Below are 57,671 nucleotides of genomic sequence, written 5' to 3'. Positions count from 1 at the left end.
ACGGCATTAACGCTGTCGACCAGCTTGACACCGCCCGCCTTGCCCCGCCCGCCGGCATGGACTTGGGCCTTTACCACCCACCGATCGCCTCCCAGAGCCGTCGCCGCTTCGATGGCCTCTCTCTCCGAAAACACCGGCGTTCCGCGCGGGACCGGCAGTCCGTAAGACGAGAGCAAATGCTTCGCCTGATACTCATGTAGGTTCATTGGATACTCCGTCTGGGACTCGCGCTGGGCATCAATCGTCAAATCGATGCTACTCTTAACGTGTCCCGCTATTCTAATAGACCTGCTCAGAAACCGCACTGAAGCCATGCCGATCCACCATGCACCAACCTCAGATCCGCGGACGTCTCCGCGCCTGCCGAGACGAATGAGCCGGCAGCGCGTCCAACCGGTTGCACGGGTTCGCGGCGCGGGATGATCGGTCGAACATCGGGCTCTGCGGCTTTTAACGGTTTCAACGGACAATGGCCTTCGACAACAAGCACATAACGCCCTGTCCGTTCTCCAAACATTACAGCATCCCCGAAAACCAAGCCTGGCAGTCGCTGACCGTCTATCTACTGTACCGGCTGACGCTGGGAAGCGTTCTGGTCTTCCTGTTTTTTCTCGGTGCGCTGCCTTCTTCACTGGGCAAACACGACCCCGGGCTCTACGCGGTAGCCAGCAGCGTCTATCTGGGATCGATCTTTTTCTCGGCCATTCCGCTGCTCCTGCGCCGCCCCGCTTTCTCTTTTCAAGCTCAGCTGCACGTGCTAACCGATATCGTCATGATTCCCATCATCATGCACGCATCGGGAGGTGTGGAGGCCGGCGTCGGCGTGTTATTGGCCTTATCCGTGGCGGCCGGCGGCATTTTGACCGGCGGACGCTGTGCTTTGCTGCTGGCCGCGCTGGCTAGCGTAGCGGTGCTGATAGAAGAGGTTTACGCCGATCTCTCCGGCGCTTTCAATACTTCCTATACCTATGCGGGCATGCTCGGAGCCTCGTTCTTCGGCATCGCAATTCTCGCCTTGGTCCTGGCCAAACGCGCTGAACAAAGCGAAGCAATCGCCGTGCAACGGAGCGTGGATCTGGCCAATCTTCAGCAGCTCAACGAATTCATCATCCGTCACCTGCAGTCGGGCATCCTCGTCATCGATGAACAGCACCGCATACGGATGATGAACGACTCCGCCGCCCGACTCCTCGCCATACCCTCGCATCCTCAGTCCCTGGATGCCGCTTGCCCTGAAATCGCCGAGCTGTTTTGGGATTGGTTGGACGATCCGACCCATAACACGGCTGGCCTTCGCTCCGGCGGAGGCCAACCTATTCAGATTCGCTTCACCCGCCTCGGCCGCACCTGGCCTCCGATCTACATGGCATTCCTGGAAGACAACGCCTTGTACAATCAGCGGGTGCAGCAAAGCAAGCTGGCATCCCTGGGACGTCTTACGGCCAGCATCGCCCACGAGATTCGCAACCCCTTGACCGCCATCAGCCATGCCACTCAGCTCTTGGCGGAGTGCCCGTCGCTGCAACCGGAGGACCGGCGCCTGACCCGAATCGTCCTCGACCATACGGCACGGGTAAACGTCATCATCGAGAACGTGCTTCAGATCTCGAGGCGAGGCCAATCGAAACGGGAAATCGTCCCCTTGGCGTCTAATTTGAAAAAATTTCTGCACGACTACCGAATCGAGCAACGGGTGCACGAAACAAGCTTTCGGCTCGACGTCGAAACCATCGGTGCGCAGGTCTTGGTCGATCCCAGCCACCTCAAACAGATTCTTGAAAATCTTTGCTCGAATGCGCTGAAATACGGCGAGCCGCAGCGCGGGGCCATCCTGGTCCGCGTGAAGCGCGACAGAGGCGAACCGTGCATCGAGATCATCGATCACGCATCGCCCATCGATAGCCAAACGGTTCAGCAAATGTTCGAACCTTTTTTCACCACATCTACCAAGGGTACGGGACTCGGGCTTTATATCGCGCGTGAGCTGGCCGAACTCAATCAAGCTAAACTGGAATATGAGCCCGTCGCAGACGGCGGTTGCTTCCGGCTCCGTTTAGCCGACGCCGAAAAAACCACCATCGAATTATGAACAGACCGTCCGCCCTGGTTGTCGACGACGAACCCGCCATTCGTGAACTGCTGGAGATCACGCTCGAGCGCATGGATATCGAAGTGCAATCGGCCGGAGAATTACGACATGCCAGAGAGTTCCTGCAAAATCGGCACTTCGATCTTTGCCTGACGGACATGAGGCTGCCCGACGGCGATGGGTTGGATCTGGTGGAGTACATCCAACTCAACCATCCGGCATTGCCGGTAGCGATTATCACCGCGCACGGCAACATGGAATCGGCTATCCGCGCTTTGAAGAACGGCGCTTTCGACTTTGTCTCTAAGCCGCTGGATCTGCAAATCCTGCGGAACCTCATCAACACGGCGCTCAAGCTCGGCCAGCAAGAAAACCGGGACCGCCGCTCCCGCCATATATTGCTCGGCGATTCTCAGGCGATGCGGGAAATCCGCTCCAAAATCAGCAAGCTGGCGCGCAACCAAGCGCCTATCTTTATCAGCGGCGAATCGGGCACGGGCAAGGAATTGGTCGCCAGGCTGATTCACACCATGGGCCCCCGGGCCGAAAAGCCGTTCGTTGCCGTGAACTGCGGCGCGATACCGCACGACCTTATGGAAAGCGAATTCTTCGGCCACAAGAAAGGCAGTTTTACCGGGGCCGTCGGGGACAAGCAGGGGCTATTCCAAGCGGCCCACGGCGGCACTCTGTTTCTGGACGAGGTCGCCGACCTGCCCCTCTCGCTACAGGTCAAACTGTTGCGCGCGATTCAGGAAAAATCGATTCGCCCGCTGGGGGAGCCTCGGGAAATTCCGGTGGACGTAAGGATCGTAAGCGCGACGCACAAGAATCTCGCGGAAATGGTCCGGAATGGCGATTTCCGACAGGATCTTTTTTACCGCATCAACGTCATCGAGATGCATGTCCCGCCCTTACGCGAGCGCCGCAGCGATATTCCCGTCCTGGCGGACCATATACTCGCCAAGCTCGCGGCAGCCGGCCGGGACACCAAGGCCGAGTTGACTCCCGAAGCCTCGACCGCGCTTCTGAGTTATCCGTTTCCGGGCAACGTGCGGGAGCTCGAAAATATTCTGGAACGCGCCGTCGCCCTCTGCGAAGGCTGTCGAATTCAGGTCGAGGACTTGAACCTTCCGGAAATGGCCGGGCCAGATTTGCCGGCAACGCCGGAGGATAGACCCGTGGGGGCACACGGCTTGTCGTTGGAAAGCTATATGGATGAGATTGAGAAGCAGGCGATTATCAAAGCGCTGGAAAAAACCCGATGGAACCGGACGGCAGCGGCGAAACATCTGGGAATAACGTTCCGGGCCCTGCGCTATAAGCTGAAGAAGCTAGGGCTGGACTGAACGAATGCGGGAGAATCGGCGAGGATGGACGGCCGAGACATACAGCGGAGGCAAGTCAGCCGTCGCCCTAAAGCATCTTAGATGCCTCCCCCGTGGCTCAAGGTATCGAAAGCCGATTAAGCCCGATATTTATCCAAAGTCTTAAGCTTATCCAAAGCGTCTTTGATCTTCTGGGTAGCCGCCTCGTTCAGCTCCGCAGGCTTATAGACCCGGTCCAGCAATCCTTCCGCGACCAAAGCCTCTTTAACCCATTTCTTGGCGAAACGATAATTCGTAGGCGCCGGCGAGACTTCGCCCGTGGCCGGATTACGCAACTGTCCGCCGCGCTCGGTTTCCGCCGCTTCCTTCTCGGTGGACTCGGCAGTTTCAGCGGCAGCCGCCGGTGCGCTGACGGCCTCCTCGGATTTCGGCTGAAGCGCCGGCGCGGACGACGGTGTGCTATCCGTTTGAGATACGGTCTTGAATACCTCGTAGATCACAAATATGACAAAGATCACCGTCAGACCGACTAGCAATTGCATCATGATCTCTCTCCTTCTTTTCTCTTCTTGTAGTTTTTACCGACTCGCTAACCGCCAGCTTAGACTTGCAAGCGTCACCGCTGCGGTTACGCGCGAGCGGACACACCATAGGCCGAAACGAATCAAACCGCAATATCTCTATTGACTTTAGTCAAAACTTTACGCAAAAGATCCCCGAAACTCGCCAATTTCTTAAGAATCTGCTTGCAAAACGTAGCGAGCGGGCGTCAGGCGGGGGAGGCCGGCGCGGAGGACCCGGCGTGTACACAGCGTACATGAGGAAGCCGAGCACCGCCCGACCCCGGATCACGGTCGCGCAGTAGTTTTGCAAAGAGGTTCTAAGGCACCGCGTGAACGTGGGGCATGGGCTTGAGCGCCCTATGCTCGAACTGCAATCGATGAAGTTCCGCGTAATAGGACTGCCCGCGCAACAATTGCTCGTGGGTGCCGCTCTCGATAATACGGCCATCCCGCATGACATAGATCCGGTCCGCGTTCTGGATGGTGGACAGACGATGGGCGATGACCAATGTGGTCCGGTTTTTCATCAACACCTCCAGAGCCTCCTGGACGTGCCGCTCCGATTCCGCGTCCAGCGCGGAAGTCGCCTCGTCGAGTATCAGGATGGGGGCATTCTTGAGGACGGCGCGGGCGATGGCGATACGCTGCCGTTGTCCGCCCGAGAGAACGATACCTTGCTGGCCGACGACGGTGTCGAACCCTTGCGGCAGGTTTTCTATGAATTCCAGGGCATGCGCGGTCCTGGCCGCCTGCCGAATCTCCTCGAAAGTCACCGACTCTCGGCAGCCGTAGGCGATATTGCTGGCCACGCTGTCGTTGAACAACGTGACTTCCTGCCCCACGTAAGCGATGTGCCGGCGAAGGCTGCTTAAGGTAAGTTCCCGGATGTCCCGCCCGTCGAGCCGGATTTCGCCCTGGGTAGGCTCGTAGAGGCGCGGCAGCAAGCGTATCAGCGAGGTTTTGCCGCTGCCCGACTGCCCGACCAATGCGATGGTTTCGCCCGGCGTTACCGCCACATCGATAGTCTTCAGCGCGTAATCCCCGCCATTATGATACGCAAGGCTGACTTTTCTGAACTCGATATGCCCTTTTACCGCGCCAAGTTCTTGCGTGCCGGTATCGTGCTCGCGCTCCATGTCCAATAGCTCGAAGATGCTGTCTCCGGCCGCGATGCCCTTCTGCATGATGTTGACGACCTGGGTGGCGCGCTTGATCGGGCTCAGCATCATCGCCATCGCCGCGATAAAGGCGATCAAGCTGCCGGGCGTGATCGTGTGGCGTACCGACTCCAGGGAAACCACGTACAAAATCGCCGCGAATCCGCTGACATAGATGAGTTGTATGAGCGAGCCGCTGACGGCGTCGGTGACGATCAGCTTCATCTGCCGCCGCTGATTGCGTTCGTTTTCCTTAGCGAATTTTTCGGTCTCGTAGCCTTTCCCGTTGAACACCTTGACGATGCGTTGGGCATCGATCACTTCCTGCGCCACATGGCCGACGTTACCCATCGATTCCTGGATACGCATGCTGATCTTGCGAAAACGCTTGCTGACCTGGCGAATGCTGATACCGAGCACCGGGCCGACCACCATGAAAACCAAGGACAACTGGACGTTTTCGTAAACCATCAGCGCGGTCAGGCCGACGATAGTCAGCCCATCCTTGAACACCGCGACAACGCCTTTGGTCAAGGAATTCGCCACCTGCTCGGTGTTGTAGAGCAGCTTGGCGAGCAACTGCCCCGAGGACGAATGGTCGTAATAGGCACAGGGAAGATTCAGAAGCTGATCGAACAAATCCCGGCGAAGATCGGCAATGACTCGCCGTCCGACCCATCCCGAACAATAATCTCCGGCAAACCCGGCAATACCACGGGCAATCGACAAACCCAACAATATGAATGGCGCCTGGCGCAGAATTTCCGGATCGTTCTCGATGAAACTGCCGTCGATGAGCGGCTGAATCAGCTTGGCGAAAGCGGGCCCCAGCGAGGCATAGGCGATCATGGCCACTATCGAAGCCAGGAACATCTTCCAGTAGGGCAAAGCGTATTTGAGTAGCCGCCGATAGATGATCATTCCGTCGGTGAGTGGCTTTCGGTCGGATTGTTTTTCGCTCATGAGGTCGTCGTAGGCTGCGGGAGAAGTAAAGCTCTCCTAATTTTCAAAGCGTTCCTTCTGCAAAAATCGTCTCTTTTGGAACGTGTCGAAGTCATTAAATGGTCGCCGGAGCAATCGCCCCCCCGGCCCATAAATACGGTGATTATACCGGCGTCACGGCCGCCTTGGCGTTTGTCTTGTGGTTTTACGGCGGCTGCCGAGCGACCCGGAATTGCCCTGTCGTCTCGCACAAGCCGGACGGAAGAAATCTCGGGAGCACGACTGGCTCGGTAAGACTGGATTACCCGTCCGCGGTAGTCGATCCCGTAACTTGTCGGTATACCCGGTGATTGCCCTGCACCATGGCATCAACCGAAAACCGATCAAGAACCAGACGCCGCCCAGCCTGGCCCTGCTCGCGACGCCGCGTCGGATCGTCCAGCAGATCCTTGATGGCTGAAGCCAATGCGGTGCTGTCGCCGGGCTCTATCAGCCTGCCGTTGACGCCGTCCTTCACGACTTCGGGAATGCCGCCGGCCCGTGTCGCCACGATCGGAACGCCGCAGGCCGCGGCTTCCAACAACGAAACGCCAAGGCCCTCCATCCACGCGGGATGGACCACGAGATCGAGACAGGGCATCACCCGCGCCATATCGGTCCGATAACCGGCAAACGTCACGCTATCTTCAAGCCCGCGGGCCCGAACCGATTTCTGAAGTTCGGCCTCCATGGGCCCTTGGCCGAACAGCAAAACCCGTGTTTTAGGATGATGCGCCAAGACCATCGCCAAGGCGTCGAATAACACCTCGTGCCCTTTGCGGGCGATCAACTGGGCGATCATGCCGATCGCTATCTGGTTCTCTGCAAGACCGAATTCCGATCGGAACCAACCCGCGTCACATTCCGGATGGTAACGCTCGGTATCGACCGCGCTCGGAACGCAAACCACCTGCCCGGTCGGCACGCCCGCTTCGATGAGCACTTCACGGATGCCTTCCGATATGGTGACGATGGTTTCGAACAGCGGAAATTTGATGCGGGTATCGACCCAGCGCGGCGGATTGTCCACGCGCCGGCTGTGGATCATCGGGATTTTTTCCAGCCGTCCGGCCAAAGCGGCAAGGAGATCCCCCCGGCGGCTGTGAACGTGCAGCACATCCGGATTTTCGCCTCGGATCAGGCGCCGCAACCGGCCGATGAAGCCAAGATCCGCGTCGCCGCGGAACGGAAGCGGTCGAATCTTAACGTCCGGATTTCCGACGGCCTCGATGATCTCGGCCCCCGCGCTGCACACCAAGACATGCTCACCGGGCAACCGGCTCAAGCCATTGAGGAGGTAGGCCACTTGCCGGGCGCCGCCGTAAAGATGCCGCCCCATTTCCAAGTGCAGCACTTTCATGATCTCCCCTCCAGAAGTTCGCTAGCAGCGTCGAACACCTGGTCCACGGTATGAAGACGCATGCAATCGAACGTCCCTCCGCACGTGGGCCGCCGGCGGCAGGGCGAACATTCGAGGGGTTCGTAAAGCACTCTTGCCGTGGCGCGGCCCGTGTCCAAATAAGGCCGGGTGGAGCCGAAGATCGCGAGGGTCGGAACGCCTAAAGCGATGCCGAGATGGGTCAAGCCGGTATCGACCCCGATCAGCAGTCTCGCTTTTTCGATCAGCGCGGCGCACTGCCCTAAGGTGGTTCGCCCGGTCAAATCGAATAGCCCGTGCCGGACGCCGTGAACGATAGGCTCCGCCCGGCTTCGGTCGCCGGGTCCGCCGAGCAGGACTACCGGCAATCTGTGCCGGTACGTAAGACGCTGGGCCAGATCGATCCAGCGGTCGTCGAACCAATGCTTTTGAGGACGGGTGGTGAACGGGCAAATGACGGCATATTCCCCGGTCACGCCGGCCGATTCCAGCAGCTCGCGCCCCTTTTTTCGATCGTCTTCCGAAACGGCGGTATCGAGCGCGAAAGTATTGATCTGCCCGGTCAAGGTCTCGGCGAGCTTCCGGTATTCCTTGCCGATGCGGAAGTCATCTACGCTCCGGTCGATAATCTCCGTCATTAGAAACTGGCTGCCTTCCCGTGAACCAAGGCCAATACGCCGACGCCCGCCCGATAGCCAGGCCCAAACGCCGCTTTTGAGCAGCCCCTGGAGATCGAGTACCCAGTCGAATCGTTCGGCCCGAAGCGCATGAATCAAATCGTAAGCTTCCCGTGCGAATTCGCGGTAGTGTCGCTCCTGGCGCAAGGTTCGCCAGCGGCTCCGCGGCCAGAGGTAAACCCGATCCAAACGGGGGTTATGACGCAGGAGATCGGCGTTAGGAGATTCCGTCAGCCAAGCAATATGAGCGTTCGGATAAGCCTTGCGCAGCGCGGGAATCAGACCCGAGGCCATGATGACATCGCCGATGGCGCTGAGCCGGATGATCAGGATGCGCTTCGGCGAAGACTCGATTTCCGGCATCGCTCAGTAGCCCCTTTCCGCCATCAGCCGCTCGTACAATTCCAGGTACGCGCCGACCACCGCCTGGCGGCTGTACCGGCTTTGCAGGAATGCATGACCTGCTTCGCCGAGGGCGTTTCTTTCCGTGTCCGAAAGCGCCAGCGCCGCCCGGATTTGCGCCGCCAATCCCGCCGGATCGCCGCACGGCGCCAGGAGTCCGGTTCGCCCCTCGTCGATCAGCTCCAGGGCGCCGTCGGTGGCCGTGCTGACGACCGGCAAACGGTAATTCCAAGCCTCCAGGATGACATTGCCCAAGGGTTCGTGGCGGGACGGGCAGACGAACAAATCGGCTGCGGCGTAAAACGGGGCAGGCTGCCGCCAACCCAACCAGCGGACGCGCCGAGTCAATCCCAGGCTCTCGCTCAGCGTCTTCAGCATATCGGCCGAAGGTCCGTCGCCGGCGATGAGCAAGATCAGCGGGCGTCCGTTCGATTCGGCCGGAAGCGCGGCGAAAGCGTGCAATAAATCGTCGAAGCCCTTCTTGCCGATCAGGCGCCCCAGGGCGAACAGCACGAAGGCGTCGCCGGGAATATCGTGTTCATCGCGTAACGCTTCCACTTGTTGGCTTGAAAGTGGGACGGGCTCCGGCACGAAATTGCCGATGTGAAATACCCGATCCGCGGGAAGGCCGGATTTGACCAAGTAGTCGCAGATGCCCCGGGTGTTACCCACCCAGGCATGGGCATGCCGGTAGTAACCGTCGATCTTGTAGAAACCGCCCAGGCGGGCGATATGCACGGCCTTCGCCTTGGAAGGCAACCGGGCCAAGCGCGTCGCACGCCCCATGTAGGTCTGGACGATGCACGGTTGCTGGCGGGCCACCAGCTCGCGAATCCGCCAAACCGACCAGAGATCCCACTGGTTGGCGAGCGGCAGATGCATCTGCTCGATCGCGCTCGGCTTCAGGGCTTCGGCCACTGGACTATCGGGCCGGTTGACGGCGATCACCCGCTGCCCCGCTTCGTGCAGGGCGCCCAGCAAGCGCACGTAAAACTGATCCGCTCCGCCGAATTGGCGGCTGCCGAGGATGTGCAGCGACGGATACATTTCAACCGGTCAGGTTGGAGGCCAAAGGCTCGTCGAACCGATAGCCGAACCGCTCGATGTCGAGCCGGTAATGATCAGCCACCAGTTGTGCCGTCACGTCGTCGTAATAGCTTCGGTAATCTTTCCGGCGGTCGGTCGCTTTGCGGCTGTGCGGCAGCTTCGGCGTTTGAATGCCGATCCGCCGGCAAGCTTTTTCGAAGTCCTCGACCAAGAATTCGTAACGCCCGAGAAAATCCACAATGGTGTTGCCGTGCAAATCGATCACGTAATCGCTTTGCAGCTCCGTCGACATGTCGGCGTGGTACTGGGGCGGGCGGGCCGGATCGAATTTCCAGCGGAGAAAAGCCTCGAAACTATCGACGTGAGTAATGAGCTGCGGCCGCTCGCGGCGGATGTGGTGATAGGAACTCACCTGCAAATCCCAGGGATTGCGCACAAAGGCGAACTTGAACAAGCCCTCGAACACCTCCCGCGGCAGCATTTCCTTAGCAGCGATGATCTTGGCATGACGCGGGAATTTGGCCCCGATCTTGTGGCCGGTCATCTCGCTCAGTCTGCTGCAAAGAAACTGGGGAATCCGGTACGGATCGGTCCATTTTTGCCGCCACAGCGCATTGCGGATACTGGTGCCGCCGGTTTTGGCGATGTGGACGAATAGAAACTTGTATCTGAGGGAGAGCAACATGGATTCAATCGAGCTGTGTCAAGCGATATGTAAGATATTAGTTGAGCCGGAAGGAGCAAAGCCCAGCATCTCCAGATAGCGCGCCGCACTCCGCTCCAATGTGTATTCCGCCGCCGCTTCGCGAAGAAACCCGTTCGCCAGCGGTGATTGCAAAGTGTTCAGCATAGCGTCGGCCAATCGCTCCGCATCGCCCACCGGCACCAGCGGGCCGTACCGGCCATCTTGCAGAATTTCCCGCGGGCCGCTGGGGCAGTCGGTGGATACCACCGGCGTGCCCAAGGCCAAAGCCTCGGTCAGCACATTGGGCGAGCCTTCCCAGGCGGACGACAGCGCAAACAGCGAACTTCGCGCCATATAGGCATACGGATTGGCGACATGTCCGGGCAGAGAGATGTCGTCGGCGATCCCCAGATCGGCGGCCAGTTTTTCCAGCCCGGGGCGCAACCGTCCTTCGCCGAGGATCACCAGCCGCGAATTGATTACGGCCCGCACGCGGGCGAAAGCGCGGATCAAGGTCGAGAAGTCCTTTTGCCGCGTCAACCGTCCTGCCCCCAGGATGACGGGAATGTCCGATGACTCGAACCAAGGATGATCGGGCGGCATGCGGCTCTTTTCCAACATTTCCGGCGTGATGACCGGGTTTCTGATCACCGCGATTTTTTCGGGCGGCAATCGCGCGATCCGCCGCGTATCCTCCGCAACCCCTTCGGACACGGCGACGATGCGGTCCACCGCCGAATACACATCGCGCATCGGCCATTGGCGCGCCCAGCGGATCAGCGCGGGTTTGTTCGCCATAGCGGCCGAAAGGTGGGTTCCCAGACGCCCTACCAACCGGGTGTCGACCCGGCTCAAGCGCTTGGCGAGCACGGCGGCGCGGATGGCCCGGTCCTTGGCGGCCAATAGGGCGAACGGCCGTTCGGTTTTGAGGTAGCGGACCAGCCCCGGCACGGCCAAGGCGGTGTGCGTGACCCCCAAATCCAGAACCCGCATGCCCGAACCGTTCAATCGGATGAGTTCGGGTGCGGGTTTGCGCAATATGGCCAAGAGGTCCACCGCCAGCCCCGCCTGCAAAAACGCGGGCAGCAGATTCATCACCATGCGTTCCACGCCGCCGGCACCGGAAAACGAAATCAGTACGGCCAAACGCCGAGCCCGGTCCATTAAACATCTCCTTTCAGCAAATCAAGAGCATCTAAGTATCGCCATGCGCTGTTCGTTATGGTGTAGGGCACCGTCGCCTCGGACAGCGCTTCGGACGATGTCGGATTATCCAGCATTTCGGCGATTTTCCCCGCGAGGGCGGATGAATCTCCGACGGGGATCAACGAACCGTAGCGACCGTCCCTGAGCACTTCCCTGGGGCCGCTCGGGCAATCGGTCGACACCACGGGCGTGCCGCAGGCCATGGCTTCGATCAGCACGACCGGCATGCCTTCGCAGATCGATGTAAGACCGAAGACTTTGGCCCGGCGCATGTAGGCATAAGGGTTGGCTAGGAATCCCGGCAGGTCGATGTCTTCCGAGATGCCCAAATCACGGGCGAGTTGCAGGAGTTTGCTGCGCTGCCGGCCTTCGCCGCCGATGATTAGACGGCAAGGACGGCCGCCGCGCCGAAGTTCCGCAAAAGCCTTCAACAAGGTGGCGAAATCCTTGCGCGCGCACAATTCGCCCACGCCGAGGATGACAGGCGGCTCGCCCGGTGCGAACCAGGGATGATCGACGGTTTCTTCGGCCATAGCCGCGAACCTGTCCGTAAGCACCGGGCTGGGTACTACGGTTACGGCCGCCATCGGCAACCCGGCTATCTTGGCCAGATCCCCCGCCGCACCTTCGGATGGCGTCAGGATACTATCGGCATAGCGGTATAGCAGCCGGATCGAGGCCAACTGGCTGTGTCGGGCCCACCAGCCGCGGCGTTCGAGATTCTTGGAGACCGTAGTGCCTATCCGCACCGCCACGCGGGTATCGACACGAGCCAGTGCACGGGCCATCAACGCCGTGCGGTTCACCTTATCCTTGTCGCTCAACAAAACCTTGGGTCGGTTGCGGCGCAGATAACGGACTAGGGCCGGCAAAGCGGTGCTGACATGGGAGACGCCCAAATCGACCGTTCGAGCATTGTCCGGCAGCTCCTCCCAATAGGGACCGTGCCCCCCCACCTTGAGGAGATCAATTCGCAAACCGTACCGGGCGAATTCCGGAACCAGATTGCGCATGACCCGGTCGACTCCGCTGTGGCCGGAGGTCGCCAGAAACAAGGCCAGATCGGCGTGGTTTTTAGTCATGAAAGGGGCGCCCCAAAAGCGCCCAAGTATGCGCGGCTGCAGTTTTCAATGGTATACAGCGAAGCTTTGGCGAGAAATGCATAAGGATTGTTGACAACTCGGCAAGGCGAAATCGTTCTGAGCGCCGAGTTCTGCCGCCTGGTACCTCAGCTTTTGCGCCTGCCGCCCCCCGCCGCGAGCGGAAAAAACCCTTGATCAGATGAACGAAGGTATGCCCAATGCAGCCGTCGCCAAAGATGGAAATAAATAGACAAACTTGAAGACGAGTCATGAAATCTAAGGACGTCGATTAAACAGTTCGCAATTTCTTATGAAATCCTTAGATCAAGCGGCATGCGGCCCCACATTCCGCACAGCCGATCGCTAATCCCTATCGGCAAAAAGAGGAACCTCGGAATTCTTGCCGGTCACAAAACTGTGGAGCCGTTTCAGTGCATAGCCCAGAATCGCCGACGACCCCACAGCCAAGGCGATATATTCGGCAGCCTTGGCAAAATCGGCCTGGAGTAGACCGGCACCGATCAGACATGCGGTTATCGCCATGGGCAGGAACCCGATAAAGCTCCCCATGAGAAAATCCAAATGACCGACACCCGTCATTCCCAAAAGTACATTATTGTAGAAACCGTTCAAAGGAAGCTGTCGAATCAGCACTACGGCCAATACTCCATTTCGCTCAATTTGCCCTGCCAATCGGTCAAACTGACGAAAGCTCTTTAGTCCATAGCCCACTCCGAACCGGCGGATGATCAGAAGCGTTGCGTATGAGCCCAACAAAGTCGCCGCTTGGCTCCAGACGAGACCCCATGCAAAACCGAATGCCAATCCTCCGAGGGAGCACAAAATCAAGCGCGGCGCTCCGACCGCCGTGAGCAAAGCACCCGAGGCGGTAAAGATCAGGGGCGCCGCCAAGCCGTAACCCGCCAACTCGGCTTTGAGCGCCAACCCCTGGGCCAGCCAGCTTTTCAGCGGAGTAAAATAAAACACAAGCCCCAAAGCAAGCACGGTCGCAAAAGAAGCGCCGCGGAGAACGCCGCCCGTTCGCGTGGCGTCCATCAAACGTTGTACATCGACCATTAAAAGCCTATCGAGGGGAAATCATCCAATGGCTCGTATTATAAGTAACTAATACGAAACAAAAACCATGACTCCCACATAAAGTTATTAATAGAAGGGATTAATCATGTATGTCAGATGTACCGCGTATCGCGAAGGTCAACGAATCGGCGATATCAGCGTCGAAAAAATCAGCGAAACGCTTGCGGAACCGAATACCTTCGTATGGGTTGGATTGGTCGAACCCGATCCGAACGAACTGCTGCAAATTCAGGAGGAGTTCGGCTTGCATGAACTTGCGGTGGAAGACGCCCGCTCCGCGCATCAGCGGCCGAAACTGGAAGAATACGGGGGCTCGTTATTCGTGGTCCTGCACACCGTAGAGCGTCAGGACAACGAGGTTCACTTCGGAGAGACGCATCTGTTCGTCGGCAAGCAGTTTCTGATATCGATTCGCCACCAATCATCGCTCGGCTACGGCCGTGCCCGAGCCCGTTGCGAGAGCACGCCGCAGCTCCTGGCCAGAGGCTCCGGATTCGCGTTTTACGCCATTCTCGATCTCGTGGTCGACAATTTCATGCCGGTCGTCGAGCATTACCAGTCGCTTCTTGAAGAACTGGAAGAGGACATCTTTGAAAGCCGCTTGCATCGCGATGCGATGGAGCGCCTGTATGACCTTAAACGCTGTCTGCTGCGGCTACGCAATGCCGCAGTCCCTTTACTGGACATCTGCAACGCGCTGATGCGGCTTCACCCCGAAATCGTATCCAAGGACCTACGCGTTTATTTTCGCGACGTACACGATCATGTGCACCGCATCATCCGCGCCACCGACACCATGCGTGAAACCTTGTCCGATGCCATGCAAGCGAACCTGGCGCTGATCACGATCCGGCAGAACGAAGTCGTCAAGCGTTTGGCCGGATGGGGTGCCATTTTGGCGTTGCCGACCATGGTATTCAGCATGTACGGCATGAACTTCAAATTCATGCCGGAACTCAATTCCCGATTCGGCTATCCCGCCATTTTGGCGGGAACCTTGATCGGTTGCATCTGGCTGTATCGACGCCTCAAACGCGCCGAGTGGCTGTAAGAGTGACGAACAGGGCATCTTGCATCAATTGCGCGTCTCTTTCCGATTGGGCTTGTATCCTTCTTTGAAGCGCAGCCGATACAGGTCCACCAGCCAGCGGCAAAATCCGGCTGGCGCCAGTGCCAGCCACAACGGATCGTAACCTGTCAGCCGCCCTTGCTCGCGAATGCCGGCTCCGGCATGAAGGGAGAAACGGATGAAATCGACCATGCTGCGCCGCAGTTGGCGGCGGCTGAGCCATGGGCGATGCAGGGTGACGTCCTCCAGATAGTAAAGCTGGAATCCGCGCGGGTTACGCATGCGCAGACGAAAACGGTCGGAAGACAAGCCCTCGGTCTGGTACTCCACCTGCTGGAAAGGCTCGTTGACGCAGCGAAAAACGTAGTCGTGGGAAATCCGTTTCCACGTCAGCGAAGGCCGAATATGCCTTTCGCCGGAAAAGACCGGGTACGGAAACCGGCGCGCGATCTCCGTCCGAATTGCGTGCTTTTTGTCGCCGCCTCTTCCTAGGCGATAGCGCACATCGAGAAAGCTTGCATCGAGCGGATTGTGAGGATAGGGAATGGTCAGCGGCCGCTCCCCGTCCATGCTCTCGACCAAGCCTTCGACGCCGGCGAAACGTCCGCGTTCTCCCTCGGGGAGGGACTCCCAATGATGCCGGATACGTTCCAAAGTGTTCGGCAAGAGACGATCGTCCGAGTCGAGATTGAAAAACAGCCGGCCTTTGGCCAATTCCACCCCCTTGTTGTGAGCGGCATGCTTGCCCTGATTGTTCTGCTTCACATAAGTGACGGGAAATTCGACACCCGCTTTCCAACGATCGACAACGGCGGCCGTGTCATCGGAAGACCCGTCGTCGACGATGACGACTTCGAAGTCCCGATAAGTCTGGGCTTCAATGCTGGACAAAGCCCTCGGCAACAACCCGGAGCGATTATAGGTGGGAATAAAGACAGTGAAAGTCGGACTGCCCATAAAGATGAGTCCTCAAGACAATAACGCGTTTATGACGGGTCAAGCTTACCCGTCGGTATTGGATTTGAAGTTCGTTTCGATTGAGTCGATGATCCGCCAAAAGTCCAAGACCTGATGCTTTCGGATTTCGGCGCGTATCCGAAGCGCTTCCGGAAGGCGGCGCAAAGCGGCAAAGAAACCTTTGACATACACCACGTCGAGCCGCAGCAAGCGTCTGATGAACTGAGACAGGTAACCCGGAACGAGAAAGAGCATCAAGTCCTTACCCGGCATATGTGTCCATTCGAGCAGGAATCGATTGCGCACCCGCGTTTTCCTGACCCGATCGGCGGCCACGTTTTCGGAAATCGAACCTTTTCTTTCATGCACAACCCGGCTGGCAGGCTCCAGGAGCGTTCGCCAACCGCGTTTCCAGGCGCGCAATCCCAGATCGAAGTCTTCGGAATAAAAGGGCTTGTAAAGCGGCAAATATCCGCCCAGCGCCATAAACATCGATTTCCGCAGCGCGACGGAGCCTCCGGAGGCGAATAAGCTTTCCTTTGGCACAGTGGACTTCAAGTCGTCAGAATTCCAGCGCAGAGCTCTAAGGCGGCCCCGTTTCATCCGATAACACCGCCACGATACCGGATTTACTCGGCCATCCTCGTCCAGAACCAAGGGCGATACGGAAAAAACATCGGTCTTTTCCAGATGCCGGATTAGCGGCGCCATGAAGTCCTCGTGCGGGCGCACATCGGAATTGAGAAAGATCAGGAACTCCGCTTCGGCGGCCTCGACTCCCGAATGGATCGCTTCGGCGAAGCCCCGATTGGTTTCATGGGATACGACTCGAACCGAAGGAAACTCGGCGCGGAGCATCTCGGCACTTCCGTCCCCCGAACCGTCATCCACCACGATGATCGAGCAGGCGCCGGGATAAGCGGCGGCGGCCGTTATCACGAAAGGCAGATTGCGGCGCAACAAATGCACCCCGTTAAAATTGGGAATAATGACGCCAACAGGCGGAAAACCAGGCTTATCCATTCAATCGGTTGCTTTTGAAGAAACGAAAACCGGCTCCCAGAACCAAACTCAACGGATAGAGCGTCGATCGGGAGAAAAAAGGCAGTGTAAGAAAGGCATGCACCAGATGGACCGTCGTCACGACAATCAAAAGAATGCCTACTTGTCTGCGGGCAGAATTATCGGCAGTGGCGGCATGGACCGCGAGCTTCGCGAAAAACAGCCCATAGGCGGTGATTATAAGGATAAGTCCGACCATTCCATGGCTGTACAGCAGTTCCAGCAGAAAATTATGCGGAAAGGAAAAATCGACCACGGAGTGAAAGCTCGAATAAGCCTGATAATCCCGGTAGAACTGCCCGAAGCCATGCCCGAAAATCCATTCGAGAACCGAGCTCGCCAATTGCATCTCGCTGGTCTCTATCCAGATAGCCACCCGCTCTTCCTTCAGTAAATTACCGAAGAGATCATCCATCCTGGCGTCGAATCCGTAAATTCCAGATGCATACAACAAGCCGGGAATAATCAGAATCGCCACGAAGGTCATCCAACGGTACCGGACCGCCAAGAACGGGACGATCACCAGCGAGCCGGCCAGTAATGCCAGAAAGCCCGGTCTGGACTGAGTCTTCAGCAACAACAGCGCATCGCCGAGCGACGCCAACACGAACAGCCACCGCAGCCACCCTCCTGTCACGGCCGAAAAATAGAACAGGATCGGCAGCGTCAGTACGCAATAGAGCGCCGGGAAATGCGGATTGGAGAATAGGCCGAACTTGTCCGGGTAAATCGAAAAAGCAAGCCACTGGGCGACAACGTAGAATACAGCCAGCACGGCAACTACCGGCTTATGGGTCAGTTGCCGACGGTTGCCGAACCGCTCGGGCAGCATACCCACGCCGGCAACCGCCGCCACCGGCCATAACAGATGCTCCAAAAATCGAAAGTCGACCCTGCCGCCGGACGCCATGAGATAGCCTTGCGCGGTCAGCACGGCGACAAGGGCCAGCAGCGCGGCCATCGGTCTATCGATTCGCAACCCTCTGCGGAAGCGTAGCAGCAGGGCCAAACCACCGGCAGCGCAGCAGTACAGGAAAATTTGGTGGGTACCGAACCCGAACAGGAGAGAGATCGCATAACCGTATATCGATGCAGTCAGGAAATACGCGAAAAACCCGCCCTGGAATTTCGGCAAATTCCTCTCATTTAAGGCCACCGCCCCTATCATCGCGGCTGGTTCCATTACGTACCCCGGCGAAAATGTGTATCGTTGACCGTCCGCGTGAGGATGACTCTGTGCCCAAAAAGCCGGCGGAGCTGGAATGTCTTCACGCGTCGTGCGCCCTGCATTAAGTTCCGTGCAAAACTGGAAGTTGGAAGGGATCGTATTATAGCCGATACGCATCAAAAGCAGATTTTAAGGGTGGAGTTCCACTAAAACGCCTTCCGGAGCGCATCCATAACGGTCAACTGTATCGGGCGCAGTTACGCTTGAAAACCAGACGCCGCATCCCAATCTATTGAGTCATCTTCTTTAAGCAACAAAAGGCATTTTCCCAATGCGAATGGATAAACTCACCAGCAAATTCCAGGCGGCCTTGGCCGAAGCGCAAAGCCTGGCTTTGGGGCACGATCATCAGTTCATCGAGCCGATGCACGTTATGGCGGCGCTGCTCGATCAGGAAGGCGGGACTGTGCGGCCCCTGCTCTCGCAATGCGACGTAAACGTCAACCAGCTCCGCGCTTCGCTGGAAGAGGCGCTAACCCGCATGCCCCGCGTGGAAGGCGTCGGGGGCGACGTGCAGGTCTCGAACGAACTGGGCCGGCTGTTGAACCTGACCGACAAGCTGGCCCAGAAGCGCGGCGACAAGTTCATCACCAGCGAAATCTTCGTGCTGGCGGCCATCGAAGACCGCAGCCAGCTCGGCGATTTGCTCCGGAAAGCAGGGCTGGACCGAAACAAATTGGAAAAAGCCATCGATCAAATTCGGGGCGGTCAGAAGGCGGACGACGCAAACGTGGAAGAACAACGCCAGGCGCTCCAGAAATTCACCATCGATCTGACCGAGCGCGCCGAGCAGGGCAAGCTCGATCCAGTGATCGGCCGCGACGACGAAATCCGCCGCACCATCCAGGTTCTGCAGCGGCGCACCAAGAACAATCCCGTTCTGATCGGCGATCCCGGCGTCGGGAAAACCGCCATCGTCGAAGGCTTGGCGCAACGCATCATCAACGGCGAAGTGCCGGAGGGTGTCAAAGGCAAGCGCTTGCTGGCCCTGGATATGGCCGCCCTCATCGCCGGCACCAAGTTCCGCGGCGAATTCGAGGAGCGGATGAAGGCGCTCCTGAACGATATCGCGAAACAGGAGGGCAAGATCATCCTCTTTATCGACGAATTGCACACGCTGGTCGGCGCGGGCCGTGCGGAAGGTGCGATCGATGCAGGCAACATGCTGAAGCCCGCCCTGGCGCGCGGCGAACTGCATTGCATCGGCGCCACGACGCTGGACGAATACCGGAAGTACATCGAAAAGGACGCGGCCTTGGAGCGGCGTTTCCAGAAAGTACTGGTGGACGAACCCAGTGTCGAGGATACCATCGCGATCCTGCGCGGGCTCAAGGAAAAGTACGAGGTGCATCACGGCGTCACCATCACCGACCCCGCCATCGTGGCGGCAGCGACCCTGTCGCACCGCTACATCACCGATCGCAATCTGCCGGATAAGGCTATCGACCTGGTGGACGAGGCCGCGAGCCGCATCCGCATGGAAATCGATTCCAAACCGGAAGAAATGGACCGTCTCGACCGTCGTCTGATTCAGCTCAAGATCGAACGCGAGGCTTTGAAAAAGGAAACCGACGAGGCATCGCGAAAACGGCTGGATGCGCTGAAAGAACACATCGCCGATTTGGAGAGGGAGTACGCGGAACTGGAGGAGATTTGGAAATCGGAGAAAGCCGCCCTGCAAGGCACGGCCGCCATCAAGGAAAAGCTGGAGCGGGCGCGATTGGATTTGGACGCGGCGCGGCGCAGCGGCGATCTCGCCCGCATGTCGGAGCTGCAATACGGCGATATTCCCAAGCTGCAGAAGGAGCTGGATCTCGCCAGCCAGGCGGAAATGCAGGAAACCAAGCTGATGCGCAACAAGGTCACGGACGAGGAAATCGCCGAAGTGGTCTCCAAGTGGACCGGCATTCCGGTCGCCAAAATGCTGGAAGGCGAACGGGAAAAGCTGCTCCACATGGAAGAGAAATTGGCTCAGCGGGTGGTGGGACAAGAGGAAGCGATCAAAGCCGTTTCCGATGCCATCCGCCGGTCCCGCGCCGGCCTCGCCGATCCGCGCCGTCCCAACGGTTCCTTCCTGTTCCTGGGCCCGACCGGCGTAGGCAAGACCGAGCTGTGCAAAGCCTTGGCCGAGTTCCTGTTCGACACCGAGGAAGCCATGGTGCGGATCGACATGTCGGAATTCATGGAAAAGCACTCGGTGGCCCGTCTCATCGGAGCGCCGCCGGGCTATGTCGGTTACGAGGAAGGCGGTTACCTGACCGAGGCTGTGCGGCGCAAGCCCTACTCGGTCATCCTGCTGGACGAGGTGGAAAAAGCCCATCCCGAAGTGTTCAACATCCTGCTGCAGGTGCTCGACGACGGACGGCTCACCGACGGTCACGGCCGCACGGTGGATTTCCGCAACACAGTCATCGTGATGACCTCGAACCTCGGGTCCGACCGCATCCAGGAACTGGCTGGCGAGGAGAATTACCAGCGGATGAAGGCCGCGGTGATGGAGGTGGTCGCTCACTACTTCAGGCCGGAATTCATCAACCGCATCGATGAAGTCGTGGTCTTCCACCCGCTGGTCAAAGAGCAGATCCGCGCCATCAGCCGAATCCAGATCGGCTACTTGCAAAAGCGCCTGGCCGACCGCGACGTGAGGCTGGAAGTCAGCGAAGCCACTCTGGACAAGCTTGGCGAGGCCGGGTTCAACCCGGTCTACGGCGCGCGGCCGCTGAAGCGCGCCATTCAGCAGCAGATCGAGAACCCGCTGGCGCAGGATATCCTGGCCGGCAAGGTCGCTACCGGCGACACGGTCAGCGCGGACGTGGAGAACGGCGCGATAGTATTCCGCAAAGCGGCCTGAGCTTATTGCCCGCCATCTTCGGCACAGGGAGGTGCCGCGCCTTGTGCGCAGCATCGCGCGAACGACGGGCCCTCTTGCCGCTTCTTGCGCCGGTGCATAGAGCCTGAGATTATATGATGCCGACGGATGGCCTTCAGGCGGCCTAGTCCGGATATTTCACCCCGGATCGTAGCGAAACGTCGCAAGGCGTGTGGCTGCAAGGCGCGCGACGGAAGAAGCTCGGAGGCGTACTTGACCGGTACGTCGAGCACTTCGACCGAGCGCAACGCCGTAGACGCGCGCCGTGCGACGTTGTAGTAGATTTGCGGGTGAAATATCCGGGCTATACTCGCCCCTGACGCCGTCGGAATCACCGAAGCCCTACGACATACCGGTGACAGGCATCCGATCCGTGGATTCTGAGAATCCAAACTCCTCGGCAGCCTCAAGACTCGTGAACCAGGAAGGACGACACATGGATATGCGCAAGGTACTGTGCTTCAATTTCTCGGTCGCTCGGAGCGAACCGCTCGATGCTCTGCGGTCTCTGGATTGGACAATCTTTTCCACCGGCGATCTTAACGAGGCCAAGAACCTCATCGATCACCATCGCCTCAACGTTGGAATGGTTTTCTTCGGTTCGCTCCGGGAAACCGGCCTGTCCGCGATCAACGATCTTTTCACCGCACGCCGCTCGATGGAGTGGATCGCCTTATTGGCACCGGAAGCCTTGAACCGGCCGGACGTATGCGAGCTGATTTCCCGCCGCTTTTACGATTATCACACGCTGCCCCTGGACCCCGAACGATTGCAGCTGACCCTGGGCCATGCCTTGGGCATGGCTCATATGCTGGAACGCAGCACGGCGTGTTCGGACCATAAACATGAGGAGGAAATGGTCGGCTGCAGTCCCGCAAGCCTCAAGCTGTTCAGAACCATCAAGAAAATCGCCGCCATCGACGCTCCCGTGTTGATCATCGGCGAGAGCGGCGCCGGAAAAGAATCGGCGGCTGTCTCCATACATCGAGCCTCCGCTCGATGCGACAAACCCTTTATCAAAGTCAGCTGCAACGGATTGCCGCCGGATGTCATCCAATCGGAGCTGTTCGGTTACGCGAAAGACCGGCACAACAGAACCCAGAGGCCGACCAAGGGACGCTTGGAAGCCGCGGCCGGAGGCACGGTGTTCCTGGACGACATCGGCAATCTGAGCGGCGATCTCCAGGCCGATCTGCTGAATTTCATCCGGGAAAAAACCATCCGATCAGGCAACGGCACCCCGGAAACGCCGATTGACGTCCGGATCATTGCCGCCGCCCAAACCGATTTGAAACCAGCCGTGGCGGACGGCGGCTTCGGGGAAGACCTTTATCTTCAGCTCAAGAGCTTGACCGTCAACATTCCTCCGCTCCGGGAACGCCAGGACGATATTGAACTCCTGGCCAAGCATTATCTTCGTTTGTTCGCCAACGGTGATGGCTGCCCCGTTCAAGGCTTTGAACCGGAGGCCCTAAAAGCTATGCGCCGTTACGACTGGCCCGGCAATATTCGCGAACTGATCAGTCGGATCAAGCGGGCCATGGTCATGTGCGAAGGCTCTTCGATAACCTCGGCAGACCTGGGTCTGAACGACTGCCATCCAAAGTTCGCCAACACGCTCGATCATCTGATGACCTTGGAAGAAGCCAAAGATCAGACTGAAAAGGAAATCATCCAGCTTGCGCTGCAAGTCACGGAAAACAATATCTCACGCGCGGCGCGACAATTGGCGGTATCCCGCATGACGCTTTATCGCCTGATGTACAAGCATCAAATCAGAAGCCACTGGGTCGAGGAAAGTTTGGGAATTGCGGCGAGGAAATGAGCCTCCCTCGGTCCGCTTTCGAGCACGGCCCATCGGATCGAGTGAGTTAGACGGAACTCTGGCCCAATCTCTCCGAAAGATGACGACGCCCCTTTGCGGGACGTCGTCATCCGGTTAATTGTCCCCGATGATCTGCGGCTCGAACGAAAACACTTCCGGCGCATTCGGGTCGAGCGTTAGCTCATACAGCGCCGCGCCGTTGACGTTGTTGATCGAAGCCACCAGCTTGCCGTCTTCCTCGATCTTGATCAGGCTGAAATTGAACATCTGCTTGGCCTGCTCGTAGCCCCTGGATTCGCCGTGGGAAAGCGGAACAACGATTCCGCGCCGAGCATCGTGTCGAAGGCGGCGTTCGGAAAAATACCGGCGTTGATCGGCCCGGACGTCCGTTTTTCTGGGTGGTGAACCAGACCTTCCCTACCGATTCATCAAGAAAGAGGGAGCTAATCCCCCACCGGCGAAATTCTGAACTCCATGAGATCAGTCTCTTGCCGAAGCCGATCGGCAAGTTGACTGAAATGGATTTGATTGTAAGTACAGATGACCATGCAGTACTCGAAGGCTTTGCCGCTCTCGACAAGACGGTAGCTCATGCTGGCGATGCGTGCCTTGTGTTGGGCAATTAAACTGCGAACGGTCGATTCGTCGGGCGTTGACTCCCTCGAATACCGCAGCTTCAGTTGAGCGTATTGTTGGCTCGGTAGCCAGTACTCGATCAAACGGAAGATCGCCAGAGTGCCCACGACCGCACCGGTTACAAGGATCGCAGGATAGTAGAAGCCGATGCCGTAAAGGATGCCGAGAGCGGCGGTCATCCAGATGGATGCCGCCGTAGTCAGGCCGCGGATGGTCAGTTTCTCCTTAAAAATCACCCCGGCTCCCAAAAAACCGATGCCCGTCATGATGCCCGCCGCCATGCGGGTCGGATCGGTCTGAATCGTCTCCAGGGGCACGTCCTTCAACCACTGCCCCTGATAGCTGGTCAGCGACATCAGAAGCGCCGAAGCCAAACAGACGAGAGCATGAGTGCGAAACCCGGCCGGACGACCGTGAAACGTGCGCTCAAGTCCGATGAGGCTGCCGGCCGTCCACGCGCTACCCAAGCGGATCGCTATTTCGAGGTATTCGTCGCTCATAACGCTCTCCCTGGCAATTCGTAGGCCGCATTACGGTAACAAAGCATCACTCAATAATCAGACATTGACCATAGGATTATGCCTCTCCGGACTGAACCAACCTAAAACTATCCGCGAGAGATTATTGTTCGGGCGCCAATATCAAACGATGCTTAGCCGCGCCCGGCAAAAAAGGCAGAGCGATACCTTCAAGCCAGGCTTCTTGCTGATCGCGGTAATGCGCCGAGAACGGGTGTCCCGATTGGCCGCCCGGCATGTGAAGAATACCGTTCTCGGGGTGGCCCGGCGACACGGCCATGCGCTCGCTGGCGCCATGCCCGTCGTAGAACACTCGCACGCAGAAACTGCTGCAGCCGCTCGCGGGCTCATCGGGCATGTCCAGAATCCAGCCGGCTAGTGTGAACGCCCGGCCGAACGGATGGCTCAAATGAACCCGATTGATCTGCCCCCAGGCAAGGTCCTCCAGCCGGTCGATACCGCTCCGCCGCCTGACCTCATCCGCGCTGCGGCGGAGCGTCTCGGTCAAGAAACGGCGCCAATCGGCATACTGACGATCCGGCAGGGTTTCCGGAGTTTGCTCCGTCAGCAGCGTGCGGAGGGGCGTTTCCTGCTCGCGCCAGGCATAGGCAAAACTCGGATCGGCCGCCGCGCAACGGCTCACCAGGGGAGCGAACACGGCTTTTGCGAGATTCTGCCGCCACTCGACCAGCAGCCCGATACCGGTGCTTTCGGCATCGAGGCGGCCGTTCCAGCGCTCGATCGAACGCTTGGCGTCGGCCAGAACCGCGTCTTGGCTCTGCGTCTCTTCGGTCAGCACGGACAACGCCAAGCGGCGATAGAACTCGTAAAACTCGCTAACCGTATCGAGCTGTAACGCCAGCATGTCCTGTTCCGACACCTGGCTCATCCCTTTAAGCCGCTCGGCGATGCGGTAGGCTCGATAGCTGTAGGAGAAATTGTGGCCGATCACGTAGGGATAGCCTTTACCCAAGGTGCGGTTGTTGGCAGTCGCCAGAAATCCTTCGGCGGGATCGATGACCCGCGGTAGTTCTTCCGGCGGAATGAATCCGTCCCAGCGGGCGCCGCCGTCCGCCCAGGAAACGCTGACGCTGCCGTCGAAGCCCACCCGTTTCGGGAAAAAGCCCATGTAAGTCCAGGCGATGTGCCCCGATTCGTCCGCCAGAACGACGTTCTGAGGCGGTGCGCCGGCGCGGTTCACGACAGCCATGGCTTCCTTCAGGGTTTTGGCCTGGTCCATCCCGAGCAAACCCAGATTCACGGCTCGCGGATCCAGCGCGATCCAGCGGATCGCCACGGCTTGGCCTAGCAGCGGGTCCGGGGATAACGGCCCCCAAACCGTGCTCTTCAGCTCGATGGTCTCGGCGTTACCGTCCTTCACGGCGATGGTCTCGGCTCGGGTCTCGAACTGCCGCCAGCCTTCGGGCGTCCGGTATTGACCGGGATCGGCGGGATTGAGCTCGATCCGCACCAGATCCATCAAATCGGCGTCCACGTTGGTGAAACCCCAAGCCACATGGCCGTTGCTGCCGACCACGACGAGCGGCACCCCCGGCAGGGTAACGCCGGAAAAATCCACATCGCCATAGAGCAACCGGGCACGGTACCAGATATTCGGCACCCCAAGACCCAAGTGCATATCGTTGGCCACGATCGCGCGCCCGTCCTTGGTTTTCGTTCCGCCCACCACCCAGTTGTTCGAGCCGATGCTCGGCGCTTCCGGCTCGATGGCACCGCCGAACTTCTGAGCTCCCGCCTCGTCGATCAGACTTGCGATCGATTTCACCGGAACCTTGCGCGCCGGCCGGCGGGACTCTTCGCCGCCCAGCAGCACGGACGCGTATGGGTCGGTGTCGGGCGTCATAAAAGCCGTCACTTCGGACGGCAGAAAACGGTCCATCAGCGTGAGGGTTCGCTCGTCCTTGTCGTTTCCGTTCAGGGTTTGAAACATGCCCAGTGCGACCAGCATGCTGTCTTCCGGCCGCCAGGGATCGGGACGATAACCCAGAAAACGGAACTCGAACGGCAGGACTTTAGCCCGTGAGATAAACGCATTCACGCCGTCCGTGTAGGCTTGCAATACGGTGCGTTGATCGGCCGGCATCCGGTTCACGGCATCCTCGGCCGCACGTCGGAACTGATAGGCTCTCTGCCGCTTATCTAGGGTCAAAGCCTTTTCTCCGAAAATTTCCGCTAATCGTCCGGCGGTCTTGCGCCGCATGAGATCCATTTGGAAAAGCCGGTCCCGCGCATGGAGATAGCCCAGCACGCGGAACGCATCCTCTCGAGTTCCGGTCCGTACCGAGGGAATTCCGAATTCGTCCGCTTCGACCTCGGCCTTAGCGGAGAGTCCGGGCAGGCTCGTTTCACCGCCCATGACGGGCAGCGACTGAGCAATCCTGTCAATCTGGTAGCTTGCGGGCGCTATCACGAAAAGCAACGCGAACCCGACCAAATACAAAAACCGTTTAGCGTTCATGGGTGACTATTGTTACCTCTGTCTCGGACTGCCGGTAAAAAGCGAGGGTATTTGAATTCGGGTATACTGCCTCGATTTTCGAAGAGTGAGCAATACCATGAGACCGAGCGGACGTCAGGCGGATGAGCTGCGAAAGATCGCATTGACCTGCAACTACACGAAACACGCGGAAGGCTCGGTGCTCGTCGAATTCGGCGATACGCGCGTAATCTGCACGGCCAGCATCGAGGAAAAGGTGCCGCCGTTCCTGAAAGGCAAAGGCAGCGGCTGGATTACGGCGGAATACGGCATGTTGCCACGCTCCACGCATGAACGAATGGGACGGGAAGCGTCCAGGGGCAAACAGGGCGGCCGCACCATGGAAATCCAGCGGCTTATCGGGCGTTCCCTGCGGGCGGCGCTGAACCTGGAAGCACTGGGAGAGCGGACCATTACCATTGACTGCGATGTCATCCAGGCCGATGGCGGTACCCGCACGGCCTCGATTACCGGCGGCTACGTCGCGTTGTCCATCGCTATACGCAACCTGATGAAGCAGAGAAAGCTCAAGATCAATCCCATTCACGGCCAAATTGCATCGGTATCGGTCGGCATCTACAAGGGCATACCGGTGCTGGACCTCGATTATCGCGAGGATTGCGAGGCGGAAACCGATATGAACGTGGTCATGAACGATGCCGGCGCCTATGTGGAGGTTCAAGGCACGGCGGAAGGTCATGCCTTTCGGCGGGAGGAGCTCGACGCCATGCTCGACCTGGCCGGTAAGGGAATCAAAGATTTATTGGCCCATCAGCAGGCCGCGCTTGAAGACGGCAAAGCCGGCTAAAACCGGCTTTGCATCGCGAATAAAAACTATCTCACAGTACGTTAAAGCGGACGCCCGGCCGCCATGGCTTCGGGCACTTCCACCAGCTTGCCCGATCTGACGTCATAGATGAAACCGTAGATCGGGATGTTTTTCGGCACCAGGACGTGGCTGCGAATCCGTTTCACGTCCTCGGCGACGCTCTGCTCCTGGTTTTTGATGGTCAGCCAGTTGATGTATTTGCCGTCTGCTGAACCCGGCCCCCTTCCAACGTCGCGCCAACCGTTGGCGTCAATGGTGGCGGTTTCCAGGCTGCTGCTCAATAGGTCGCTCATGATCTCGTTGGTGAACAGCTCCATGCCGCAGTCGGTGTGGTGAATCACAAACCACTCGCGGGTTCCGAGCAATTTGTACGAGATTACCAGGGAACGGATCGCATCGTCGCTCGCCCGCCCTCCCGCATTGCGGATCACGTGAGCATCGCCCTCGGAAAGACCGGCGTACTTGGCCGGATCCAACCGGGCATCCATACAGGTCAGGATCGAGAAATGCCGCCCCGGCGGCAAGGGAAGATGGCCTTTATCGAAACTCCCGGCATACGCCTGATTGGCGCTGAGAACTTCGTTCAAGATTTGGCTCATGTGTTTTTCTCCTTTCAAATTGTTATTGTTTATGGCACCGCCTGCTCAAGAAGCAGTCAGCGCACCGGCTGAAACGCTCCTCTTGGGGAAGGATTCGGCCCGCCATCCTGAGACAAGCCGACGATGAAAAAAATCCTGCTCGCCAGCAACAATCCCGGAAAGGTCCGCGAAATCCAAGCCATGTTAATAAACGATGGCATTGAAATCGTACCGCAATCCGCTTTTCAAATCCCGGACGTCGAAGAAGTCGGGCTCACATTTGTCGAGAATGCCATCCTGAAAGCCCAGCACGCCAGCAAGCTTTCCGGCTTGCCGGCCATCGCCGACGATTCGGGGCTGGAAGTCGACGCCTTGGGAGGAGCACCCGGCGTTTTCTCGGCCCGCTACGCCGGGGTAGGCGCCAACGATACTGCGAATAACGCCAAGCTGCTACGGGATCTGGAGGGTATCCCGGACGCTGGCCGTACGGCCCGGTTTCGCTGCGTCATGGTTTTTCTGCGCCACAAGCAAGACCCGAGCCCTTTGATCGGGCAAGGCGTGTGGGAGGGGATCATTTTGCATGAGCCGCGCGGGGTGCAGGGTTTCGGTTACGATCCGCTGTTTCTTGTGCCGGAAAAAGGCTGCGCCTCGGCCGAATTGTCCCCTGAAGAAAAAAACCAGCTGAGCCACCGCGGCAAAGCTCTGCGGGAGCTAGTGGCGCAACTGCGCGGCCTGGCCGAATAAAGCCGCCGCCAACCGATACCTCTACGGAACGATGGCGGGGCGCTCCGACGAAACGGCCGGACGGGAGTGATCTTTATGGAATTCTTCGGTATACGCATGCGCCGAAAAGACCAGCAGCACGCCGGCACTTATCATGGCGATTTGTTGGAATGCGGCGCTGGCGTTGGTGCGATGGTGCAAACTGGGAATGAGGTCCGCAACCGCCACGTAGACGAAACTCGATGCCGCCAAGGCGAGAAAGTATGGCAGAGCCTCGCGGAGATTTTCTAAACTGTAATACGCCAAAACACCGCCCAGCAGAGTCGCCAGGCTGGACAGCAGATTGTAGAGCAAGGCCTTGGCGCGGCTGTAACCGCTCTTCAGCAGAATCGCAAAATCGCCCACTTCCTGCGGAATCTCGTGGGCGAACACCGCCAGGCTGGTGACTACTCCTAAGTGCAAATCGGTGAGAAAGGCCGCGGCGATCAGCACGCCATCCACAAAGTTGTGGATGCCGTCGCCCAGTACGATAAGGGTGCCGGCCGGCTGGTGAAAATGCTCGTCCGTGTGCGTCTCGCAATCGCCGGCATGGCAATGCCGCCAAAGCAGCAGCTTTTCCAGCAAGAACAACCCGAGTATTCCGACCAGCACGGCGGCAAAGACGGTGTCCGACCTCTCCACGCCGACCGTTTCGACGGCGTGGGGTAAAAGATCCAGAAAAGCCACGCTCAATAACGCGCCCAAGGCGAAGCTGATGCCGTGGGGCAGCACGCGGGGATGATGACGGTCGGGAATCATCAGGAACAACGATGCCGCAAGGACGCTCAAGACGCCGCCGATCAACGTGAAAACAACAATCCAAAGAAGCAGATTCATTAATGTTTTGTTTGTATTATTCGCGCCAGATCAACGTGGCCATGCGGCCCGTGACGCGGTCGCGTCGATAGGAAAAAAAATCTTCGGCATTGCTGAAGGTACAGAAACCGCCGCCGTAGATTTCCGAAATACCGACATCGTTCAGCACAATACGAGCGAGACGGTAAAGATCCGCCAGCCATTTTGCGTCCTCCGTTTCGCGGAACGCCGCGGCGAACGCTGACCTCTTGCGGACGAAGGCTTCTCGAACCTCATCGCCCACCTCGAACGCATCCTGGCCTATGGCAGGCCCGAGCCATGCCATTAAGTTGCCTTCCCCCAGCGACTCGATGGCCGCTTCGATCACGCCGGCCGCAAGCCCTTTCCACCCGGCGTGCACCGCCGCCACGCGATCGCCTTCCTTCGAACAAAGCAAGACCGGAAGACAATCCGCGGTCATGACCGCACAAACGACACCGGTGTCGTGCGTGAATGCCGCATCCGCGCTTCGGTCCGACAATGCATCGGCGCGCACGACTTGAGTTCCGTGTATTTGATTCAACCAGACGGGTTCCGCGAGCAGATTCAAGGCATCTCTTAGCCGGCGCCGGTTTTCCGCAACCCGACTCGGCTCGTCCCCGACATGAGCGCCCAGGTTAAGGCCATGGTAAGGTCCTTTGCTTACTCCGCCCCGGCGCAATGTGCTCGCTGCTCGGATACCGGGCGGCACAGGCCACTCGGGTTCGATCCAGAATCCGCTCATGCCCGTTCTCTCAACGCCGCGAGCAAATCGGAAAAATCCGCCGGAAGCGGCGACTGCCACTCCATATACTCGTGGGTTACCGGGTGAATAATCCCGAGCTTTTCCGCATGCAAGGCCTGTCTTTTGAAATCCCGGATGACCCTAATCAGCTCCTCGCTCGCCCCGGCCGGTATTCGAAGCCGGCCGCCGTACACCGGGTCCCCCACCAGCGGATGGCGGATATGAACCATGTGAACGCGGATTTGATGGGTGCGCCCGGTTTCAAGCTTTACCCGGAGCAAAGTGTGATGGGGAAAACGCTCGGCGATACGGTAATGGGTGACGGCGAGCTTGCCTTCATCGCGGACGGCGAAACGCTTCCGGTCGGTCTGGTGCCGGCCGATCGGTTCGTCCACCGTTCCGCCGGCAGTCATGGTGCCTTGCACCAAAGCCAAATATTCCCGATGCACGGTCCGAGCTTGAAGCTGCTCCACCAGCGACTTGTGCGCGGGCAATGTCTTAGCGGCCATCAACAATCCACTGGTGTCCTTGTCCAGTCTGTGGACGATGCCGCAGCGCGGAATACCTGCCAGCATGGGAGCATGATGCAGCAAAGCATTCTGCAAAGTCCCGTCACGATGGCCAGCCGCCGGGTGCACGACAAGACCAGCCGGCTTGTCGATGATCAAGATCGCTTCGTCCTCGTAGACGACGGTTAGAGGGATATCCTGACTCTCGACTGTCGTGGTCTCCTCGACATCGGCGTGCAATACTACCTGCTCGCCGCCCAGAATACGGTGCTTGGGGGGCAGAACCGCCCCATCGACCCGGGCCGATCCGTTCTTGATCCAGTATTGCAGGCGGCTTCGGGAAAAATCCGGAAACAGCTCGCTCAAGGCTTGATCGAGGCGCGAGCCAGCCAGCGATGGCGGAATTTCGGCGGTGAAAATGCGGGTGGAATTCACTTCTATGGAATCAACAATTCAAGGTATACTGCGGCCGTTAAGACTGTCCGACCCGATCATGCCGTTTTTTTTCACTCTTTTTCGGGCTGCGTGCCTCATTCTTTGGCCCTTGGCCTTTGCCTTGGCGTTATCCGGCTGCTCCGGCAATCGCGAGCAAACGGACGAATACGCCGATTGGACCGCGGAGCAGTTTTACACCGAGGCGAAAAAAGCGCTGACGGAGAAACGTTACGAAAAAGCGGTGCGATTATACGAGAAATTGGAAGCGCGCTATCCGTTCGGCAAATATGCGACTCAGGCGCAACTCGACATCGCCTACGCTTACTACAAAAACGACGAATCCGACTCAGCTCTCGCCGCCACCGACCGCTTCATCAAGCTCAATCCGACCCACCCCAACGTCGATTACGCCTATTACCTCAGAGGATTGGTGAATTATAACCGAGGCATAAGCTTTATCGATCGTTTTATGCCGACGGACTCTTCCCAACGGGATCCCGGATCAGCGCGGGATGCCTACAAAGAATTCGATGAACTGATCACGAAGTTCCCCAACAGTCGCTACGTGGATGACGCCAAGCAACGCATGGTGTCGCTAAGAAACAATCTGGCCATGTACGAGGTTCACGTCGCCGACTTCTACATGCGACGGGGCGCCTATCTTGCAGCCGCCAGGCGCTGTACCGAAATCATCCGCAACTATCAACGCACCCCGGCCGTGCCCGTGGCTTTGCAGATTATGGAGCAAGCGTACCGCAAGCTGGATATGAAGGAGTTGGCCGACGACGCGGCACGAGTCTACGCGTTCAACTATGCCAACGGCGTTCCCGGTCAGGCCAAAGATCTAGTTTACGAGCCGTCCGCCATGGAGCGATTGTGGAACTTTCTCGGTTTGGAAAAATAGCCTTCTATCCGATCCACAGGACGACCTTCTCAAGGATGAACAGCAAACTCCCTACCCAATGATCGAAAGCCACGATATTCAGGTGTTGTGCGTCGGACACGCATCTTATGACCTGGTTTTTTCCGTGCCTCACCACCCGGAAGCGGACGAAAAAATCTTTGCCGATTCGCTGGTCTCCTGTGGTGGCGGTCCCGCAGCTAACGCGGCTGTAACCGCAGCACGTCTGGGCTATAAGGCTGCCTTTGCGGGTTATTTAGGGAACGACCTCTACGGGCACATGCATTTGGAGGAACTGCGGCGAGAACAGGTAACCACGAATCTAATCGTGCGAGGCTCTTCTCCCACCCCATTGTCCACAATCTTGGTAAAACCGGACGGCAAGCGGGCTCTGGTCAACTATAAGGGCGACACTAGACCTCTTCCGGCAAACAGCATTGATTTTTCGGCCGTCGCGCCGGAAGTGATTCTGTTTGATGGACACGAAGCCGCTGTCTCCGAGCCCTTATGCGCATGGGCGAAGTCTAGGGGCATTCCCACAGTCCTGGACGCTGGATCTCTACACAAGGGAACCGAGGCGCTGATGTTCTCAGTGGACTTCCTGGTTTGCTCCGAAAAGTTCGCTAGGCAATGGCTGGATGAAGATGCCCCGGAGCGAGCTTTAAATCGCTTGGCCGAACGCTCGCCCGCAGTCGTCATTACCTCGGGCGAGCACGGACTGATTTGGAAAAAAGGCATCGAGTCGGGAAGCCTGCCCGCTTTTCCGGTACAGGCCGTGGACACCACAGGGGCCGGCGACGCCTTTCACGGGGCGTTCGCCGCCGCCCTCGCGAGTGGCCGGAATTGGCGGGAAATCTTGCGCTACGCCAGCGCCGCAGGCGCTCTCTGCTGCACTAAAGCAGGCGCGCGGCCGGGCATTCCCGATCGGGAAAAAGTCGAGCTGTTTTTAAAATATCAGGAACAACGACCGAGTTATTGACATCGGACAAATTCCCTTTGAAGCTTATGGTATATCGGGATATTTTCAGCCTTTCTCCTTCACCTGGTATGGATGAAAATACAGGCCGGCAATTTGGCTCCGCTGATGGAGTCAATCATCAGTTCTTGATCTTAGTGCCATTCGTTGAGCAGCTGATGTGTTTAGTAAGGAAATGGCACGAAGTCATGAACAGGTGTTTTCGATGAATATCTACGTCGGCAATTTGTCCTATCAACTCACCAGCGAGGAATTGCGCCAAGCTTTTGAACAGTTTGGCGAAGTTATCACCGCCAACGTGGTGATGGATAAACTTACAGGTCGCTCCAAGGGTTTCGGCTTCGTAGAAATGCCGGACCAAGCTAGCGCTGAAGAGGCTATCAAGCAGCTAGACGGCGCCGAGCTCAAGGGTCGTAATATTCGGGTAAACGAGGCACGCCCTCGCTCCGAAAGCCAATCGACTTTTCCGCCGAGGCGCGCGCGGCACGTTTGACGGCTGAAACCCGCCGTCTCCGCTTTCCGGCTATTTGGAACACGAGACGGCGATTTAATCGCCCGCTAGACAGGCTCTAAAAACGAAGACCATCGATCAGTTTCCATTCGGAGCGTGCTTTCCATGCCACGGAAAAAGCGCCAGAGAAACAGTCCCCCACCATAGCGCAACGCGCACTCTATGAGTCGCGCGACCTCTCTCAGACAATCAATTAAGGCGCTCCACGAATTCGGCATCGATTCTGCAACCACCCAAATCCGGATAGTCGCGCAGATTCTGCCGGTAATCACGATAAGTGGGATGCTGAAAAGCCAAGCGCTTGACCTTGCCGCCATCGAATTCGAACTCCAAAGCCCCGCCTTTGGCTAAAGGACCGCCGGCTTTCGTCACGAACAGCATAACCGCCACGTTTTTAAGCGGTCTCTCCTGCTCAAACGCAGGTCTGGCGCAACTTAAAGCGTCAATCTGAAGTCCTGCGAAAACCTGGGCTAATTGCGCCGCAGTGATCACAATCCCGGTACCGGGGACGGCAGGGACATTCAAGACTTGTTCGAGACCGAAATTCGCGAGATGGTTTTGCAGCAAAACGGTGCCAGCACCTTTCTCATCGGCTGCTATCAAAGGATATAACTGGCGCTCAGCCGCCGCCGGATCGGAATTCGTCATCGCCGCGATCAATTGCCGCTCCACGGAGCGAATGGCAGCGGAATAGCTTTCCTTCTCTTGGGTCTGGCGCAGGATTCCCCGCCAATCCTCCTCGGAATTGACGGCCAACCCCATTTTTTTCATGGTCTCGTAATCCTCTGAGGCCAAACATCCGCCGAAGCCCTTGGCCCGATACTGTTGCGACTGGCTGTAAGGGATTTCTCCACTGAGGACTTGTTGTCCCGGCACGTTGTAATTCTTCCAATCGGCGCTCTTATCCAAAAAGTAATAGAGCACGGCGTTGCGATCGAATCTATTGAAGCCGAGATCCTTCATCACGACCTTGAGTTTCCTGCAACTGCCCTCGACGTCTTGGTAACTGTCCCAATTCGGCTGAAGATTCGGGCGATCGGGATGATCCGCCTCGGTGATATATTTCAACAGACTCGCATCCGCCGCACCTGCTTGCATTTTCGATCGCCAAAGCTCCTCGAGAGAGAGGTCTCTGGCATCCGGCAATCCATCGGAGCTGATCTTAAGCAGGAGAGATGAGCGCAGAGCACCGTAAACCCTGACTTCTCCCAAAGGCTTCGCGTTAGAACCCAGAAAAGCCACGGGGCTATCCGAAACCTCGCGAATGGCAAAACTCGTCTGATTGACGCCCCCGCCTTGGTTGTTCAGCGTAATAGCCGCCGGCAGTGAATGCACCTCGCGCCTGCTTTGATTCCCTGAGGAAACTTGCTGCGGCCTCTCCGCAACCTGCCGCTCGTTATTCAGCATCCAACCCGAGGCGAGCCGACTCATGAGCGCCACACCGGCCCCAGCCCCGGTGATCGCCAGTACTCCGCTCGCGGTGCCGACATCATTCGCCAGCTTGGTGAAATCGACATCACTGTTGAAACTGTTGACGAAGCTGAAGTCGATTTGGGTGTCTTCGGCCGTATCGAGCCTCATCCAAGGCGTCAGATAAACTTTTCTGGCGTTAAACGTAAAACTACACTCGCCGGCTGCCGTTTGGTAGACGAGCGCCGGCACTTCGCTGTAAAGCTTGAGCGTGTCGTTTCTGATCTGAAATAGAAGTGCGGCCGAGGCGCCGCCCTTCTTATAGCTTCTGCCGAATTCCTGACACCCTTCCCCCCGGTTTGCATCACGCGTGAATTCAAACTCGGAAATCAGTTGAATATAGAAATCGTCGCCCTGCACCGCCGACATGCCCGGCAAAGGTCGCAGCTCGGTCGGTTTCGTCTCTGGGTAATCGACAGTTACTTCCCGCGTTCCGGCACAACCCGAGAGGACGAACACCCCTGCGGTAGCGAGTCGAGTTAAACTGGAATGGAGGAGCACAAGACGTCGCGAAGCGATCGGCCTCCGTTCGGATACGAAGGTTCGTGAAGTTATCAATCTTGGCATTTGCATGTGTATTGGCGCGCTCACTGCCGGTTTCAGCCGGAGGTCACCACCCAAAAACCTTGATAAATACCGACTTTATTGCAAGGGGGTAACAGTATGCGCTTTATGAAGGTTTGCATGTCGACTTGGAACTATACCGCGTCACCGCCGGTATAGCCAGCCGAAGGTGGCCTGCCGTAAGGGGCAGACCATCATGGATTTTGGTGTCGAACGTCCTTTCCTTTGACTTGAAAAATCACGTACTCGGCAAGATTCTGCGCATGAGCACCGATACGCTCCAAGGCCTTGATGGCCAACACCATGTTAATGGCAAAACCGATGTTCCGGGAATCTTCCATAATATAAGTTATCAATCGCCTCAAACTGGCTTCGAACTCATCCTCCAGCTCGTGATGGTGGGTGATTATATCCCTGGCCATCTCGTCATTGGAACGGTCGAATGCCTCCAAGGCTTTTTCCAAGGCACTGGACGCCATTTGCCCCATTACGTGCACATCACGCAGCAGGTGATCGTTCGGATCACAGGCATCATTTCCATAGATTTGCAGGGCAATGTTTGCAACCTTCACCGCCTCGTCACCGATACGCTCCAAATCGGTGACTCCCTTCGATACTGCCATGACCATCCGAAGGTCCCCTCCGACAGGGCAACGGCGAGCGATGAGTTCCACAATATCCGCATCGGTCTCCACTTCGAGATGATCGAGTTCGTTTTCACGCTGACTAATCTTCCGAGCTAATGCCAGGTCTTTGTTTTTGACCGCCAGTAACGCGTCCTTGAGCTGAGTCAACGCCAACCCGCCCATTTCGACAATGCGGTAATGAAGCTGATTCAACTCGCCGTCAAAGCGTTTGACGATGTGCCCTTCATTCTGGATAGTCATCGCTTCTTCCTTCTTACTTCACGGCCGGACGCTTTCCTTAACCGAAACGTCCGGTGATGTAGTCCTCGGTTAGCTGATGGCGGGGATTCGTGAAAATCTGCGCCGTTTCACCCACTTCGATCAGCCGGCCGAGGTGAAAGTAAGCAGTCCGCTGCGATACGCGCGCCGCCTGCTGCATGGAGTGCGTAACAATCGCGATCGTGTAGTGCGCGCGAAGCTCGTCGATCAGTTGCTCGATTTTGGCAGTGGCAATCGGATCCAGCGCGGAGCACGGCTCGTCCATCAAAATCACTTCCGGGTTAACCGCTATGGTTCGCGCTATGCATAGCCTTTGCTGCTGTCCGCCCGACAAACTGGTACCCGGATGATGCATGTAATCCTTTACTTCATCCCAAAGACCCGCGCGTCTCAAGGATGTTTCTACAACCTCTTCAAGTTCGGCCTTCGAGGAGGCCAAACCGTGTATGCGCGGACCGTAGGCCACATTTTCGAATATGGTCTTCGGAAATGGATTGGGCTTCTGAAAAACCATGCCTACTTGTGCACGCAAAGGCACGACATCGAGCGAGCCGTCGTAGATATCCTGACCGTCCAACACAATTTGACCGGTCACCCGACATGCGGGGATGGTGTCGTTCATCCGGTTGAGGCACCGGATAAAGGTTGACTTGCCGCATCCGGAAGGCCCGATGAGCGCAATTACTTCATTTCGACCTATATCGAGACTAACGTCCTGAATGGCATGCTTATCGCCGTAATAGACGTTTACATCGCGGCACTCGATGCGCGGATTCGGCGAAGTAATGTCACCGACTGTTTTTGCATATTCCCGATTAAACGAGGCTTCGGAGGTTTTTTCACGGTTTTTCATTCGTGGCGGCTCTCGGTGCGATACCGACGTTTTAAATTCCATAAGTGAATTCATACCTCAACCTACTATTTTTCTGACCGTGTAGTGAAAACGCGTTGTTACCAGCGTCGCTCATAGCGTTTGCGTAGATAAACCGCCAACCCGTTCATGAAAATCAAAAACACCAGCAGAACCATGATCGCTGCCGATGTACGCTCGACAAAGCCACGCTCCGGACTATCGGCCCAGAGATAGATTTGCACCGGAAGAACCGTTGAGGGTTCCATGACGCTTTGGGGAATATCAACGATGAACGCGACCATACCGATCATAAGAAGCGGAGCGCTTTCACCCAACGCACGAGCCATGCCGATAATGGCGCCCGTCATCATTCCGGGAACGGCAAGCGGGAGGACATGATGGAACACCATCTGCATTGGCGACGCACCCACCCCCAGGGCGGCCTCGCGCACGGACGGCGGAACGGCTTTCAATGCGGACCGCCCGGCGATGATGATAACGGGCAGGGTCATCAAGCTCAGCACCAAGCCACCGACCAACGGCGAGGATCTCGGCAGCCCGAAGAAGTTGATGAATACCGCGAGCCCGAGGAGGCCGAATACGATAGACGGAACCGCTGCCAAATTATTGATATTGACCTCGATGAGATCGGTCCAACGATTGCGCGACGCGAATTCTTCCAGATAAACCGCGGCGGCCATACCGATCGGTAATGAGAGACCGAGGGTTACCAGGAGCGTAAACAAAGACCCCATCACGGCGCCCCATATGCCCGCCGACTCCGGCTCCCGCGAGTCACCGGAGGTAAAAAAAGCCGTGTTGAACGATTTCTTGATGTGGCCTTCAGCCTCAAGCTTGTCGATCCAGGCAATTTGATTATCTTTGAGACGTCGCTCGGCCTCTGCTCCGCCCCGTCCGGACTGCCCCTTCACAAACATGTCGACGTCATCGTCGGCGGAAACCCAAACCCGTTCGATCTTGCCAAGGAGTTCCGGCTTTGCCAAAACAAGATCACGGAGACTATAGGAAGCTCCTGAACTTATAAGACCATTGAGCGCTCTTTTTGCCTGGCGCTCCTTCACATCCGGGAACAGCGAGCTCAGAGCGTTTTTTAAAAGTCCATCATAATCCGCTTCCATAAGCGCGGACTGATTGCGCCTGCCCTCCGGATCGATCAGCTCCGGGTCGAAATGGATATCCAGCCCTATGGAAGTTTGTTGGAAAGCCGTATAGCCGTTGGCAATGATGCTACCGAATAGAATGACCAGGAAACACAAACCGAGAATAATGGACACAAGCCCATAAAGCTGGAAACGCTTCTCGGCCTGCCGCCGCTTTACAAGACTAGTACGGACGACATCGATAGTCCGGCGGGGGGAGCGCCCTGAAACTTCACTGAGATCATTCATATTGTTCCCGATACTTTCGCACGATATGCAGCGCGATAATATTTAGCGCCAGCGTGACCAAGAAGAGCACCAGTCCGAGAGCGAAAGCCGCCAAGGTTTTGGGACTATCGAATTCCTGATCGCCAACCAGCAAGGTTACGATCTGGGTTGTTACGGTCGTGACTGCCGCCAGAGGGTTTGCCGTGAGGTTGGCCGTCAGACCCGCCGCCATCACCACGATCATGGTTTCGCCGATAGCGCGAGACACCGCCAGCAAAACGCCACCCACGATCCCCGGCAGTGCTGCAGGTATGATCACCTGCCTGATCGTCTCGGCTTGTGTCGCGCCTAGAGCATAAGCGCCATCGCGGAGCGACTGAGGCACGGCATTGATGAAATCGTCGGAAAGGGACGACACGAACGGAATAATCATGATACCCATAACCGCTCCCGCAGCCAGCGCGCTTTCCGACGATACATCCAAGCCGAATCGCGCCCCCAGATCACGGACAAACGGGGCAACGACCAGCGCCGCGAAAAAGCCATAAACGACTGTGGGTATACCGGCAAGGATCTCCAGAAGCGGCTTAGCCGTAGCACGAAACTTAGGGCCAGCATATTCCGACAAATAGATAGCCGACAGCAAACCAATCGGCACCGCCACCAGCATTGCGATCAGGGAAATCAACAAGGTGCCCGTGAATAGAGGCACTGCTCCGAAGGCCCCGGAGGAACCGACTTGATCCTCTCGAATAGCCATCTGCGGGCTCCAATCCAAACCGAACAGAAATTCGGTGACGGGTACCTTTTGGAAAAAACGGATCGATTCGAAAAGAACCGACAAGACGATACCTATCGTCGTAAAGATCGCCAAGGTGGAGCAGACAATTAGAAATACCGTGACCGACTTTTCCACTTGGTTCCGGGCTCGATGCTCCTTACTTATCCGTTGATGAGCATATGCCGCCCCGGTGATAGCTACGGAAATCGCCACCACGCTTAATAAAAGGTTACTTGTACTTTTCAGCTTAAGATAATGATTCGCTGCAGTTTGGATAGCAGGATCGATCCCTCCTGCAACAGCGCCGTTCGCGACATTTCGGATATCGTTAACTACCAAACCGAGCCGATCTGATGGAACTGAGTTCAATCCGTCTGGGAGTGCCGAGACAACAAGCTGGATGACGATCGAGCTTTCAAAGGAGGCCCATAAAAATAGGACCGTTAACGCCGGAATTCCACACCAAAGCGCGGCGTAGTAGCCGTAATAACTCGGTAGCGAGTGAAGATTCCTGACTGCTCCGCCGGCCACTTGTAGAGACCGCCGGCGACCGATGTAATAAGCGGCCGCACTTAGCAATACAAGCAGGAAGAGAAGTGTGGATTTCTGCATTCTAAGGCAAACCCTCGAAAAACAAGCGACCGGGATTGCAACCCGGTCGCTGAGATACCGCTTCTCGAATGACTTGCGTCACATCGAGTAGCTCTTCAAATTCTTTGCATTTTGTGCAACCTCCTTGCGCTCGTTGCCAGGCAAAGGAATTAGGCCTTTATCCGTAAGATAGCCTTCATCGCCCATAGCCTTGTCGCTGGTGAACTCTGAAAGATAAGCTTCGATACCTGGAATTACACCGACATGGGCCTTTTTAACATAAAAAAATAGCGGCCGGGAGATTGGATATTGCTGGGCTGAAATCGTATCGTAATCCGGAGCAACTCCATCCACGGGAACGGCCGAAATTTTATCGCCATTTTGATCCAAGAAGCTGAAACCGAAAACACCCAAGGCTTTAGGATTGGCGCTTAGCTTTTGAACGATCAAATTGTCGTTTTCGCCCGCTTCAATATAAGCGCCGTCCTCTCTGACTGTTTGGCAAATTCCTTTGAACTGTGCTTCGTCTTTTTCCTTCCAAGCCTTAATCCATTTAAAGGTCTGACAGCCGCCTTCCATCGCCAGCTCGGCAAACGCATCCCGCGTACCGGAGGTTGGCGGCGGCCCCAAGACTTCGATTTTGGTGTTCGGCAAAACCGGATTGATTTGGTTCCACGTCTTGTACGGATTATCCACCAGCTTGTCGCATTCTTGGCAGGACGGGTCGGGCACTTTCTTGGCGAGAGCCAAGAACATTTCTTGACGCGTCAACTCCATTGGATCCGCGGCCTTGGCGTGAGCCAGTACGATTCCGTCATAACCGATTTTCACTTCCGTGATTTCTTTTACGCCGGCTTTCTGACATGCGGCAAATTCGGCCTTTTTCATTCGCCGCGACGCATTGGCAATATCGGGATATTGGACACCCACACCGCTGCAAAAAAGCTTGATACCGCCGCCGGTTCCGGTCGACTCGATTTTCGGAGTCTTGAATTTGCCACCCTTGCCGAATTGCTCAGCCACCACAGTCGCGAAAGGATAAACGGTTGAAGAGCCCACCACGCTGATGTAATCGCGGGCCGATTCAGCGGACGCTTGGGTGCTTGATAGAACTATTGAAATTACCGCGCCGAACGCCAAAAATTTATTTTTCACTGGACCCCCATTTTTATATTGAACATAAAACACATCTCGATCCCTGATATCACCTCAAAGCGTGACATTTGTAACAAAGAATTGTTACCGTAATATTTCAACCCACAGCATGATCGAGAGTTGTCTCCAGCTCAAATTCAATCAATTCGGCGCTCGATACGCGCTTCAGGCGGCCAGTTCTTGCGCCAATTTAATCCGTTCGTCTACGGAAGCCGGTATTTCCCGCATACGCTCAATTTGTCGCAAGCGGGGCAGAAAGCCGATTTTATTGGCAAGCTGAATACTCAAGCCGGGTCTGGCATTGATTTCTAGCATCAATGGACCAAAATCCTTATCCAATACGATATCAACGCCAATAAACCCCAGTCCGACCAAGTCATGGCAGCGTGCAGTCAGCGCAAGGATTTCATTCCAGTATGGGATTTCCAATCCGGCTAGCTCCCCTCCCGTATCCGGATGCTGGTCGATGGGAGTTTCGTGCCAGACACCAGAAAACGTTCGCCCATTCGCCAAATGTATCCCGACCCCGATAGCGCCCTGGTGGAGATTCGCTTTGCCGTCGGACAAACGCGTAGGCAGCCTCATCATCGCCAATACCGGCACCCCTCGGAACACAACCGTTCGAATGTCCGGGACACCCTGGTAGCTGATTTGTTCAAACATCGGGTCGAACTTGACTCGATACTCGATTAGCGCCGAGTCCGGCAGACCGCCCAAACTGTACATGCCGCTCAAGATGTTGGAAATGTGATACCCCACCTCGTCCTCACTGGCCAAGACGCCGTTGGCTTTTCGATGACGGCCATTCTGGCGACCGGCAATTATCAGGATCCCCTCACCACCGCTACCGTGCGCTGGTTTAATGACAAAATCCTCATATGGACCGAGCATCTCCCCTAGCTTCTCAATTTGATGTTCGATCTCGACGATTCCGTACAACTTCGGAACGGCGATGCCGGCACTCAGGGCGAGCGCTTTAGTTTTAGACTTATCATCGACCAAGGGAAAGTTTCGGCGGGAATTGTACGGCAGGATGAAATCGGCATTACGTTCGTTCATCCCCATGATTCCGAGGGTGCGCAGGCGCTCCCAGGGAAATCGGATTCTCGAAAAACCCATGCGCATCTATCGCCTTAATGCCGCCCTGAAGCGCCACAACTCGGTCAGGCGGTAGCCAGTATAACGCCCTAGCAGCAATGTCATCGCCAGCACTGCCAATAGCAACTCGGGGAATACGAACACAAGGTGTCCGAGCACCTTACTACTTATGATGAGATAAGCGAGCGAAGCAACCAACAAACTGCCGAAACCTTGCTTCAAGGCTTCGGCGGGGCCCGATTCTTCCCAGACCAAAGACATTCGCTCGATGGTCATAGCCAATATCACCATAGGGAACAAGGCGATCGAAAGACCACGATCTATGCCTAATTTATGGCTCAACAAACTGACCGTCGCCATCAGCAAAATGACGATGATCAGCACCGAGGCCAGACGCGGAACCAAGAGAAGCTTGAGATATTCCAGATAAAAGCGGATGAGAAGTCCCGACGCCACCAATACGCAAAAAAGCATCACGCCCCACAGCAGTTCAGTCTCGCGGAAAGCCAATGCAATCAGAACGGGCATAAAGGTACCGAAGGTTTTAATGCCGATTACATTTCGCAAAAAGACGATAAAAAATGCTCCCACCGGCACCAAAAGCAGCACACGATAAACGTTCTGAGTTTGTACCGGAAGACTGAACAGGGAAAATTCCATAATGCGGGAACCCATCTGCCGCGCCCGCTGCTCGGCTACCAGTGTCATGTCCTGGGTCTGCTTAGTGACCGAATATTCGACCTTGGCACGCTTGCCACCCGATACCTCGAGCATCGGGGAGTCTCCCGAATGCCACACTACGGCTTCCTTGGGAAGTCCGGCCTCACCCTTTTCCGGATCGAACGGCAGCCAACCCGCGCCATCGAAGATCTCCAGCCAGGGTGTCAAGGAACCATGGCTTATACCGTCCCTAAGAATCAAAATGTGTGTCATCCGCGCCGGAATATTCGCGGCGGCCAGCAAATTCACGATACGGCGAACCCAATCTTCGGAAGACTGAATATCCTGCCTGAGTAAGACAACATTAGCTCCGGGCGTTGGCGCATTAAGGCGTAACAAAAGCTCCCGAGAGAAAGTAGCGGCATCCGCCGATTTGCTGCGGACCTCATCCAGCAACGCACCAACAGCCGAACGCATCAGTTCCGGAAATTCGGGCGCCTGCACGTTGGCGACGACGGACGTTGCCGAAGGCAATGCAGCCATTGGATCTCGGGCTAGATTAATGCGGTAATAAAGCACCTGATAACCCTTTACCCGGCGCACCGCCCATTCCGCGAAACGATGCACCCCGTCATCTTCGGTCGTGAGACCGTAGTTGCTGGATACGAAATTCTCGTCGACGACCGTGTAACCAACCGGCACACGGGGAATGAAGAAGTGAACCTTTACCGGCGTGTCCCTCTTCGCCTTAAACTCAATCCGTGCCTCCACGGTCCATACTTCTGCCTGCTCAGCGGGCAGCAAAGGCAAACCGAGCCGGGTTACCTTGTACCAACAAAGCGAAACACCGATGGTCACCAGGACCAACGCCAGTATCTTAACGTGCAGGTTCCGCAAGGCCCAATCCCTACGTTAACGGTGACAGCCGAATCGTGTGGCTATTTGCTCTTCTTTTGGCCGGACGCATCAGACACACAAGGATCGTTATCCGCTTTATACATAAAGGTTTCCGCCGAGTCGACCAAGGCCACGTCTTTTAGAAAGCTACGGCCTAAGAGCACCGGATAGTTGAAATTGCTTCGATCAACTAGCGTGAACTCGGTTTCATAATCCTTGCCGTTCTTACACAGCACCATACTCACTACGTCACGTTTTGTCGCCCGAGACTTACGCTCCTTTATATAGGCCATCCGCACTAGAGGACGCTCGACCACGGCGGATTTGTTGTCGTCGGTTCCGGTCAATGTGAAACGCACCCACTCCTGGCCGTTCCTCGTAAAATGCTCGACATTACCGGCGTGCAATGACGACGTTTTAGCACCGGTATCCAGTTTTGCCGTTGCGCGGATGTTCCAAGGCTTGAGGAACACGGACTCCAGCCATCCCATGATGGCTCTTTCCCGCGAATCCGATTTAGCCTGCGCCTCTGCGCCTAAAATGACTGTAGGAATCGTCAACAAGAAAATCAGGGTGCCGAATCGCATCTCAAAGTCACATGTTGCAGAACTCTCCCGCCCTAACAGGAAACGACGAGCGGTGGAGAATGATTTAAGAAATGAAGCTGGTGGCGTTTGACAGTTAGCTAACCCGTAAAACGGCAGCGCCGGAGATACTCGTCACCTAAACCACACGAGGGGAAACTTGCCGAAGCCAAGATCTTCGGCAAGCGCAAGAAAATAAGACTATTGCATCGGTCCAAGACCGTCGGTTAGATAGGACTACTCCTTGACTATCGTCAAGCCCTTTTTTTGGCTCGCATAAAAGGCCGCAATATCCTTCATATCCTCCTCCGACACTCCCTCGGCAATACCGTTCATGATTGCATTTTTCCGGGCTCCGGACTTGTAATCCTCCAAAGCTTTAACAAGATAACTTTCATGTTGCCCGGCGAGACGCGGAAAATTCGCGTCGGTGGTATTGCCATCTTCTCCATGGCATCCCCCACAGCTTTCTGCTTTTCCTTGGCCGACCGCCGCATTACCGGTAACGGGCAAGTTGACGTTTATCGAGCGGAATCTCGATACATAAGCGCCAATATCTTGCATGTCCTGGTCGCTCATGGTAGCCGAATTTCCAAGCATGCTCCCGTGCTTACGCTGTCCTGAGCGGTAGGCCTTAAGAGCCGCGACGATATAGTCGGCATGCTGCCCGCCCAAACGGGGCACGTGATAGGTGGGATAGGCATTGGTGTAGCCGACCACGCCGTGGCATCCCTCACAGGTGTAAAACTTGGTTTTCCCTGCTTCGGCGTCTCCAGCTGCATTGACCTCAGGAACGATCAGGACGCTAATCAAACCTGCAGCCACCAGGCTCCACAAACTTTTTGTTTTCATTCAATGTGCTCCAAAAATCTACGGACTTACCAAACTAGCAAAACAGGCGCAGCGACGAATTGCCCCGCATAGACAGCAAAAACCCGGATTAAACCGGGCGTCATGATGATACGAACAACAAGGATTCGCTGATTTGAATGAATTATATTACTGATTAAGTGCTGTTTGACAATTGATCAACACAAAACGGCGAGCGGATTTTAAGGCCGGCCGCCGTTTTGAATTTCTCGTCTTACATACTTAGCGCTTGCTTCAAGGCTTCTTCTACGTCACCCGCATCAATGATTGCTGCTGCTTCGGCTTCTTCACCTTCGGCAAGCTTGGCCCTGCGTTTGCGATCCAAATGGTAGGCCAATCCCGTTCCGGCGGGAATTAAACGACCGACAATGACGTTTTCCTTCAACCCGAGCAGTTTGTCACTCAAACCGCGGATGGCGGCTTCCGTCAGCACACGGGTAGTCTCCTGGAAAGAAGCGGCGGAAATAAACGACTCCGTGGACAGCGAGGCTTTCGTGATACCCAACAGAACCGGCTCGAAGCACGCCGGAATCTTGCCCTCGGCTTCGGCCTTGTCGTTCTCCTCTAGTACCCGCGCCCGATCGGCTTGCTCTCCCTTGAGGAAAATGGTGTCGCCGGGATCGGTTATTTCGATCTTCCGCAACATCTGGCGAATGATTACCTCAATGTGCTTGTCGTTGATCTTTACCCCCTGCAACCTATAGACATCCTGAATTTCCTTAACTAGATAGGATGCCAACTCGGCGACTCCACGAAGCCGCAAGATGTCATGCGGTGTCAAATCGCCTTCGGCTATCGTTTCGCCCTGCTCCACATGCTCGCCCTCGAACACCGTGATATGACGCCATTTCGGGATCAACACTTCGTGTTGATGGCCGTGAGCGTCGGTCACGACGATACGGCGCTTGCCTTTGGTTTCCTTGCCGAAGCTAACGGTACCCGTGGCTTCCGCCAAAATCGCGGGGTCCTTGGTTTTACGCGCTTCGAAAAGATCGGCAACCCTCGGCAGACCGCCGGTAATATCGCGGGTTTTACTCGATTCCTGGGGAATTCTCGCCAACACATCGCCGACTTGAACCAAACCGCCGTCGTGAATACCGATGATAGCGCCGGCCGGCAGGAAGTATTGGGCGGCAATTTCCGTCGAGGGAATTCGAATGTCGTTCCCTTGTTCATCGACCAGCTTGACCATTGGTCGCAAGTCCTTGCCTGCACCGCCCCTCTGTTTGGGATCGATGACCACCATGGAGCTCAGGCCCGTCACTTCGTCCGATTGCTCGCGAACGGTGACGCCTTCAATGAAGTCGACCAACTTCGCGTAACCCTTAACTTCGGTAACAACCGGATGGGTATGTGGGTCCCAGTTCACCACGACCTGACCGGCTCTGACCGGCCCGCCCTCCCGTACCGTCAAGACTGCACCATAGGGAATCTTGTAGCGCTCACGCTCACGGCCGTGCTCGTCGATCACGCTGACTTCGCCCGACCGCGATACGGCGACCAAATTGCCGTCCTTGTTGATCACGGTCTTGAGATTATTCAGCTTAATCGTACCAGCGGATTTCACTTCCACGTTGCTGATTGCCGCCGAACGGGATGCCGCACCACCGATGTGGAAGGTACGCATGGTCAGCTGCGTGCCGGGCTCGCCGATCGACTGGGCCGCAATAACGCCAATTGCCTCGCCGATATTGACCTTATGGCCCCGCCCCAGATCGCGCCCATAGCAGGTTGAGCAAACACCGTAACGGGTTCGGCAGGTAATTACCGATCGTACCCGAACGTTATCGACGCTGTGTGCCTCCAGTAATGCTACTGCGTATTCGTCCAAGATTGAGCCGGCCGTCACGATGAGTTCCTGACTGGCCGGATCGCGGACATCCTCGGCCAACGCCCGTCCAAGTACCCGTTCCGCCAAGGGCTCCACCACGTCGCCGCCTTCGATCAAAGGGGCCATGAGCAAGCCGTCGTTGGTACCGCAATCATCTTCCGTAATGACTAAATCTTGAGCCACGTCCACGAGCCGGCGCGTGAGATAACCCGAGTTTGCGGTCTTGAGCGCGGTATCCGCGAGACCTTTACGGGCACCGTGAGTGGAGATGAAGTACTGAAGAACGTCCAACCCCTCTCGGAAGTTAGCTGTAATCGGGGTCTCGATAATCGATCCGTCCGGCTTCGCCATAAGGCCGCGCATACCGGACAACTGACGGATCTGCGCCGCGGAGCCACGAGCCCCCGAATCGGCCATCATGTAGATGGAGTTAAAGGACTTTTGCTCCGCCATCTGCCCGTCCGGCATCTCAACTTCTTCCGTACCCAGCCCTTCCATCATGACCTTGGCGACTTGGTCGTTCGCATGCGACCAAATATCCACCACTTTGTTGTAGCGTTCGCCGTCGGTTACCAAACCGGAAGCATACTGGTTCTGGATCTCCTTCACCTCCTGCTCCGCAGCGCGGATAATCTCTTCCTTCCGAGTCGGGATAGCCATATCGTCGACCCCGAAAGACATGCCGGCGCGTGTCGCGTGGGAAAAGCCCAAATACATCAATTGGTCGGCGAAAACGACTGTCGCCTTAATTCCCAGCGTGCGATAGCTATGATTGATCAGCTTGGATATCACTTTTTTGGTCATATCCTGATTGATCATCTCGAACGGAATCCCCTCCGGCACGACGGTCCAGATCAGAGCGCGCCCGACGATGGTTTCGACCCGTTTACGCACGGTCGTCTTCTCGCCGTTCTCCCCTAGAATGGTTTCGTTGATCCGAACCTGCACTCGGGCATGGAGGTCGACCGACTTGGTTTGAAACGCCCTCTGGATCTCGGCGACATCCGCGAAAAGCATGCCGGTTCCCTTGGCATCGATCCTCTCGCGGCTCATGTAATAAAGCCCTAACACCACATCCTGAGTAGGATTGATAATCGGCTCGCCGTTGGCCGGCGACAAAATATTGTTTGTCGCCATCATCAGCGTCCGGGCTTCCAACTGTGCCTCCAGAGAAAGCGGAACATGGACCGCCATCTGGTCGCCGTCGAAGTCGGCGTTAAACGCCGTACAGACTAAGGGATGCAACTGAATCGCTTTACCCTCGATCAGGATCGGCTCGAAGGCTTGGATGCCGAGTCTGTGCAGCGTGGGCGCACGGTTCAGCAGGACCGGATGCTCGCGGATAACTTCGTCGAGAATATCCCAAACTTCCGCGCTTTCCTTCTCCACCATTTTTTTGGCGGCCTTAATCGTGGTCGCGAGCCCACGGAATTGAAGTTTGCTGAAGATGAATGGCTTAAATAACTCTAGAGCCATCTTCTTCGGCAAGCCGCACTGGTGCAACTTCAGGGTAGGACCGACCACGATCACCGAACGACCGGAATAGTCCACGCGTTTTCCGAGCAGGTTCTGACGGAATCGTCCCTGTTTGCCTTTGATCATATCGGCCAGCGATTTCAGCGGACGCTTGTTCGAGCCGGTAATGGCGCGTCCGCGTCGGCCGTTGTCAAGCAACGCGTCGACAGCTTCCTGCAGCATGCGCTTTTCGTTGCGCACGATGATGTCAGGCGCGTTGAGATCGAGCAGTCGCTTCAAACGATTGTTGCGATTGATTACACGACGATATAGGTCATTCAAGTCGGAGGTAGCGAAACGCCCCCCATCGAGCGGAACCAAAGGACGCAATTCCGGAGGCAGCACCGGCAAGACCGTCAGGATCATCCACTCCGGGCGATTATTGGATGAAATCAACGACTCGATGGCCTTGAGACGCTTGGTGTGCTTCTTTATTTTCGTTTCCGAGTTCGTCGAATCGATTTCCTCCCGCAGCGTGGCGACTTCCGCGTTCAGATCCATGGTCTTCAGCATCTCGTAGATCGCTTCGGCGCCCATTTTCGCGACGAATTCGTCGCCGTGCTGCTGCACGGCCTGCTGATATTCCTCTTCGGTCAATAGCTGCGCGCGATTGAGCGGGGTCATTCCATGATCGATAACGACATACGACTCGAAATAAAGCACGCGCTCGATCTCGCGCAGTGTCATATCGAGCAGCAAGGCAATACGGGAGGGCAACGACTTCAGGAACCAGATGTGGGCTACCGGACTAGCCAACTCGATATGTCCCATGCGCTCGCGGCGGACTTTGGACAGCGTGACCTCGACCCCGCACTTTTCGCAAATAACGCCGCGATGCTTTAGCCGCTTGTATTTGCCGCAAAGACATTCGTAGTCGCTGACCGGCCCGAAAATCTTTGCGCAGAATAAACCATCGCGCTCCGGTTTGAACGTACGGTAGTTAATCGTTTCAGGTTTCTTCACTTCTCCATAAGACCAGGACCGAATCATATCGGGCGAAGCAAGACTGATGCGAATGCCGTCGAATTCTTCCGCCTGGTTTTGACGCTTTAAGAAGTTAATGAGATCTTTCACAGACGTTCTCCTAAATTCGGTTCTGCCGAACCGGACCTTCAAAAGGTCCGGATCATGCGTCTAGCGTATTAATCCTGTTCCAACTCGATGTTGATTCCCAAGGAGCGAATCTCTTTGATCAACACGTTGAACGACTCGGGCATAGCCGCTTCCATACGATGGTCGCCATCTACTATGTTCTTGTAGATCTTGGTGCGTCCGGTTACGTCGTCCGATTTGACCGTAAGCATTTCCTGAAGCGTATAGGCCGCACCATAAGCTTCCAGCGCCCAGACTTCCATTTCTCCGAAGCGCTGACCGCCGAACTGGGCCTTACCACCCAAAGGCTGCTGCGTAACCAGACTGTACGGACCGGTGGAACGAGCGTGCATCTTATCGTCGACCAAATGGTTGAGTTTAAGCATGTACATGTAGCCGACCGTCACGGCGCGATCGAAGATCTCGCCGGTACGACCGTCAGTTAGCCGAGTTTGGCCGCTTTCGGGCAGATCCGCCAACCGCAGCATGGTCTTGATATCTTCTTCCGTCGCGCCGTCGAAAACGGGCGTAGCCATGGGCACCCCACCCCGGAGATTGGAGGCGAGTTCGAGGATCTCGCTATCGGACAATTGATCCAGATCCTCTTTTTTGCCGCTGCAGTTGTAGATGTCTTTCAAGAACTGGCGGACTTCCTCAATCTTAGCCTTCGCTTCCAGCATCTTGCCGATTTTAAGCCCCAAACCTTTGGCGCCCCAGCCGAGATGAGTCTCCAATACCTGGCCGACGTTCATACGCGAAGGCACGCCGAGAGGGTTAAGCACGATATCCACCGATGTCCCGTCCGCCAAATAGGGCATGTCTTCGACCGGCACGATTTGAGAGATGACGCCTTTGTTGCCGTGGCGTCCCGCCATTTTGTCACCCGGCTGAACGCGACGCTTGACAGCCAAATAAACCTTGACCATCTTCAAAACCCCGGGCGGGAGATCATCGCCCATAGCGATTTTTTTCTTTTTCTCCTCGAGTCTCTTGTTCATCTCCTCGCGTTGCTGAGCGATTTGCTCGGCAATAGCCTCAAGTTGAACGTTCAGGTCTTCGTTTTGCAGACGAATCTCCAGCCACTGGGACTGCTTCAATCCCCCGAGGTAATCACTGGTGATCACCTCACTCGATCTCAGCCTATTGGGGCCCGATTCGGCAACTTTGCCTACCAACATCTGCTCTACACGTTGGTAAAAGTCCTTCTCGATAATGCGGAGCTGGTCGTTCAGGTCCTTTTTAACCCGGTCGATTTCCGCCTGCTCGATCTGCTTCGCCCGCTCATCCTTTTTGACGCCGTCACGGGTGAACACCTGAACGTCGATGACGGTACCGTCCATACCGGAGGGCACACGTAAGGACGTATCTTTCACATCCGACGCTTTTTCGCCGAAAATAGCCCGAAGCAGCTTTTCTTCCGGGGTGAGCTGGGTTTCACCTTTCGGAGTGACCTTGCCCACCAGAATATCGCCCGCTTTTACCTCGGCGCCGATGTAGACAATCCCGGACTCATCCAGTTTGGCTAGCGCTGCTTCGCCTACGTTGGGAATATCGGCGGTGATTTCTTCCGGCCCTAGTTTGGTATCCCGAGCTACGCAGGTTTTTTCCTCGATATGGATGGTGGTGAAACGATCGTCCTGCACCACCCGCTCCGAGATCAGAATGGAGTCCTCGAAGTTGCATCCGTTCCAGGGCATGAAGGCAACCAAAAGGTTCTGCCCCAATGCCAACTCGCCCATATCGGTCGACGGCCCATCCGCGAGGATGTCGCCTTTTGCCACGACGTTGCCCAGCTTTACCAAGGGCTTTTGATTGATACAGGTGTTCTGGTTTGAACGCGTGTACTTCGTCAGGTTGTAGATGTCGACGCCGGGCACACCCGCCTCGGTTTCGTCGTCGTTTACACGGACGACGATACGTCCCGCATCGACGAACTCAACCGTTCCGCCGCGCTTCGCAATGACCGTCACACCTGAGTCCCGGGCTACAATGCGCTCCACGCCTGTACCGACCAAGGGTTTCTCGGTTCGCAGGGTAGGAACGGCTTGGCGTTGCATATTCGATCCCATCAACGCACGGTTGGCGTCGTCGTGCTCCAGGAATGGAATCAAGGACGCAGCGACCGAGACAATCTGCCGTGACGACACGTCCATGTAGTTGATTTGCTCGGCGGACGCGAGGGTAAACTCGTCTTTATGACGACAGGAAACCAGGTCGTCCATCAATCGGCCGGCTTCATCCACCTTGGCACTGGCCTGAGCGATGAAATACTTGCCCTCTTCGATTGCGGAAAGGTACTCGATCTCGTCGGTAACGATACAGTCGACCACCTTACGATACGGCGTTTCAAGAAATCCGTATTCATTGGTACGAGCATAGACAGCCAATGAATTAATCAGACCGATGTTGGGTCCTTCCGGTGTTTCGATAGGACAAACGCGCCCGTAGTGGGTCGTGTGAACGTCGCGCACCTCAAAACCCGCGCGCTCCCGAGCGAGACCGCCCGGACCTAGCGCCGAAACGCGGCGCTTGTGGGTCACCTCGGAGAGCGGGTTATTCTGATCCATGAATTGAGACAATTGGCTGGAACCGAAGAACTCCTTGATCGATGCCGCCACCGGCTTCGCATTGATGATTTCCTGTGGCATAAGGTTCTCGGCATCCGCAAGGGACAAGCGTTCCTTGACAGCACGCTCCACTCGGACCAGGCCCAGCCGGAATTGATTCTCCACCATTTCACCGACAGAACGTACGCGGCGGTTGCCAAGATGGTCGATGTCGTCGACCGTGCCTATGCCGTTACGAATATTGATGAGCTCTTTGAGGACATCGATGATGTCTTCTTTAGTCAGCACCCCCGGCCCGGTAATCTCGGAGCGTCCAAGACGGCGATTGAACTTCATGCGACCGACAGCCGACAGGTCATACCGATCCGGCGAGAAGAAAAGATTATCGAACAGCGTCTGTGCGGCTTCCCGGGCGGGCGGCTCGCCAGGACGCATCATGCGGTAAATTTCTACCAAGGCGTCAAGCTGGGTCTCTGTCGTATCGATCCGCATCGCATTGGCCATGTATGGCCCACGATCAAGATCGTTGATGTACAGAGTGTCGACGGCTTCGATATCGGCCGCGATTATGCGGCTCAATAGATCCTCCGTAATCTCATCGTTTACCTTGGCAATTAACTCACCAGTGCCTGCGGCGACCACATTGTGAGCGAGGATCTTGCCATAGAGGTAATCCCTCGGCACTTCCAGCTGCTTCAATCCTGCCTTATCCATCTGCCGTATATGGCGCGCCGTGATCCGATGGCCCTTTTCGACGATCATCTGCCCATCGAATTTAATATCGAAACTGGCGATATCACCGCGCAAACGCTCCGGAATGAGATCAAGCAGAACGCCTTCTTTTAAGAACGAAAAACGGTTGGTTTCGAAAAACAGCTTGATGATTTGCTCGTTGTCATAACCGAGCGCCCGCAAAAGAACTGTCGCGGGCAACTTCCGCCGACGGTCTATTCGGACATAAACACTGTCTTTGTGATCAAACTCAAAATCCAGCCAAGATCCCCTATAGGGAATGATCCGAGCATTAAACAAAAGCTTACCGGACGAGTGCGTTTTACCGCGATCATGATCAAAGAAGACACCTGGCGAGCGGTGCAATTGCGAAACGATAACTCGCTCCGTCCCATTAACCACGAACGTGCCGGTGTCCGTCATGAGCGGGATTTCGCCCATGTAAATTTCCTGCTCTTTGATATCCTTTACGACTTTGGCACTGGCAGGCGCATCACGGTCGTAGATCACCAGACGTACTAGCACACGCAAGGGAGCCGCGTAGTTGGCGCCCCGTTGCTGACATTCTTTGACGTCGAACGTGGGTTCACCCAAGGAGTAATTTACATATTCTAGAACCGCATGCCCGGAGTGGCTTTCGATCGGAAAGACTGACTTTAATGCGGCATGCAGACCTTCCTCGATGCGCTTACCGAGAGGAACATCGGCCTGCAAAAATCTCTTGTATGAATCGACTTGGGTTGCTAAAAGATAAGGGACTTCAAGTACGTCACGACGTTTGCCAAAACTGTTACGGATGCGTTTTTTCTCGGTGAAAGAGTAGGCCATAGTGGTTCCTTACCTTAAAAGTTCAAACGAAATTACCACGATGTCTATCGGAGATTAGAAGACTCGGATGACCACTTGCAGATTAGAATTAGACATAGGACAGTAGAAGTAATTCGGCCGGACACTGGGTTGCACTGTGCGCCTCAACTGCTCACCATAGGGGCGAGCTATACATTCATTTACTATGGGTCGGCGCAAGCGCCGAAAGGCCGGCAGCGATTAGCTGCCAGCCTTACAAAGATCGACTTAGGTCAGACGTCGAAACAATTATTTAATTTCAACCGCAGCGCCTGCCTCGACCAACTGTTTCTTAATGTCTTCGGCTTCTTGCTTGCTTACGGCTTCTTTGACCGTAGACGGAACTCCTTCAACGAGATCTTTGGCCTCTTTCAGACCCAGACCGGTGATACTGCGAATCACTTTAATTACGTTGACCTTGTTCTCGCCGAAACCGGTCATCACAACATCGAATTCGGTCTTTTCTTCAACCGCAGGCGCTGCCGCTGCAGCTGCCGGTGCGGCTGCTACCGCCGCGGCCGCCGAAACACCGAACTTTTCTTCCATAGCGGAAATCAAGTCCACCACTTCCATCACCGTCATATTGGCAATGGTTTCCAAAATGTCTTCTTTAGATACTGCCATCGAATTACTCCAAAATAACTATGTAAGCTTGCTTAAGCCGCTTGCTTTTGATCGCGTATTGCCGCTACTGTTCGAGCCAACTTAGCGTGAGGCTCCGCCAAAGTTCTGACAAACTTCTCGATCGGCGCCTTCATCACACCCATCAATATGGCCAGAGCCTGTTCCTTGTTGGGCAGTTTCGACAACCGCTCGATTTCGGATGCCCCGTACTGCTTCCCGCCAACAGCGACCAGCCTCACGACCAGCTTTTCGTGCTGCTTTGAAAAGTCGTAGACAACGCGCGCCGCGGAACCCGGATCCTCGATAGAAAACGCCAGGATCAACGGCCCGACCAGCCCTTCTTGCATACAGGCAAAGTCGGTACCTTCCACTGCCCGGCGAGCCAAGGTGTTCTTGATAACCCTTAGGTATACGCCCGATTCGCGCGCGACCTTGCGGAGGTTGGTCAGTTGGGAAACGGTCAACCCGCGATACTCTGCAGCTACTGCAGAATGCGCTTTAGCGGCAACAGCAGCGACTTCTGCGACGACGGCTTTCTTGTCATCCAGTCTTAGCGCCACCTTTTATCTCCAGTAATAGTCTGAACAGTTGGGAACCATTCAGAGCCCTAAAAACACCCTAAAAATCAGGGTGCCCCTAAAACGGCTCCTTTCACCGATCGCGGCTTCAGTACACCGTCTGCGCAGGCGTTGTCGATTAAGCGCCCGAGGCGCACCTGCGGTCTTTGACGGTTACCGGCGGTACCGGCAACCCAAAGTCTGTTTTACTTACGCGGCAAGACTACCGTGATCGACCGGCAATCCAGGCCCCATGGTAGAAGACACGGTAATCTTCTTCAGATAAACGCCCTTCGACGTGGAGGGCTTGGCTTTCTTGAGGTCGGTTAGCAGCGCCTCTAGATTTTCTTTCAGCGCGTTCGGCTCAAAGTTCACTTTGCCGATGGTGCAGTGAATAATACCTTTCTTGTCGGTTCTATAGCGAACCTGCCCCGCCTTCGCGTTCCTAACTGCCGTCGCGACATCCGGAGTTACCGTACCGACTTTTGGGTTCGGCATGAGGCCACGCGGACCCAGAATCTGGCCCAACTGCCCCACTACGCGCATGGCGTCCGGCGATGCAATGACAACGTCAAAATTTAGCTCGCCTGCCTTCACTTGAGTGGCGAGGTCATCCATACCGATAATGTCTGCACCGGCCTCTTTCGCGGCCTCCGCATTTGCTCCTTGCGCAAAGACGGCGACACGGACAGATTTACCGGTACCGTGGGGTAGCACGGTTGCGCCCCGAACAGCCTGGTCGGACTTTCTCGGGTCAACACCGAGATTTATGCTCACATCAACCGCCTCGACGAACTTAACGGTCGAAAGCTCCTTTAAGACGACAAAGGCCTCCTCAGCACCATACATTTTTCCGGGCTGAAGCTTTTCATTGATTGCTCTGGCGCGCTTGGTCAACTTAGCCATTACACACCCTCCACATTCAGACCCATGCTGCGCGCACTGCCCGCGATGGTGCGAACGGCCGCTTCCATGTCAGCCGCGGTCAGGTCCGGCATTTTCATAGCAGCGATTTCGGCTAACTGGTCTCGAGAAACCGTTCCTACCTTATTAGTATTCGGATTGCTACTGCCTTTAGCCAAGCCGATCGCTTTTTTGAGCAACACCGAAGCTGGGGGCGTTTTAGTGATGAACGTGAAACTGCGATCGCTATACACCGTGATTACAACGGGCAGCGGCAATCCCTTTTCGACATTTTGCGTATGCGCATTGAACGCCTTGCAAAACTCCATAATGTTTACGCCACGCTGGCCGAGTGCCGGACCCACGGGAGGGCTAGGATTCGCCTCGCCGGCCTTGACCTGAAGCTTGATATATGCAGTTATTTTCTTTGCCATTATTTACTCCTGTTGGGTGATAGCGCTCTGGAGCTCCCCGTACCCGCAACGAACAGCCTACATTCGCCTCGGGAATTTGTGAAAAAGAAGACTAGGCCTTTTCGACTTGACCGAAATCGAGCTCAACCGGTGTCGAACGCCCAAAAATCAAAACTGATACGCGCAGCTTGTTTTTTTCGTAATTGACTTCTTCCACCACGCCGTTGAAATCTTTAAAGGGGCCTTCGATTACTCGGACAACCTCGCCAACCTCGAAAAGAACCTTCGGCTTCGGCTTGGTTGCACCCTCTTCGACTCGGCTTAAGATTGCCTCGGCCTCCTGATCAGAAATTGGCGCAGGCCGATCTGAAGTTCCACCAATGAAACCAAGAACACGCGGAACCTCTTTAACCAAGTGCCACGTTTCGTCGTTTAGCTCCATCTGAACCAGAACGTATCCCGGAAAGAACTTGCGCTCACTTTTCCTTTGCTGGCCCATGCGCATTTCGACGACTTCCTCTGTTGGAACAAGAATTTTCCCGAAGAAGTGATCCAGGCCCGACCGTTTGATTCTCTCTTCCAGAGAACGCTTCACCTGATTCTCGAAATTAGAGTACGCATGCACTACGTACCAGCGTAACGCCATGTTACGCCCCCTGCCCGGTCAGTTGACTAATAACCCAGAACAGGAACATATCAAGGAACCATAGCATCAAACCGACCACGAAAACTAAAGCCACAACGATTAACGTTGCTTGTACGGTTTCCTGACGTGTCGGCCATACCACCTTCCTGACCTCTACCCTCGCCTCCTTCAAAAAGCCCCAAAAGCTTTTTCCTAGCGAAGTCGTCAAGATCATTGCCATCGAGGCAATCGTTAAACCGACAACACCAAGTACTCGGTACAGCAATAAATACTGGGAGAAGTAGTAAAAACCGACTACTCCAGCAATCAACAAACCGATCGCGAGCACGAGCTTCGCCGTATCGATGGCCGAGGAATTTGACTCTGCCCGAGCAGCCATGAACATCCTAACCAGAATTAAAAGCGATTATTTGACAGCAAAGGTGGCAGGCCAGGAGGGACTCGAACCCCCAACCTGCGGTTTTGGAGACCGCTGCTCTGCCAATTGAGCTACTGACCTTTATACCCTGCTGATTTGACTAGCCAACCCCTACAAACACCAAATGGGGGTCGCGCATTTACTCCAACACCTTGGACACCACACCGGCCCCGACGGTCCGACCGCCTTCGCGTACGGCGAAGCGCAAGCCTTCCTCCATCGCGATCGGCGCGATCAATTTAACCGTGACCTTGACGTTGTCGCCCGGCATCACCATCTC

Annotated in this window: 49 protein-coding genes, 1 tRNA gene and 1 other RNA gene (1 of these 51 running past the window's edge); 10 read left to right on the top strand and 41 right to left on the bottom strand. The window is 56.3% G+C overall.

Translation table 11 applies throughout. From position 1 onward, the window contains the following. Positions 1 to 206: the 5' portion of an ADP-forming succinate--CoA ligase subunit beta gene (sucC, locus tag VEB01_RS06190; protein WP_324873762.1), read on the bottom strand. 952 nt of this gene lie to the left of the window's left edge; only the first 206 of its 1,158 coding nucleotides appear in the window; its start codon is at positions 204 to 206; its stop codon lies off the left edge, out of view. 263 nt (positions 207 to 469) lie between these two features. Here sucC and VEB01_RS06185 point away from each other — a divergent pair, with 263 nt between their 5' ends. Continuing rightward, positions 470 to 2,089, top strand: coding sequence for a sensor histidine kinase (locus VEB01_RS06185; protein WP_324873760.1), 1,620 nt, complete (start codon positions 470 to 472; stop codon positions 2,087 to 2,089). Beyond that, on the top strand, positions 2,086 to 3,435 hold the full coding sequence (locus VEB01_RS06180) for a sigma-54-dependent transcriptional regulator (protein ID WP_324873758.1): 1,350 nt from the start codon (positions 2,086 to 2,088) through the stop codon (positions 3,433 to 3,435). Before VEB01_RS06185 ends, VEB01_RS06180 begins: the two co-directional genes overlap by 4 nt. Before the next feature lie 116 nt (positions 3,436 to 3,551). Here the strand turns inward: VEB01_RS06180 and VEB01_RS06175 are convergent, their stop codons facing one another. The 10 genes from VEB01_RS06175 to VEB01_RS06130 all read right to left on the bottom strand — a co-directional run bounded on the left by VEB01_RS06175 (position 3,552) and on the right by VEB01_RS06130 (position 13,669). Further along, entirely contained in the window at positions 3,552 to 3,959 is a 408-nt protein-coding gene (locus tag VEB01_RS06175; RefSeq protein WP_324873756.1) for a hypothetical protein, read from the bottom strand. Between the two features lie 198 nt (positions 3,960 to 4,157). Then, positions 4,158 to 4,233, bottom strand: a non-coding RNA gene (locus tag VEB01_RS06170) — sX9 sRNA. A 61-nt stretch (positions 4,234 to 4,294) separates the two neighbouring features. Next, a complete protein-coding gene (gene msbA / locus VEB01_RS06165; RefSeq protein ID WP_324873755.1) occupies positions 4,295 to 6,097 on the bottom strand; it encodes a lipid A export permease/ATP-binding protein MsbA in 1,803 nt (600 codons plus the stop codon). Between the two features lie 280 nt (positions 6,098 to 6,377). Continuing rightward, complete coding sequence (locus VEB01_RS06160) at positions 6,378 to 7,475, bottom strand: glycosyltransferase (RefSeq protein WP_324873753.1); 1,098 nt, start codon at positions 7,473 to 7,475, stop codon at positions 6,378 to 6,380. Further along, on the bottom strand, positions 7,472 to 8,533 hold the full coding sequence (locus tag VEB01_RS06155) for a glycosyltransferase family 9 protein (RefSeq protein WP_324873751.1): 1,062 nt from the start codon (positions 8,531 to 8,533) through the stop codon (positions 7,472 to 7,474). Before VEB01_RS06155 ends, VEB01_RS06160 begins: the two co-directional genes overlap by 4 nt. A 3-nt stretch (positions 8,534 to 8,536) precedes the next feature. Continuing rightward, positions 8,537 to 9,619, bottom strand: a complete 1,083-nt coding sequence (locus tag VEB01_RS06150; protein ID WP_324873749.1) for a glycosyltransferase — start codon at positions 9,617 to 9,619, stop codon at positions 8,537 to 8,539. A 1-nt stretch (position 9,620) separates the two neighbouring features. Next, a complete protein-coding gene (locus VEB01_RS06145) occupies positions 9,621 to 10,304 on the bottom strand; it encodes a sulfotransferase family 2 domain-containing protein (protein ID WP_324873746.1) in 684 nt (227 codons plus the stop codon). An 18-nt stretch (positions 10,305 to 10,322) separates the two neighbouring features. Next, the gene (locus VEB01_RS06140) at positions 10,323 to 11,468 is read right to left on the bottom strand and encodes a glycosyltransferase (protein ID WP_324873745.1); all 1,146 of its coding nucleotides are present in this window, start codon (positions 11,466 to 11,468) and stop codon (positions 10,323 to 10,325) included. Beyond that, a complete protein-coding gene (locus VEB01_RS06135; RefSeq protein WP_324873744.1) occupies positions 11,468 to 12,592 on the bottom strand; it encodes a glycosyltransferase in 1,125 nt (374 codons plus the stop codon). Before VEB01_RS06135 ends, VEB01_RS06140 begins: the two co-directional genes overlap by 1 nt. A 363-nt stretch (positions 12,593 to 12,955) precedes the next feature. Then, positions 12,956 to 13,669, bottom strand: coding sequence for a TVP38/TMEM64 family protein (locus VEB01_RS06130; protein ID WP_324873742.1), 714 nt, complete (start codon positions 13,667 to 13,669; stop codon positions 12,956 to 12,958). Positions 13,670 to 13,775: 106 nt separating this feature from the next. On the opposite strand from VEB01_RS06130, the gene corA reads away from it, so the two are divergent. Then, entirely contained in the window at positions 13,776 to 14,741 is a 966-nt protein-coding gene (gene corA / locus VEB01_RS06125) for a magnesium/cobalt transporter CorA (RefSeq protein WP_324873740.1), read from the top strand. Between the two features lie 24 nt (positions 14,742 to 14,765). Here the strand turns inward: corA and VEB01_RS06120 are convergent, their stop codons facing one another. Genes VEB01_RS06120 through VEB01_RS06110 form a run of 3 tightly spaced genes read right to left on the bottom strand, consistent with a single transcriptional unit; the run spans position 14,766 to position 17,913 of the window. Beyond that, a complete protein-coding gene (locus VEB01_RS06120; RefSeq protein ID WP_324873738.1) occupies positions 14,766 to 15,716 on the bottom strand; it encodes a glycosyltransferase family A protein in 951 nt (316 codons plus the stop codon). Positions 15,717 to 15,761: 45 nt separating this feature from the next. After that, positions 15,762 to 16,739 carry a glycosyltransferase family 2 protein gene (locus VEB01_RS06115; protein WP_324873736.1) on the bottom strand — a complete coding sequence of 326 codons (978 nt, stop codon included), beginning with the start codon at positions 16,737 to 16,739 and terminating at the stop codon, positions 15,762 to 15,764. Continuing rightward, a complete protein-coding gene (locus VEB01_RS06110; protein ID WP_324873734.1) occupies positions 16,732 to 17,913 on the bottom strand; it encodes an O-antigen ligase family protein in 1,182 nt (393 codons plus the stop codon). The genes VEB01_RS06115 and VEB01_RS06110 overlap by 8 nt, the downstream gene beginning before the upstream one ends. Positions 17,914 to 18,277: 364 nt before the next feature. Between VEB01_RS06110 and clpB the strand changes: the two genes are divergently transcribed. After that, the gene (gene clpB / locus VEB01_RS06105) at positions 18,278 to 20,857 is read left to right on the top strand and encodes an ATP-dependent chaperone ClpB (RefSeq protein WP_324873732.1); all 2,580 of its coding nucleotides are present in this window, start codon (positions 18,278 to 18,280) and stop codon (positions 20,855 to 20,857) included. 454 nt (positions 20,858 to 21,311) lie between these two features. Beyond that, positions 21,312 to 22,700: a sigma-54-dependent transcriptional regulator gene (locus VEB01_RS06100; protein ID WP_324873730.1), complete on the top strand. Its 1,389-nt coding sequence runs from the start codon at positions 21,312 to 21,314 to the stop codon at positions 22,698 to 22,700. Between the two features lie 114 nt (positions 22,701 to 22,814). Here VEB01_RS06100 and VEB01_RS06095 read toward each other — a convergent pair whose 3' ends face one another. The 3 genes from VEB01_RS06095 to VEB01_RS06085 all read right to left on the bottom strand — a co-directional run bounded on the left by VEB01_RS06095 (position 22,815) and on the right by VEB01_RS06085 (position 26,333). After that, positions 22,815 to 22,967 (bottom strand): hypothetical protein, encoded by a 153-nt coding sequence (locus VEB01_RS06095; RefSeq protein WP_324873728.1) that lies wholly within the window; start codon positions 22,965 to 22,967, stop codon positions 22,815 to 22,817. Positions 22,968 to 23,143: 176 nt separating this feature from the next. Then, a complete protein-coding gene (locus tag VEB01_RS06090; RefSeq protein ID WP_324873726.1) occupies positions 23,144 to 23,836 on the bottom strand; it encodes an MgtC/SapB family protein in 693 nt (230 codons plus the stop codon). A gap of 121 nt (positions 23,837 to 23,957) precedes the next feature. Continuing rightward, entirely contained in the window at positions 23,958 to 26,333 is a 2,376-nt protein-coding gene (locus VEB01_RS06085) for a penicillin acylase family protein (protein WP_324873724.1), read from the bottom strand. 97 nt (positions 26,334 to 26,430) lie between these two features. On the opposite strand from VEB01_RS06085, the gene rph reads away from it, so the two are divergent. Then, complete coding sequence (rph, locus tag VEB01_RS06080; protein WP_324873722.1) at positions 26,431 to 27,159, top strand: ribonuclease PH; 729 nt, start codon at positions 26,431 to 26,433, stop codon at positions 27,157 to 27,159. Positions 27,160 to 27,200: 41 nt separating this feature from the next. Here the strand turns inward: rph and VEB01_RS06075 are convergent, their stop codons facing one another. Continuing rightward, positions 27,201 to 27,779 (bottom strand): beta-class carbonic anhydrase, encoded by a 579-nt coding sequence (locus VEB01_RS06075; RefSeq protein WP_324873720.1) that lies wholly within the window; start codon positions 27,777 to 27,779, stop codon positions 27,201 to 27,203. A gap of 123 nt (positions 27,780 to 27,902) precedes the next feature. Between VEB01_RS06075 and rdgB the strand changes: the two genes are divergently transcribed. Further along, positions 27,903 to 28,502 carry an RdgB/HAM1 family non-canonical purine NTP pyrophosphatase gene (rdgB, locus tag VEB01_RS06070; protein ID WP_324873718.1) on the top strand — a complete coding sequence of 200 codons (600 nt, stop codon included), beginning with the start codon at positions 27,903 to 27,905 and terminating at the stop codon, positions 28,500 to 28,502. Between the two features lie 21 nt (positions 28,503 to 28,523). On the opposite strand, the gene VEB01_RS06065 is transcribed toward rdgB, so the two are convergent. Genes VEB01_RS06065 through rluD form a run of 3 tightly spaced genes read right to left on the bottom strand, consistent with a single transcriptional unit; the run spans position 28,524 to position 31,043 of the window. Further along, a complete protein-coding gene (locus VEB01_RS06065; RefSeq protein WP_324873716.1) occupies positions 28,524 to 29,357 on the bottom strand; it encodes a ZIP family metal transporter in 834 nt (277 codons plus the stop codon). 16 nt (positions 29,358 to 29,373) lie between these two features. After that, positions 29,374 to 30,099: a peptidoglycan editing factor PgeF gene (gene pgeF, locus VEB01_RS06060; protein WP_324873715.1), complete on the bottom strand. Its 726-nt coding sequence runs from the start codon at positions 30,097 to 30,099 to the stop codon at positions 29,374 to 29,376. After that, complete coding sequence (gene rluD, locus VEB01_RS06055; protein ID WP_324873713.1) at positions 30,096 to 31,043, bottom strand: 23S rRNA pseudouridine(1911/1915/1917) synthase RluD; 948 nt, start codon at positions 31,041 to 31,043, stop codon at positions 30,096 to 30,098. Before rluD ends, pgeF begins: the two co-directional genes overlap by 4 nt. 58 nt (positions 31,044 to 31,101) lie before the next feature. Here rluD and VEB01_RS06050 point away from each other — a divergent pair, with 58 nt between their 5' ends. From VEB01_RS06050 to VEB01_RS06040, 3 genes are all read left to right on the top strand, one after another. Next, complete coding sequence (locus tag VEB01_RS06050) at positions 31,102 to 31,947, top strand: outer membrane protein assembly factor BamD (protein ID WP_414675420.1); 846 nt, start codon at positions 31,102 to 31,104, stop codon at positions 31,945 to 31,947. Positions 31,948 to 32,005: 58 nt separating this feature from the next. After that, entirely contained in the window at positions 32,006 to 32,923 is a 918-nt protein-coding gene (locus VEB01_RS06045) for a carbohydrate kinase family protein (RefSeq protein ID WP_324873711.1), read from the top strand. 157 nt (positions 32,924 to 33,080) lie between these two features. Beyond that, a complete protein-coding gene (locus VEB01_RS06040; RefSeq protein WP_324873709.1) occupies positions 33,081 to 33,413 on the top strand; it encodes an RNA recognition motif domain-containing protein in 333 nt (110 codons plus the stop codon). A gap of 207 nt (positions 33,414 to 33,620) precedes the next feature. Here VEB01_RS06040 and VEB01_RS06035 read toward each other — a convergent pair whose 3' ends face one another. From VEB01_RS06035 to VEB01_RS05940, 20 genes are all read right to left on the bottom strand, one after another. Further along, a complete protein-coding gene (locus tag VEB01_RS06035) occupies positions 33,621 to 35,279 on the bottom strand; it encodes a hypothetical protein (RefSeq protein ID WP_324873707.1) in 1,659 nt (552 codons plus the stop codon). Positions 35,280 to 35,659: 380 nt separating this feature from the next. Further along, the gene (phoU, locus tag VEB01_RS06030) at positions 35,660 to 36,352 is read right to left on the bottom strand and encodes a phosphate signaling complex protein PhoU (RefSeq protein WP_324873705.1); all 693 of its coding nucleotides are present in this window, start codon (positions 36,350 to 36,352) and stop codon (positions 35,660 to 35,662) included. A 37-nt stretch (positions 36,353 to 36,389) separates the two neighbouring features. Further along, on the bottom strand, positions 36,390 to 37,223 hold the full coding sequence (gene pstB / locus VEB01_RS06025) for a phosphate ABC transporter ATP-binding protein PstB (RefSeq protein ID WP_324873703.1): 834 nt from the start codon (positions 37,221 to 37,223) through the stop codon (positions 36,390 to 36,392). Between the two features lie 98 nt (positions 37,224 to 37,321). Next, positions 37,322 to 38,632: a phosphate ABC transporter permease PstA gene (pstA, locus tag VEB01_RS06020; protein ID WP_324873701.1), complete on the bottom strand. Its 1,311-nt coding sequence runs from the start codon at positions 38,630 to 38,632 to the stop codon at positions 37,322 to 37,324. Then, complete coding sequence (pstC, locus tag VEB01_RS06015; RefSeq protein WP_324873699.1) at positions 38,625 to 40,004, bottom strand: phosphate ABC transporter permease subunit PstC; 1,380 nt, start codon at positions 40,002 to 40,004, stop codon at positions 38,625 to 38,627. The genes pstA and pstC overlap by 8 nt, the downstream gene beginning before the upstream one ends. Positions 40,005 to 40,082: 78 nt before the next feature. Then, entirely contained in the window at positions 40,083 to 41,138 is a 1,056-nt protein-coding gene (locus tag VEB01_RS06010; protein WP_324873697.1) for a PstS family phosphate ABC transporter substrate-binding protein, read from the bottom strand. Positions 41,139 to 41,303: 165 nt separating this feature from the next. Continuing rightward, positions 41,304 to 42,257 (bottom strand): alpha-L-glutamate ligase-like protein, encoded by a 954-nt coding sequence (locus VEB01_RS06005; RefSeq protein WP_324873695.1) that lies wholly within the window; start codon positions 42,255 to 42,257, stop codon positions 41,304 to 41,306. Between the two features lie 6 nt (positions 42,258 to 42,263). Then, the gene (locus VEB01_RS06000; protein ID WP_324873693.1) at positions 42,264 to 43,793 is read right to left on the bottom strand and encodes an inactive transglutaminase family protein; all 1,530 of its coding nucleotides are present in this window, start codon (positions 43,791 to 43,793) and stop codon (positions 42,264 to 42,266) included. Between the two features lie 41 nt (positions 43,794 to 43,834). Then, the gene (locus VEB01_RS05995; protein WP_324873691.1) at positions 43,835 to 44,380 is read right to left on the bottom strand and encodes an ATP-dependent zinc protease family protein; all 546 of its coding nucleotides are present in this window, start codon (positions 44,378 to 44,380) and stop codon (positions 43,835 to 43,837) included. Positions 44,381 to 44,614: 234 nt separating this feature from the next. After that, positions 44,615 to 45,229, bottom strand: coding sequence for a c-type cytochrome (locus VEB01_RS05990; protein ID WP_324873689.1), 615 nt, complete (start codon positions 45,227 to 45,229; stop codon positions 44,615 to 44,617). A gap of 232 nt (positions 45,230 to 45,461) precedes the next feature. Next, positions 45,462 to 49,655, bottom strand: a complete 4,194-nt coding sequence (gene rpoC / locus VEB01_RS05985; protein ID WP_475441504.1) for a DNA-directed RNA polymerase subunit beta' — start codon at positions 49,653 to 49,655, stop codon at positions 45,462 to 45,464. An 80-nt stretch (positions 49,656 to 49,735) separates the two neighbouring features. Continuing rightward, positions 49,736 to 53,812 (bottom strand): DNA-directed RNA polymerase subunit beta, encoded by a 4,077-nt coding sequence (gene rpoB / locus VEB01_RS05980; protein WP_324873685.1) that lies wholly within the window; start codon positions 53,810 to 53,812, stop codon positions 49,736 to 49,738. 267 nt (positions 53,813 to 54,079) lie between these two features. Further along, entirely contained in the window at positions 54,080 to 54,454 is a 375-nt protein-coding gene (gene rplL, locus VEB01_RS05975; protein ID WP_324873683.1) for a 50S ribosomal protein L7/L12, read from the bottom strand. Between the two features lie 32 nt (positions 54,455 to 54,486). Next, the gene (gene rplJ, locus VEB01_RS05970) at positions 54,487 to 55,014 is read right to left on the bottom strand and encodes a 50S ribosomal protein L10 (protein WP_324873681.1); all 528 of its coding nucleotides are present in this window, start codon (positions 55,012 to 55,014) and stop codon (positions 54,487 to 54,489) included. Between the two features lie 207 nt (positions 55,015 to 55,221). Further along, positions 55,222 to 55,917: a 50S ribosomal protein L1 gene (rplA, locus tag VEB01_RS05965; protein ID WP_324873679.1), complete on the bottom strand. Its 696-nt coding sequence runs from the start codon at positions 55,915 to 55,917 to the stop codon at positions 55,222 to 55,224. Then, positions 55,917 to 56,348, bottom strand: a complete 432-nt coding sequence (gene rplK, locus VEB01_RS05960) for a 50S ribosomal protein L11 (RefSeq protein ID WP_324873677.1) — start codon at positions 56,346 to 56,348, stop codon at positions 55,917 to 55,919. Before rplK ends, rplA begins: the two co-directional genes overlap by 1 nt. A 91-nt stretch (positions 56,349 to 56,439) precedes the next feature. Continuing rightward, positions 56,440 to 56,973, bottom strand: a complete 534-nt coding sequence (gene nusG / locus VEB01_RS05955) for a transcription termination/antitermination protein NusG (RefSeq protein WP_324873675.1) — start codon at positions 56,971 to 56,973, stop codon at positions 56,440 to 56,442. Between the two features lies 1 nt (position 56,974). Beyond that, positions 56,975 to 57,352 (bottom strand): preprotein translocase subunit SecE, encoded by a 378-nt coding sequence (gene secE / locus VEB01_RS05950; protein WP_324873673.1) that lies wholly within the window; start codon positions 57,350 to 57,352, stop codon positions 56,975 to 56,977. Positions 57,353 to 57,396: 44 nt separating this feature from the next. Continuing rightward, positions 57,397 to 57,472: transfer RNA gene (locus VEB01_RS05945), tRNA-Trp, on the bottom strand. A 58-nt stretch (positions 57,473 to 57,530) separates the two neighbouring features. Beyond that, a partial coding sequence (locus VEB01_RS05940; protein ID WP_475441503.1) for an EF-Tu C-terminal domain-related protein occupies positions 57,531 to 57,671 on the bottom strand: 141 nt, incomplete at its 5' end.

The sequence above is a fragment of the Methylocaldum sp. genome, assembly GCF_035627495.1.
GTDB lineage: Bacteria > Pseudomonadota > Gammaproteobacteria > Methylococcales > Methylococcaceae > Methylocaldum.
This window is presented reverse-complemented; position numbering and strand designations above follow the sequence as displayed.

Excerpts from the sequence above, each read along its gene's own strand:
- VEB01_RS06185 (WP_324873760.1), top strand. The coding sequence starts at position 470 with ATGGCCTTCGACAACAAGCACATAACGCCCTGTCCGTTCTCCAAACAT.
- VEB01_RS06180 (WP_324873758.1), top strand. The coding sequence starts at position 2,086 with ATGAACAGACCGTCCGCCCTGGTTGTCGACGACGAACCCGCCATTCGT.
- VEB01_RS06175 (WP_324873756.1), bottom strand. The coding sequence starts at position 3,959 with ATGATGCAATTGCTAGTCGGTCTGACGGTGATCTTTGTCATATTTGTG.
- msbA (WP_324873755.1), bottom strand. The coding sequence starts at position 6,097 with ATGAGCGAAAAACAATCCGACCGAAAGCCACTCACCGACGGAATGATC.
- VEB01_RS06160 (WP_324873753.1), bottom strand. The coding sequence starts at position 7,475 with ATGAAAGTGCTGCACTTGGAAATGGGGCGGCATCTTTACGGCGGCGCC.
- VEB01_RS06155 (WP_324873751.1), bottom strand. The coding sequence starts at position 8,533 with ATGCCGGAAATCGAGTCTTCGCCGAAGCGCATCCTGATCATCCGGCTC.
- VEB01_RS06150 (WP_324873749.1), bottom strand. The coding sequence starts at position 9,619 with ATGTATCCGTCGCTGCACATCCTCGGCAGCCGCCAATTCGGCGGAGCG.
- VEB01_RS06145 (WP_324873746.1), bottom strand. The coding sequence starts at position 10,304 with ATGTTGCTCTCCCTCAGATACAAGTTTCTATTCGTCCACATCGCCAAA.
- VEB01_RS06140 (WP_324873745.1), bottom strand. The coding sequence starts at position 11,468 with ATGGACCGGGCTCGGCGTTTGGCCGTACTGATTTCGTTTTCCGGTGCC.
- VEB01_RS06135 (WP_324873744.1), bottom strand. The coding sequence starts at position 12,592 with ATGACTAAAAACCACGCCGATCTGGCCTTGTTTCTGGCGACCTCCGGC.
- VEB01_RS06130 (WP_324873742.1), bottom strand. The coding sequence starts at position 13,669 with ATGGTCGATGTACAACGTTTGATGGACGCCACGCGAACGGGCGGCGTT.
- corA (WP_324873740.1), top strand. The coding sequence starts at position 13,776 with ATGTATGTCAGATGTACCGCGTATCGCGAAGGTCAACGAATCGGCGAT.
- VEB01_RS06120 (WP_324873738.1), bottom strand. The coding sequence starts at position 15,716 with ATGGGCAGTCCGACTTTCACTGTCTTTATTCCCACCTATAATCGCTCC.
- VEB01_RS06115 (WP_324873736.1), bottom strand. The coding sequence starts at position 16,739 with ATGGATAAGCCTGGTTTTCCGCCTGTTGGCGTCATTATTCCCAATTTT.
- clpB (WP_324873732.1), top strand. The coding sequence starts at position 18,278 with ATGCGAATGGATAAACTCACCAGCAAATTCCAGGCGGCCTTGGCCGAA.
- VEB01_RS06100 (WP_324873730.1), top strand. The coding sequence starts at position 21,312 with ATGGATATGCGCAAGGTACTGTGCTTCAATTTCTCGGTCGCTCGGAGC.
- VEB01_RS06095 (WP_324873728.1), bottom strand. The coding sequence starts at position 22,967 with ATGTTCAATTTCAGCCTGATCAAGATCGAGGAAGACGGCAAGCTGGTG.
- VEB01_RS06090 (WP_324873726.1), bottom strand. The coding sequence starts at position 23,836 with ATGAGCGACGAATACCTCGAAATAGCGATCCGCTTGGGTAGCGCGTGG.
- VEB01_RS06085 (WP_324873724.1), bottom strand. The coding sequence starts at position 26,333 with ATGAACGCTAAACGGTTTTTGTATTTGGTCGGGTTCGCGTTGCTTTTC.
- rph (WP_324873722.1), top strand. The coding sequence starts at position 26,431 with ATGAGACCGAGCGGACGTCAGGCGGATGAGCTGCGAAAGATCGCATTG.
- VEB01_RS06075 (WP_324873720.1), bottom strand. The coding sequence starts at position 27,779 with ATGAGCCAAATCTTGAACGAAGTTCTCAGCGCCAATCAGGCGTATGCC.
- rdgB (WP_324873718.1), top strand. The coding sequence starts at position 27,903 with ATGAAAAAAATCCTGCTCGCCAGCAACAATCCCGGAAAGGTCCGCGAA.
- VEB01_RS06065 (WP_324873716.1), bottom strand. The coding sequence starts at position 29,357 with ATGAATCTGCTTCTTTGGATTGTTGTTTTCACGTTGATCGGCGGCGTC.
- pgeF (WP_324873715.1), bottom strand. The coding sequence starts at position 30,099 with ATGAGCGGATTCTGGATCGAACCCGAGTGGCCTGTGCCGCCCGGTATC.
- VEB01_RS06050 (WP_414675420.1), top strand. The coding sequence starts at position 31,102 with ATGCCGTTTTTTTTCACTCTTTTTCGGGCTGCGTGCCTCATTCTTTGG.
- VEB01_RS06045 (WP_324873711.1), top strand. The coding sequence starts at position 32,006 with ATGATCGAAAGCCACGATATTCAGGTGTTGTGCGTCGGACACGCATCT.
- phoU (WP_324873705.1), bottom strand. The coding sequence starts at position 36,352 with ATGACTATCCAGAATGAAGGGCACATCGTCAAACGCTTTGACGGCGAG.
- pstB (WP_324873703.1), bottom strand. The coding sequence starts at position 37,223 with ATGAAAAACCGTGAAAAAACCTCCGAAGCCTCGTTTAATCGGGAATAT.
- pstA (WP_324873701.1), bottom strand. The coding sequence starts at position 38,632 with ATGAATGATCTCAGTGAAGTTTCAGGGCGCTCCCCCCGCCGGACTATC.
- pstC (WP_324873699.1), bottom strand. The coding sequence starts at position 40,004 with ATGCAGAAATCCACACTTCTCTTCCTGCTTGTATTGCTAAGTGCGGCC.
- VEB01_RS06005 (WP_324873695.1), bottom strand. The coding sequence starts at position 42,257 with ATGGGTTTTTCGAGAATCCGATTTCCCTGGGAGCGCCTGCGCACCCTC.
- VEB01_RS05995 (WP_324873691.1), bottom strand. The coding sequence starts at position 44,380 with ATGCGATTCGGCACCCTGATTTTCTTGTTGACGATTCCTACAGTCATT.
- VEB01_RS05990 (WP_324873689.1), bottom strand. The coding sequence starts at position 45,229 with ATGAAAACAAAAAGTTTGTGGAGCCTGGTGGCTGCAGGTTTGATTAGC.
- rpoB (WP_324873685.1), bottom strand. The coding sequence starts at position 53,812 with ATGGCCTACTCTTTCACCGAGAAAAAACGCATCCGTAACAGTTTTGGC.
- rplL (WP_324873683.1), bottom strand. The coding sequence starts at position 54,454 with ATGGCAGTATCTAAAGAAGACATTTTGGAAACCATTGCCAATATGACG.
- rplA (WP_324873679.1), bottom strand. The coding sequence starts at position 55,917 with ATGGCTAAGTTGACCAAGCGCGCCAGAGCAATCAATGAAAAGCTTCAG.
- rplK (WP_324873677.1), bottom strand. The coding sequence starts at position 56,348 with ATGGCAAAGAAAATAACTGCATATATCAAGCTTCAGGTCAAGGCCGGC.
- nusG (WP_324873675.1), bottom strand. The coding sequence starts at position 56,973 with ATGGCGTTACGCTGGTACGTAGTGCATGCGTACTCTAATTTCGAGAAT.
- secE (WP_324873673.1), bottom strand. The coding sequence starts at position 57,352 with ATGGCTGCTCGGGCAGAGTCAAATTCCTCGGCCATCGATACGGCGAAG.